Source organism: Desulfobulbaceae bacterium (genome assembly GCA_015231515.1).
In the GTDB taxonomy this organism is placed as follows: domain Bacteria; phylum Desulfobacterota; class Desulfobulbia; order Desulfobulbales; family VMSU01; genus JADGBM01.
Genome location: JADGBM010000004.1, coordinates 1 through 57,671 on the forward strand (window position 1 = coordinate 1; position 57,671 = coordinate 57,671).

At 40.8% G+C, this 57,671-nt stretch carries 45 protein-coding genes and 1 pseudogene; 20 read left to right on the forward strand and 26 right to left on the reverse strand.

All coding sequences use genetic code 11. The annotated features are described in order from the left end of the window. Positions 1 to 191: DUF3418 domain-containing protein (locus HQK80_01355; protein ID MBF0220871.1), on the forward strand; the 191-nt coding region annotated here is incomplete at its 5' end. A gap of 12 nt (positions 192 to 203) precedes the next feature. On the opposite strand, the gene tsaB is transcribed toward HQK80_01355, so the two are convergent. The 9 genes from tsaB to rpsB form a co-directional block, all read right to left on the reverse strand. Then, positions 204 to 929: a tRNA (adenosine(37)-N6)-threonylcarbamoyltransferase complex dimerization subunit type 1 TsaB gene (gene tsaB, locus HQK80_01360; protein MBF0220872.1), complete on the reverse strand. Its 726-nt coding sequence runs from the start codon at positions 927 to 929 to the stop codon at positions 204 to 206. 34 nt (positions 930 to 963) lie between these two features. After that, positions 964 to 2,037 (reverse strand): RIP metalloprotease RseP, encoded by a 1,074-nt coding sequence (gene rseP, locus HQK80_01365; protein MBF0220873.1) that lies wholly within the window; start codon positions 2,035 to 2,037, stop codon positions 964 to 966. A gap of 14 nt (positions 2,038 to 2,051) precedes the next feature. Further along, positions 2,052 to 3,281: a 1-deoxy-D-xylulose-5-phosphate reductoisomerase gene (locus tag HQK80_01370; protein ID MBF0220874.1), complete on the reverse strand. Its 1,230-nt coding sequence runs from the start codon at positions 3,279 to 3,281 to the stop codon at positions 2,052 to 2,054. An 18-nt stretch (positions 3,282 to 3,299) separates the two neighbouring features. Continuing rightward, complete coding sequence (locus HQK80_01375) at positions 3,300 to 4,100, reverse strand: phosphatidate cytidylyltransferase (GenBank protein MBF0220875.1); 801 nt, start codon at positions 4,098 to 4,100, stop codon at positions 3,300 to 3,302. 25 nt (positions 4,101 to 4,125) lie between these two features. After that, positions 4,126 to 4,881, reverse strand: coding sequence for an isoprenyl transferase (locus tag HQK80_01380; GenBank protein ID MBF0220876.1), 756 nt, complete (start codon positions 4,879 to 4,881; stop codon positions 4,126 to 4,128). Positions 4,882 to 4,988: 107 nt separating this feature from the next. Beyond that, positions 4,989 to 5,543: a ribosome recycling factor gene (gene frr, locus HQK80_01385; GenBank protein ID MBF0220877.1), complete on the reverse strand. Its 555-nt coding sequence runs from the start codon at positions 5,541 to 5,543 to the stop codon at positions 4,989 to 4,991. After that, positions 5,540 to 6,265, reverse strand: coding sequence for a UMP kinase (locus HQK80_01390; GenBank protein ID MBF0220878.1), 726 nt, complete (start codon positions 6,263 to 6,265; stop codon positions 5,540 to 5,542). The genes frr and HQK80_01390 overlap by 4 nt, the downstream gene beginning before the upstream one ends. 103 nt (positions 6,266 to 6,368) lie before the next feature. Beyond that, on the reverse strand, positions 6,369 to 6,947 hold the full coding sequence (tsf, locus tag HQK80_01395) for a translation elongation factor Ts (GenBank protein ID MBF0220879.1): 579 nt from the start codon (positions 6,945 to 6,947) through the stop codon (positions 6,369 to 6,371). 102 nt (positions 6,948 to 7,049) lie between these two features. Next, positions 7,050 to 7,844 carry a 30S ribosomal protein S2 gene (gene rpsB, locus HQK80_01400; GenBank protein MBF0220880.1) on the reverse strand — a complete coding sequence of 265 codons (795 nt, stop codon included), beginning with the start codon at positions 7,842 to 7,844 and terminating at the stop codon, positions 7,050 to 7,052. Positions 7,845 to 8,064: 220 nt separating this feature from the next. Between rpsB and HQK80_01405 the strand changes: the two genes are divergently transcribed. From HQK80_01405 to HQK80_01480, 16 genes are all read left to right on the forward strand, one after another. Then, entirely contained in the window at positions 8,065 to 8,646 is a 582-nt protein-coding gene (locus HQK80_01405; GenBank protein MBF0220881.1) for an HAD family hydrolase, read from the forward strand. A 210-nt stretch (positions 8,647 to 8,856) separates the two neighbouring features. Next, positions 8,857 to 11,436, forward strand: coding sequence for an SPOR domain-containing protein (locus tag HQK80_01410; protein ID MBF0220882.1), 2,580 nt, complete (start codon positions 8,857 to 8,859; stop codon positions 11,434 to 11,436). 5 nt (positions 11,437 to 11,441) lie between these two features. After that, the gene (locus HQK80_01415) at positions 11,442 to 12,827 is read left to right on the forward strand and encodes a sigma-54-dependent Fis family transcriptional regulator (protein MBF0220883.1); all 1,386 of its coding nucleotides are present in this window, start codon (positions 11,442 to 11,444) and stop codon (positions 12,825 to 12,827) included. Between the two features lie 261 nt (positions 12,828 to 13,088). Then, positions 13,089 to 14,216, forward strand: a complete 1,128-nt coding sequence (locus tag HQK80_01420) for a cytochrome c3 family protein (protein MBF0220884.1) — start codon at positions 13,089 to 13,091, stop codon at positions 14,214 to 14,216. Positions 14,217 to 14,431: 215 nt separating this feature from the next. Then, positions 14,432 to 16,468 (forward strand): hypothetical protein, encoded by a 2,037-nt coding sequence (locus HQK80_01425; GenBank protein ID MBF0220885.1) that lies wholly within the window; start codon positions 14,432 to 14,434, stop codon positions 16,466 to 16,468. 29 nt (positions 16,469 to 16,497) lie between these two features. Further along, positions 16,498 to 17,187: a hypothetical protein gene (locus HQK80_01430; protein ID MBF0220886.1), complete on the forward strand. Its 690-nt coding sequence runs from the start codon at positions 16,498 to 16,500 to the stop codon at positions 17,185 to 17,187. 312 nt (positions 17,188 to 17,499) lie between these two features. Next, positions 17,500 to 19,098 carry a hypothetical protein gene (locus HQK80_01435; GenBank protein MBF0220887.1) on the forward strand — a complete coding sequence of 533 codons (1,599 nt, stop codon included), beginning with the start codon at positions 17,500 to 17,502 and terminating at the stop codon, positions 19,096 to 19,098. A gap of 213 nt (positions 19,099 to 19,311) precedes the next feature. Beyond that, positions 19,312 to 19,719, forward strand: a complete 408-nt coding sequence (locus tag HQK80_01440; GenBank protein MBF0220888.1) for a hypothetical protein — start codon at positions 19,312 to 19,314, stop codon at positions 19,717 to 19,719. Next, a complete protein-coding gene (locus HQK80_01445; protein MBF0220889.1) occupies positions 19,707 to 21,284 on the forward strand; it encodes a peptidyl-prolyl cis-trans isomerase in 1,578 nt (525 codons plus the stop codon). The genes HQK80_01440 and HQK80_01445 overlap by 13 nt, the downstream gene beginning before the upstream one ends. A gap of 73 nt (positions 21,285 to 21,357) precedes the next feature. Further along, positions 21,358 to 24,390, forward strand: a complete 3,033-nt coding sequence (locus tag HQK80_01450; protein ID MBF0220890.1) for a hypothetical protein — start codon at positions 21,358 to 21,360, stop codon at positions 24,388 to 24,390. Positions 24,391 to 24,416: 26 nt separating this feature from the next. Then, complete coding sequence (locus HQK80_01455; protein MBF0220891.1) at positions 24,417 to 25,310, forward strand: hypothetical protein; 894 nt, start codon at positions 24,417 to 24,419, stop codon at positions 25,308 to 25,310. Positions 25,311 to 25,318: 8 nt separating this feature from the next. Then, positions 25,319 to 26,359, forward strand: a complete 1,041-nt coding sequence (locus HQK80_01460) for a hypothetical protein (protein ID MBF0220892.1) — start codon at positions 25,319 to 25,321, stop codon at positions 26,357 to 26,359. Positions 26,360 to 26,408: 49 nt separating this feature from the next. Then, complete coding sequence (locus tag HQK80_01465; GenBank protein MBF0220893.1) at positions 26,409 to 27,827, forward strand: YncE family protein; 1,419 nt, start codon at positions 26,409 to 26,411, stop codon at positions 27,825 to 27,827. A 14-nt stretch (positions 27,828 to 27,841) separates the two neighbouring features. Then, complete coding sequence (locus HQK80_01470; protein ID MBF0220894.1) at positions 27,842 to 29,017, forward strand: hypothetical protein; 1,176 nt, start codon at positions 27,842 to 27,844, stop codon at positions 29,015 to 29,017. A gap of 12 nt (positions 29,018 to 29,029) precedes the next feature. Beyond that, on the forward strand, positions 29,030 to 29,467 hold the full coding sequence (locus tag HQK80_01475) for a methyl-accepting chemotaxis protein (GenBank protein ID MBF0220895.1): 438 nt from the start codon (positions 29,030 to 29,032) through the stop codon (positions 29,465 to 29,467). A gap of 191 nt (positions 29,468 to 29,658) precedes the next feature. Beyond that, positions 29,659 to 32,031 carry a diguanylate cyclase gene (locus tag HQK80_01480; protein MBF0220896.1) on the forward strand — a complete coding sequence of 791 codons (2,373 nt, stop codon included), beginning with the start codon at positions 29,659 to 29,661 and terminating at the stop codon, positions 32,029 to 32,031. On the opposite strand, the gene HQK80_01485 is transcribed toward HQK80_01480, so the two are convergent. The 4 genes from HQK80_01485 to HQK80_01500 form a co-directional block, all read right to left on the reverse strand. After that, on the reverse strand, positions 32,028 to 33,077 hold the full coding sequence (locus HQK80_01485; GenBank protein ID MBF0220897.1) for a redoxin domain-containing protein: 1,050 nt from the start codon (positions 33,075 to 33,077) through the stop codon (positions 32,028 to 32,030). The two genes, HQK80_01480 and HQK80_01485, sit on opposite strands and share 4 nt — an antisense overlap. Positions 33,078 to 33,116: 39 nt before the next feature. Then, positions 33,117 to 34,262 carry a hypothetical protein gene (locus tag HQK80_01490; GenBank protein ID MBF0220898.1) on the reverse strand — a complete coding sequence of 382 codons (1,146 nt, stop codon included), beginning with the start codon at positions 34,260 to 34,262 and terminating at the stop codon, positions 33,117 to 33,119. Then, entirely contained in the window at positions 34,259 to 35,143 is an 885-nt protein-coding gene (locus HQK80_01495; protein ID MBF0220899.1) for a hypothetical protein, read from the reverse strand. Before HQK80_01495 ends, HQK80_01490 begins: the two co-directional genes overlap by 4 nt. A gap of 206 nt (positions 35,144 to 35,349) precedes the next feature. Next, positions 35,350 to 37,059, reverse strand: a complete 1,710-nt coding sequence (locus HQK80_01500; protein ID MBF0220900.1) for a hypothetical protein — start codon at positions 37,057 to 37,059, stop codon at positions 35,350 to 35,352. A 262-nt stretch (positions 37,060 to 37,321) separates the two neighbouring features. Between HQK80_01500 and HQK80_01505 the strand changes: the two genes are divergently transcribed. Next, positions 37,322 to 39,454 carry an EAL domain-containing protein gene (locus HQK80_01505; protein ID MBF0220901.1) on the forward strand — a complete coding sequence of 711 codons (2,133 nt, stop codon included), beginning with the start codon at positions 37,322 to 37,324 and terminating at the stop codon, positions 39,452 to 39,454. 79 nt (positions 39,455 to 39,533) lie between these two features. On the opposite strand, the gene HQK80_01510 is transcribed toward HQK80_01505, so the two are convergent. Then, the gene (locus tag HQK80_01510) at positions 39,534 to 40,511 is read right to left on the reverse strand and encodes a Gfo/Idh/MocA family oxidoreductase (protein ID MBF0220902.1); all 978 of its coding nucleotides are present in this window, start codon (positions 40,509 to 40,511) and stop codon (positions 39,534 to 39,536) included. Positions 40,512 to 40,518: 7 nt separating this feature from the next. Continuing rightward, positions 40,519 to 40,815, reverse strand: a complete 297-nt coding sequence (locus HQK80_01515) for a septum formation initiator family protein (GenBank protein MBF0220903.1) — start codon at positions 40,813 to 40,815, stop codon at positions 40,519 to 40,521. An 81-nt stretch (positions 40,816 to 40,896) separates the two neighbouring features. Between HQK80_01515 and HQK80_01520 the strand changes: the two genes are divergently transcribed. Both HQK80_01520 and HQK80_01525 read left to right on the forward strand, forming a co-directional pair. Then, positions 40,897 to 41,307: a DUF523 domain-containing protein gene (locus HQK80_01520; GenBank protein ID MBF0220904.1), complete on the forward strand. Its 411-nt coding sequence runs from the start codon at positions 40,897 to 40,899 to the stop codon at positions 41,305 to 41,307. 162 nt (positions 41,308 to 41,469) lie between these two features. Beyond that, on the forward strand, positions 41,470 to 42,261 hold the full coding sequence (locus tag HQK80_01525; protein ID MBF0220905.1) for a substrate-binding domain-containing protein: 792 nt from the start codon (positions 41,470 to 41,472) through the stop codon (positions 42,259 to 42,261). 123 nt (positions 42,262 to 42,384) lie between these two features. Here HQK80_01525 and cheB read toward each other — a convergent pair whose 3' ends face one another. The 11 genes and pseudogenes from cheB to secD all read right to left on the reverse strand — a co-directional run bounded on the left by cheB (position 42,385) and on the right by secD (position 57,393). Further along, positions 42,385 to 44,385 (reverse strand): chemotaxis-specific protein-glutamate methyltransferase CheB, encoded by a 2,001-nt coding sequence (gene cheB, locus HQK80_01530; GenBank protein ID MBF0220906.1) that lies wholly within the window; start codon positions 44,383 to 44,385, stop codon positions 42,385 to 42,387. 41 nt (positions 44,386 to 44,426) lie between these two features. Next, the gene (locus HQK80_01535) at positions 44,427 to 46,424 is read right to left on the reverse strand and encodes a HAMP domain-containing protein (protein MBF0220907.1); all 1,998 of its coding nucleotides are present in this window, start codon (positions 46,422 to 46,424) and stop codon (positions 44,427 to 44,429) included. Positions 46,425 to 46,569: 145 nt separating this feature from the next. Continuing rightward, entirely contained in the window at positions 46,570 to 47,064 is a 495-nt protein-coding gene (locus tag HQK80_01540) for a chemotaxis protein CheW (GenBank protein MBF0220908.1), read from the reverse strand. Beyond that, positions 47,064 to 49,751 (reverse strand): hybrid sensor histidine kinase/response regulator, encoded by a 2,688-nt coding sequence (locus HQK80_01545; protein MBF0220909.1) that lies wholly within the window; start codon positions 49,749 to 49,751, stop codon positions 47,064 to 47,066. The genes HQK80_01540 and HQK80_01545 overlap by 1 nt, the downstream gene beginning before the upstream one ends. Before the next feature lie 12 nt (positions 49,752 to 49,763). Further along, positions 49,764 to 51,119, reverse strand: coding sequence for a response regulator (locus HQK80_01550; GenBank protein ID MBF0220910.1), 1,356 nt, complete (start codon positions 51,117 to 51,119; stop codon positions 49,764 to 49,766). 856 nt (positions 51,120 to 51,975) lie between these two features. Then, positions 51,976 to 52,194: pseudogene (locus tag HQK80_01555) on the reverse strand (type II toxin-antitoxin system RelE/ParE family toxin). 253 nt (positions 52,195 to 52,447) lie between these two features. Beyond that, positions 52,448 to 52,732: a type II toxin-antitoxin system RelE/ParE family toxin gene (locus HQK80_01560; protein ID MBF0220911.1), complete on the reverse strand. Its 285-nt coding sequence runs from the start codon at positions 52,730 to 52,732 to the stop codon at positions 52,448 to 52,450. Next, positions 52,729 to 53,010, reverse strand: a complete 282-nt coding sequence (locus tag HQK80_01565) for an antitoxin of toxin-antitoxin stability system (protein ID MBF0220912.1) — start codon at positions 53,008 to 53,010, stop codon at positions 52,729 to 52,731. The genes HQK80_01560 and HQK80_01565 overlap by 4 nt, the downstream gene beginning before the upstream one ends. Before the next feature lie 307 nt (positions 53,011 to 53,317). Continuing rightward, positions 53,318 to 54,013 carry a twin-arginine translocase subunit TatC gene (locus tag HQK80_01570; protein MBF0220913.1) on the reverse strand — a complete coding sequence of 232 codons (696 nt, stop codon included), beginning with the start codon at positions 54,011 to 54,013 and terminating at the stop codon, positions 53,318 to 53,320. Between the two features lie 8 nt (positions 54,014 to 54,021). Beyond that, entirely contained in the window at positions 54,022 to 54,711 is a 690-nt protein-coding gene (locus HQK80_01575) for a YkgJ family cysteine cluster protein (protein MBF0220914.1), read from the reverse strand. Between the two features lie 114 nt (positions 54,712 to 54,825). Then, positions 54,826 to 57,393, reverse strand: a complete 2,568-nt coding sequence (gene secD / locus HQK80_01580; GenBank protein ID MBF0220915.1) for a protein translocase subunit SecD — start codon at positions 57,391 to 57,393, stop codon at positions 54,826 to 54,828. Positions 57,394 to 57,671: the final 278 nt, after the last annotated feature.

Consider the following 57,671-nt stretch of genomic DNA (forward strand, 5'->3'; position numbering starts at 1 on the left):
CCCTTTTGAAAATTCTCGATAGCATTCATGTGCCAGCCAGAAAAACTGTCGTTTCAGCCATGATTGATGAATTTAAGATACTGATCGAAGAGTATAAAATATCAGTGTTTGCACCAGAAATGAAAACCATCTGTAAGGTTTCAGAAAAAAGATTAGTCAAGAAAATTCAAGAGATTCACGAACAGCTTTAGGAGCCGAATAACTTATTTCTTTTTTTTGTAGCATATTTCTGCATCAGAGGGGCGAACATAGCTTGGAGAGGCGGAAGCTGGGTTTAAAAAGTTGTTGGAGTGCCATTGGCCAATGGCTAACATTCCAACAGCAGAAGCTCTTGGATAACAGATCTCGTGGGGGGCAAATGAAGCCATGAGTCCCAAACTATCTTGAAGTTCTGTTTTGTAGAGCAGAGAACCATCGCCGACAAACAAAACCGGCTCAGAAATTGTTTGGTAAATTGAGGCTATTGGAACTGAAAGCAGTTCGCTGCATCGATCGAGTTGTTGGGCAGAGCTGGTGGTATAAAATGCAGCAAAAACCTCTTTTTTCCTGGCATCAAGCATTGCACAGATAAGGCTGCTGGTCATGCCAACCTGAGCAGCTAAGGCATCCAGAGTATTGATCCCAATCAATGGCTTCTGAGTGGCAAAGGCCAGCCCTTTTGCTGTAGTGAGTCCTATTCGAATACCTGTGAAACTTCCAGGGCCCAGACTAATGGCGATTGCATCAACATCTTCAATCTTGAGTGAGGCATTTTCAAGTACAGTATCAATGGCGCCTAGCAGGCGCCTGGAGTGTGTGGTTGGGGATGTTATTGATAGTTCTGCCAGGCAAATGTCTGGTGATACAATCGCGACACTGCCGCACATTGTTGAGTTTTCAATTGCGAGAATCAGTGGTGGTTTGAGAGATGAGATGCCGTGTCGAGCCATGATGTACTTTAAAAGTGATCTGCTGGAGGAGTGATCACTGTGATAAAATTCTGGCGAAATCATTGTAAAAGACAAAAAACATCAGTGATACAAGGAGAACCAGGCCAATTTGCTGAAGTATTTCTTGTGATCGCATACTCATAGGCTTTCGGCGTAATGCCTCGACAGAGAAAAATACAAGATGACCACCATCAAGAATTGGAATAGGAAATAAGTTAATAACGCCCAAGTTTACACTCAGCACGGCCATAAACGATAAAAGATTGAGCCATCCAGCTTCAAGTTGTTGACCTGCCATTTGAGCAATAAGAATCGGCCCGCCAATTTCAGAGGCAGGTACCACTCTTTGCACAATCTTCACAAGGCTCATAACGGTAAGGTATATATAAAACCATGTCTGTTCTAAGCCGACCATGAAGGCTTCAGGTAGAGTTGCTTTTTCATAAGTGACGTCATCATTCTTAGTTATGCCCATCAAATAACGTGTTTCGACCGCTTCACCAAAGATATTTTTTACTTCAGACTTGTCTGGTGTACCGATTAAAACTATTGACTCACCGTTACGCTCGACTGTGATGCGAAGTTCCCTGCCATTGCTTGATCGTATCGACTCGGATACATCCTCCCATTCAACAGTTGGGGTATCATCAATGGCTTTAATAATGTCGCCGGTCGTAAATCCGGCCTTTTGGGCCGGCGAGTCTGGAGACACCGTGCCAATTGTGGTCCCGGGAATAGGGTGAGGCATACCCATGTATGCAATGATAAAAAAGAAAATTAAAACGGCGGTCAATAAGTTAAATAAAGGTCCTGCCAGGACAACTAAAAAACGCTGTATGACGGGTTTTTCTGAGAAGGAACGTGACTTGTCATCATCAGTAAGCTCCTCTCCGGACTGTTCTCCAAGCATTTTGACGTAACCGCCCAATGGAAAGCAACCAATCCGGTACTCGGTTTCCCCGAACTGTTTGGCAATGATTTTGGGGCCAAATCCTAATGAAAATTTTAGCACTTTAATGCCGAAGAGTTTAGCGGTAATAAAATGGCCAAACTCATGCACGAAAATAAGCACACCTAAAACGAGTATAAAAGAAAAAACTGAGTTCATAGTTTATTAGAATTTCATGTAAGTAATGGATGATTTGATAGGTCTGGTGTTGGTATTTCCAGACCCTGTTTTTGTCTATTGTTCATCATAAAAGCTTCTATGATTGACTCGGCTTGAATACGAGAAGAAAGATCGGCCTCGATTATGGTCGTGAGGTCGGGTGAATTTACGTTTCTTGTGCGTTGCATGGTCTCAGCAACACACAGGGCAATCTCAGGAAAACGAATCCTCTCGTTTAAAAACGCATCAACGGCAATTTCATTGGCGGCGTTGAGTACTGCAGGCATAATCCCACCGAGTTTGCAGGCTTGATAGGCTAATTTAAGGGCAGGAAATTTATTGAAGTCTGGAGCCTGAAAGGTCAAATTCTGATTAGCCAATTGTAGTCCTGGTAAATTGAGTTTAACACGTTCGGGATAGGTCAAGGCATAGGCAATGGGAATTTTCATGTCTGTCACTCCCATTTGTGAGACAATCGAACCATCAATATATTCAACCATAGAATGGATAACACTCTGGGGATGAACAATAACCTCTATATGTTCCAGCGGCATATCGAAAAGCCACTTTGCTTCAATAACTTCGAGGCCTTTATTCATCAATGTTGCTGAGTCTATTGATATCTTACGACCCATCTCCCAGTTGGGATGATTTAAGGCATCTTGAGGCGTAACACTCCATAAATCTTTTGCTGATCTGTTAAGAAACGGGCCACCAGAGGCAGTTAATATCAGTTTTTTCACATCTTCTTTGCGGCCAGCAGACAGAGCTTGAAAAATAGCGTTGTGCTCACTGTCGACCGGTAATAGGCGAATATTCCCATGATTAACTGCATCCATGATGAGTTGGCCAGCCATTACCAGTGTTTCTTTGTTGGCTAAAGCAATGTCTTTGCCGGCCAGAATCGCCGCAATTGTGGGAGCAAGGCCTGCGGCACCAACGATTGCCGAGACAACCATGTCGCAACCGGGCAGGGAAGCGACCTCTTCAGCGCCTTTCATACCAGAAACAATTTTACTGTGCCACTCGGGGCTAAGTGCAGATCGGAGACTAGCAGCATCCTCAGGGTCTGATACGGAGATAAGGGTGGGATGAAACGCCTGAATCTGATCTTTTAGCAGGGTTATGTTTTTACCAGCCGACAGACCAACGACACGAAATCGTGACGGGTACTGTTTAACAACCTCAAGAACATTCCTGCCGATTGACCCGGTTGAACCTAGTATCGATAAATGTTTAATCATCGTCAGAGACTGTGGTGGCTAGTACATAAAGCCTAAATAGATAAGGTAGAACATAGCTGGAGCTGAGGCCAAAATAGAATCAATTCTGTCAAGTATACCACCATGCCCTGGCAGAATCGAGCCTGAGTCTTTAGTGTTATTGGATCGTTTTATAATTGATTCGGCTAGATCGCCGCAAACGCCAATGAGGGTAATAACAAGGGTAAGAAGCACAATTTTTAAAGTGGTCTGGTTTTCTAAAAATAATACCCTGTAAATTAAAGCAAAAAAAACACTACAGGCCAGGCCACCCACAAGCCCTTCAATGGTTTTGCCCGGGCTTATTGCGGGACAAAGTTTATGTCTGCCAAAATTAGATCCTGTGTAGTAGGCACCTGTATCGGAGGCAATTGTTATCGTGGTTAAAAGGCCAAGCCAATAAAAACCATCTTCTAAAGTTATCAAAAGCGGGATGTAGGATGCACAAAGACCTATGAAAAGAAGACCAGTAGAGCTTTTCAGTATGAAAAGATCTTTAGGGGAATCGCCTCGATTTGGCAAAAAGAAAGCTATCACTACGAAAATAAGTGATGCAAATAGTAGCGCTGGCAGCAAATAGTCTGCTGAAGACTGATAAACGGACAGAAGAGGTAAGCTACTGATTAAGGCGATTGTTGTTCGAGTGGATACAGAGTACTGGGGCAAGCAGATTTTAAAATACTCAAATAGACCGATCACTCCAATACCATATACAAAAATCCATAGCAGCGTATAGGATTGAAGAATGAGAGTGCTCCCCCAGATTAGGGCGGCAACAAGACCTGTAAGTAGTCTGTTCATTTTTTAGTTTATTGCGTGCTGTGGATTACGAATATTTTGCTTTGATAACTTGATCACCAGTGCGACCAAAACGTCTTTGTCTACTTTGAAAATTATAGATAGCTTCTATCAGATTCTCTTTTCTGAAATCAGGCCAATGTGTGTCTGTGATATAGATTTCAGAGTAAGAAGCCTGCCACAGAAGAAAATTACTGAGACGCGACTCACCGCCAGTCCGAATTATAAGGTCAGGGTCAGGAAGGCCATGTGTGCCTAAATGATCGTTGATCGTAGTTTCGCTGATGTCATGCAGGTCAAGTTCACCGGCAAGACATTTTTGGCAGATATCTTTAACAGCCACCGTAATTTCGTTTCTACTACCGTAACTCAGAGCAAGATTAAGAACAAGGCCACTATTCTCAGAAGTTTTATTTATAGTATCTTTAAGTACTTTTAGTACATCCTTAGGCAATTTTTCAATTTGGCCAATAGTTTGAAGTTTAATGTTATTGTCGATTAAGTTGTTGATCTCTTTTTTCAGGTACGACTTTAACAGTGACATTAACGCTTTAACTTCAAGTGCTGGTCTATTCCAGTTTTCGGTTGAAAAGGCATAAAGGGTAAGTACTTCAATACCGAGTTCGCGAGATGACTTTACGATGTTTTGAACAGATTCGACACCTATTTTGTGTCCAACTGTTCTTAATAAACTTCTTTTTTGAGCCCAACGGCCATTGCCATCCATGATAATGGCGATGTGCTTTGGAAGGGTGCTGATTTCGAGGTCAGATTGGTCTGGCATAATGCCTTAATTTGAAAGAGTCGTAATATGTGAATTTGGAAAGATAGTTTCCGATTTTCCTGTTACAGAAGAAAAAACTGTCTGCTCTTGAACTAAGGCAGTGGTGGCTAAACAGCCATAACTTCAGTCTCTTTGTCAGCCATTATTGCGTCGATCTGTTTTATGTAGTTATCAGTTTCTTTTTGAGCACTCTCTTGTAATGAGAAAAGTTCGTCTTCGGAAATTTCTTTGTCTTTTTTCTGCTTTTTCAAAATGTCAATAGCATCGCGTCGATGGTTACGGATAGCAACGCGGAAATCTTCGCTTGTCTTTTTTACCTGCTTCACAAGAGTTTTACGTCGATCTTCTGTGAGTTGAGGAATTGATATACGTATTACTTTGCCGTCGTTAGCTGGTGTTAAGCCTAAGTTTGCTTTTTGGATCTCTTTCTCGATGGGACCAATTAGCTGAGTATCCCAGGGTTGGATCATAATGAGGCGATTTTCCGGAATAGTAAGTGTCGCAACTTGATTTAAAGGCATTTTGGAGCCATAAGAGTCAACTTTAATTCCATCAAAAAGTGATAGAGAGGCGCGACCAGTTCGTATTTTTGAGAGATCGCGGCGATATGCATCAATGCTGCCTTCCATCTTATCGCTCATTTTTGATATTATATCGCTCATGTTTTGTCTCCATTGATAATCGTGCCTATTTTTTTACCGCATACCGCATTGGTAATATTGCCCGGGGTATTCATGTTAAAAACCATAATTTGTATGTTGTTATCCATTGCTAACGATATGGCTGTTGAATCCATCACTTTGAGTCGTTTACTCAGGACTTCGGCATAAGTAAGTTGGTCATACCGTACGGCATTTGGATCTTTTAGTGGATCTCGATCGTAAACGCCATCGACTCTTGTTGCTTTACATACTACCTGAGCGTTAATCTCCAGGCCGCGCAGGACTGCTGCAGTGTCGGTAGTAAAGTAGGGGTTGCCACTTCCGGCGCCAAAAATCACAACACGATTTTTGTTGAGATGGTGCTCGGCCTGGTGGCGTGAATATGATTCACAAACAAGGGGCATCGGTATGCTTGATAAAACTCTGGTTTCGACACCAGCGGCAGTAAAGGCATTTTCAAGTGCTAAGGCATTCATAACAGTTGCGAGCATTCCCATGTTATCTGCTGAAACACGGTTCATGCCTTTCGACGCCCCTGAAACGCCACGGAAGATATTGCCAGCACCTATAACCACACCAACTTGAACGCCTGTATCAACAAGACTCTTCAATTCGCCGGCAACGTATTCTAATGTTTTATCACATATACCGTAATCAGCTTCTCCCATTAAGGCTTCACCGCTTAACTTAAGTAATATCCGATTATAGTGTGATTTCATCAGAATCTCCGAATCTTCAAGATTAAAAAAAAGCGGCAAAAAAAGAAGCAAATCCGGTTTTAATAGTGGTTTATTCAGCCACTATTAAAACCGGATGGAAGGGGAGTTACTCTTGGCCAACCTGAAGACGAACATATTTTTTGATGGAAATGTTCTCGCCCATTTTTGCAATCAGTTCATTAAGCTTGTCATGAATAGTAAGGTCAGGATCTTTTACAAATTTCTGCTCAAGCAAACAGCTTTCAGCAAAAAATTTATCGAGTTTACCCGCTATAATTTTTTCAAGAATATTTTCAGGTTTTCCTGAATCAAGTGCCTGTTGTCTGTATATGTCTCTTTCTCGTTCCAGAAGTTCGGCAGGAACATCGTCGCGACTCATTGAAACTGGATTAGTTGCAGCTATTTGCATAGCAACATCTTTTGCAAAGTTAATAAAGTCATCAGTTTTGGCAACAAAATCAGTTTCACAGCCGAGTTCGACCATAACGCCCAGTTTACTGCCGCCGTGAATATAGGTTTCAATAACACCTTCACTCGTTGCTCGGCCAGCTCTTTTTGCTGCAACAGCCAGACCTTTTTGGCGAAGGAAATCAATTGATTTTTCCATGTCACCATTGTTTTCCTGAAGGGCTTTTTTGCAGTCCATCATGCCTGCATTAGTTTTGTCGCGAAGTTCTTTTACCATTTTACTTGTGATAGTCACAATTATACCTCGTAAATAATATGCTTTATAATGTTAACACTCTGAAGTTAAACCCTTAATGAAACAGAATAGAAAATAGCGCAACTATTCAGCTGAAGATGCTTGGGCCTGCTCAGCTGCGTTTGCAGCAGCAATTGCTTCAGCCGCTGCCGCTGCAACGAGTTCTTGTTCTGTTACTTCAGGAGTTTCATCAACTCGATTGTTTTTGCCTTCAATAGCCGCATCTGCAATCTTGGAAACAATAAGTTTAACAGAACGTAGCGCGTCATCGTTACCGGGAATAAGGAAATCAATCCCGTCAGGACTACAGTTCGTATCTGTTAAGGCAATGACCGGAATGCCAAGTCGGTTGGCTTCATTAATCGCAATGTTTTCTCGCTTAGGATCGATAATGAATATTGCTGAAGGCAAACTCTTCATGTTTTTTATGCCGCCAAGAGTCTTTTCAAGTTTAACAAGCTCTTTTTCCATGTGTAAGGCTTCTTTCTTCTTATACTGATTGATGGTGCCGTCCTCACGCATAGCTTCGATGCTTTTCATACGATCAACACTTTTCTTGATGGTTTGAAAATTTGTAAGCATACCACCCAACCATCTGTGGTTGACAAAGAACATGCCGCATCGCATGGCTTCTTCTTTGATTATTTCCTGAGCTTGCTGTTTTGTGCCTACAAACAAAATGTTGCCGCCTTTGGCCACAGTTTTGTAAATGTAGTCATGAGCAGCGTTATACATTGGTAATGTTTTGTCGAGATTAATGATGTAGATTTTGTTTCGTGCCCCAAAAATGTAGGGTTTCATTTTTGGGTTCCAGCGTTTGGTCTGGTGACCAAAATGTAATCCAGCGACGAGCATCTCTTTCATTGTAATGTTGGACATGTGATTCTCCTTTTGAGTTTTTGGTTTATCCTCCATCCCCGGCTAAAATTCATAGCTACCAACCCTGTTATGAGGGCACCAAAGGCGTCTTGTGGGATGTGTGTAATTTGAAACACGTTCTTTTACCACTTGTGGCAATCTTTTTCAAGATTGAATTTACTTCATTTGTAGTAGCTGGTACTCTTTTTTTATCATTTATAATTTTGCAGGAGGTTACTGGATGGGGCGTTTCGGAGTATTTTTAGATCGTGATGGTACAATTAACGAACAGATGGGCTATATCAACCATATTAGTCGTTTTATTCTTCTTGATGGTGTTGCCGAGGCTATTGCCAGATTAAATAGTCTCGACATACCTGTTTTTGTAGTGACAAATCAGTCTGGACTGGCAAGAGGCTATTTCCCTGCCAGTCTGCTCGATCAGGTGCATGATACAATGAAACTAATGCTGGATAAAGCTGGTGCACAAGTGGATGGCATATATGTTTGCCCGCATCACCCAGAGGCAAAAGAGGAACAGTATCGGTTAAAATGCGATTGCCGGAAGCCAAGCCCAGGACTTCTCAATCAGGCCGCCCAAGAACATGGTATTGATCTGCACAACTCGTATGTGATTGGTGATAGATGGTCTGACTTGAAAGCAGCAGCTACGGTTGGGGCGAAGGGGATATTCGTTCTGACTGGGTACGGCAAAGGTGATTATGAATATATTGGGCCTGGCCAAGTTATTAAACCTGATTATGTTGCTGAAAATTTATCTTCTGCCGTTGATTGGATACTTTTACGTGAAAACATCAAGTAAAGTCGAAATATAAGAAAAATAGTAGTTGTAATTAGATGTAATTCATTGATAGAATTTACTGACAAAATAATAAGTTACGGCTAAGCTGTAATTCTAATTACTGGATAATTTAACGCAAATATGTACACCTCACAGTACCTGCTAAAAATGTCAATTTTTGGATTGAGACAAGGCCTTAGGTCTTACAGTTTAAGAGTTTTTTTTAGTGGGTTGATCATCCTGGCAGTTGCCGTACAGGCTTATGCCGATGAAAATCAATTTTATACCGTGTTGGCGGGCAGTTATAGTTCTGTAGAAAGTGCGGAACAGGACTATGAACGATTGCAAAACAATGTTGCCGAATCCTTACAACATGCTTTGCGTATCGAGTTGGTGGGCGGATACTATACTATCCGAGTAGGTCAATTTCTTGAGCATACCGCCGCTGAACAGTTATTGCCGGCCATTGAAAAATATTTTAAGGGTGCGCGAGTTCTTAAAGCTTTTATTCGTACTGAACGAGTTTTGAAAAGTAATGGCCCATTAGTAAGTAACAGCTCTTTGCCGTCAAAACAGCTATCAAATGAACTGATGGAGCAGTTGGCAGGAGAAAAGTTTTATACAGTACAGTTTGGAAGTTTTAGTCTGGAAGAATCGGCCGCTGAAGAGTTTGAACGGCTACGTGCCATGTTTATCAATGAACCGCTTCCGTGGCTGCGAATAGAAAAAATTCAGAGCTTTCACACCATCAGAGCCGGGAAATTTAAAGCTGAGAGGACGGCTGATGATTTTGCTAGCTATTTATCTGAAAAAAATAGCCACTCTTCGGTTTTACGGGCTTATATAAAGCCTGAACGTCTGGTGAGTGTTCTTTGGCATAATGGTGAGGGCGGATGGGAGGATAAACCTACCGAGCAGATAGCCAGTGATTTGCAAGAAATAGTAGTTGTTGGTGGTGAAAAAGAAGAGACTGCGCCTGACGAAGAACTACCGTTGGCAGTGACTTTAGCTGAAAGTACGGATTTGCCTGAAACCGTTGTCCTGCAAGATTTAGCTGAAACTACAGATTTGCCTGAAACCGGTGCCAGGCAAGACAACAATGCTTCTGTCGTTAAGATGCTTGTGCCTGACAAGAAGAAACAAAAAGTTACTAAGACGCAAAAAGATCTGCTGAATAGTTTAGATGTTGATCCCGGCCAGGAGTTTTTTACTGTCCAGATTGCCAGTTTCTCGGAAGCGGCTTTGGCAACCATCGAATATGAATCATTTCTGTCTCGTTTAAGCCCTGTATATTTTGAGCAGCTACGTATTGAATTCATAAAAGGTTTCTTTACTGTACGTGTTGGTAAGTTTGATAGACGTGCCCCATCGCAAGAGTTATTGGACGCAATCAAGTCGTATTACCCTCAGGCCTCGGTTATTTATGCCTACATAATTCCTCAAAGGATTCAACGTCTCTACGGGGACGATAGTGCCCAGATATTCTCTCAACAAATATATGAGGATCTGCCGGGTCACGATGCTCTGCAAGAAGACAATAAGAGTGTTGATGAAGAGATTGATTTAGTTGACACCGAAAGAAAATTAGATGGGGACACTGATGATGTTATTTTAGTTACCCCTGCAAATATTGAACTGCCTGTTGAAGATATCAAGGTAAATGGTGCAGAAGACACCGTGGTTGAAAAGCCGATGCTGGAGGGTTCTGCTGAGAGTGGAGATCCCGAGCCGACTATCATTGATTCTGAGCAAACGTTGTTGGATGGCTTTGTTGAAGCCGATGATCAGGTTGCAACGCTCAATAGATCTGAGGAGGAATCCTCTGAAGATACTGCTGAAGATACTGCTGAAGAAAAAATTCCCGAATTTACCTATGAGGTGTTAACCGTTCTAACCAAAGATGATAAGGGCGAGAACATCAGAATGCCTTCTTCGTTGTTTTATGACAATAGTACTGATGAACTTTATTTGATCAACGGTGTCAACAATCGACTTATTATATATGGCCCTGACTTTTTCCCTCAAAACTCGATTGGCAAGGGTAGGGGACTTGATTCTCCTCTGAGTGGTTATTTTACCAACGATGGTAAAGTTTTTGTGACTCAGGCTGGCACACCGACCTCCAAGCCACGGTTAACCTTGTTAAACACAGCCTTCTTTCCCGAAAAAGAGCTGCTTATGCAGGATATACCCGAAAGTGATAATTTTATTCCTCAGAATCTTGCATTAGCTAAAGACAATAGTATGTATATCACTGGATTGAGCTCCAGGCGAATCCTGGTGTTGGACAAAAATGGATCGTTTAAAAAATGGTTTAGTGTTGCTGTTGATAAACGTGGCGATTATGTCTTTAGTGATGCCACAGAACCAGACGATATAGCAGAGATTAAGGATATTGAAATTGATCCTGATGGCAATATAATAGTTCTTAGCGAATCGACTTCAAAGGTATATGTTTTTGATTCTGAGGAACGATTTCTTTTTGCCTTTGGTAAAAAAGGAGGCGCTGAAGGTAAATTAAGTAGGCCTCGGGCTGTTGCCTTCGATTCTAATCTGCGCTGCTTTTATGTGGTTGATTATATGCGTCACACCGTTTTGATCTATGATATTAATGGTGAGTTTAAGTATGAGTTTGGTGGTCGTGGTTGGGGGCCGGAGTGGTTTAACTATCCTGTGGATATTGTAATTGGCCGCCAAGGCAACGTGGTTGTGGCTGATTTTTTTAACCAGCGCGCCCAAGTTTTTGAAGTTAAATATCGAGACGCATTTCCAGAGAAATCAGCCGAAAAATGGGGTTTGCCCCAAAGGTAAGCAGTATGGCATCAATTCTTATTATTGAAAAAGAACAGGAGTGGCGAGATTTCCTTGGTGAGTCGTTATCTGGAAACTACCAGATAAGTTACTGCACAGCTAGTAAGGACTTGGGCCAGAAGATAAAGCTGGTTCATTTTGATGTAATTTTACTTGATCTTGGTGATGGAGAGGGGAAATTTCTTAATATTATTTCCGAGGTCAAGCGTGATCTGCCTTTTACTCCTGTGATTATAACCTGTCGTACTGAAAAAGCTGAATTAGTTGTAGCGGCGGTTAAACAGGGAGCTTTTGATTTTGTTATTAAGCCCTATACGGCAACAAAGATCAAAGTCTCACTCGAAAAAGCGCTTGAAAACGTAAGCCTGAAAAACGAGATCGATTATCTGAGACGCGAACAAGATGTCATTTATGACATTAACAAAATTATTGCTCACTCATCATCTATGAAGCAGGTAATTGTTGATATTCGTAAGTTTTCAAAAACAGACTCAACGATTTTAATGACAGGTGAAACCGGAACAGGAAAAAGCCTTTTGTCGGGGGCCATTCATTATAACAGTTTACGCCGTGGCAAGCCTTTTGTAACAATAAATTGTGCTAATATTCAGGAAACATTGCTTGAGTCTGAACTTTTCGGACATGAAAAAGGGGCATTTACTGGCGCGGATAAGCTGCGAATTGGACGATTTGAACAAGCCAATGGCGGCAGCATCTTTCTTGATGAAATTGGCGAAATGAGCTTGGCCTTACAGGCAAAATTGTTACGAGTTATTGAGGATAAGGCCTTTGAGCGAGTTGGTGGCAATCGAACAATTCACTCAGATGTCCGCATCATTGCGGCAACAAACAAGAATCTTGAAAAATTAGTTGCGAATGGTGAGTTTAGAGAAGATCTTTTTTATCGCATAAACGTGTTGCCAATTCGTCTTCCGGCTCTCCGCAACAGAAAAGAGTGTCTTGTGCCACTGTCGTATTATCTCCTCGATAAGATTGGCAGATCAATGCATAAAACTATAACTGGGTTTTCTGATCCGGTACTGCGGTCAATTAAGGCATATTCATGGCCAGGAAATATCAGGCAGTTGGCCAATACAGTTGAGAGAGCATTGCTTCTAGAGGAAAATTCTGTAATTCATGATTCAAGTTTTTTTCTGCCCGTTGAAGTATCAAGTGACAACAGAAGTGATGAATCTGTTCCTGCCGTTTTTGTTCCTCCCGAACGTCATACCCTCATCGACAGCGAGAAGGATAGAATTATTCAAGCCCTGGAAGAGTCTCTTTGGATACAAAAAGATGCTGCCCTGCTGCTTGGTATAAGCCCTCGTGTCCTTAATCACAAAATTAAAAAATTCGGTATTACTCATTCGCGCTGGCGTAGAAACAGATAGGCCTGTTGTCGATTGTAATTACAGTCCTGTAATTGAAGTTACATGTTTTGGCGTATGATACAATGTGGCTCATCTCCCTGCATATTTCAAATAAACATTTTCTTGTCTAACTTACCGAAAATACGTACTTAATATTGTTTGCTCAGCATTGCCTGTTGTGTGGCATGGTAGTTGCTTATAATAGTAATCAAAATGCCAGTCACTGTTAACAATCCATTTTAGGGGTTCAAAAAGTGACAGACCTAAAAAGGAGGTCAGGAAATGACATGCAAGTTAAATAAAATAATTCCTGCTTTGATTGTGACTGCAACCACAGGTTTTTTGTTATCTGTGGCTGTCGATGCCGAAGCGGCGTCTGGTGTATGTTCTAATTGCCATGTAATGCATGCCAGTGAGGCAGGTACCGCTGCGGCTACTGCCAACGATACCTTGCTTCGAAGTACCTGCATTGGTTGTCATACCAAAGATAACGGTACTGGTGTTACAATAGCAGGTGACGGCACCCCAGGTGTACTCCATAATGGAGTTGCCGCCAATAGTATGCTTGCTGGTGGAAACTTTAAGTATTCCGACACTGTTCTGGGAGATCAAACTTATGGGCATAATCCTTATGTGTCAGGCGTTATAGCTGCTGACACCCGTTATACAACCGCAAACCCTCCTGGCTGGAAAGCAACTGGTTTTTCTGCCAACGGTCAGGTTGGTGGTGGTAGCCCCGATTGGACTAATGGTTCAAATTTATTAACCTGTGCAGGTGTATATGGCTGCCATGGCTTGCATACCGCAGATGAACTTAATGGTGCCCACCATGCTAATAAGACTGGAACAGATATTGATGGCAGTACAGTTGGATCAAGTTATCGATTTTTATATGGCATAATAGGATGGGAAGATCCCAACTACGAACTTAATGCGACAGCTGCCAATGGTGATCACAATGTTTATTACGCCGTTGATCGCTCTGGAGGTGACGATGATGTTACCACTACCGCAAACAATTCAAAAACGATCAGCTATTTTTGCGCAGAGTGCCATGGTATTTTTCACAGTGGAGCTGCCAACGAAGGTGTAAGTAATGATGCAAGTATGACTAGTCCGTGGATTCGGCATCCTTCTGATGTGGTAATGCCTATTGGGCCTTCCTCATCCGGTGACTTTGATGAATTGGCCGCCTATGATCCAAATGTTCCGCTTGGGAGTAGTACTGTAGGTGATGGAACCTTTGTGGTTGGTGCTGTTGCTGACCGAATAGTCATGTGCTTATCGTGCCACAGAGCCCATGCCAGCCCATATCCAGCTTCATTACGATGGGATTATACCGAAATGGTTGCAGGAGATAATTCAAAGAGCGGTGGCTGTTTTGTGTGCCATGATGCCAAAAATGATTGAGTTTGAAAATAGTTGTTTTAGGTGCCGCTAGATAACTAACAGATTTATTAGTATTTCTAACCCTGCTCAGCTTGCTGAGCAGGGTTTTTTTATAAGAAATAACTTGCTTTTCAAAAAGCCTAATTGATAAAATAAACTGTAATGAAATCATTTAGTTATAAAAACTAAATGGAATGGGCAGGATTCTAACTTTTTGTATTCGATTGTGTGTATGAATGAAACATGTTCTTAGATTGATTTTGCCATTGTTGATAGCAAGCAATTTGTGCGGTCTGGCACGCTCTGAGAGCCTTTCATTGACTGGTGATTGGGGGTATCAGGACACCAATAGTGCAACAGATCAACAATCTGAAAATTACTCTGTGGATTTTGTCAAACATATTAACCTGACAGAGGCAATGTCTCTTTCTACAACTGTTAATTTTAATCGATCAAAGCAAGAGACTGTTACTCGTGAAAATATATCCCCCTCCATAAGTTATCTCGTTACTAATGATTTGTTTGTTTTGAATTTATCAGGTACGGCGGGTGAAGAGTTTAATTCAAAAAATTCAGAGAACAGTTCAAAAGCTTTAGCAGTAAACTGGGCCTCAGCCTGGAAAAAAGATAAATGGATTCCTTATGTAGGGCTAAATTATAATCAGAGCTGGTCTGAAGATGATCAGGAAGTTAAAGCCATTAACACAGAAAGTTCCAGCAGCGGACTAAACCTTGCTTGGGATTTTTTTCCGTCAAAACTTTTTTACACCTATAATATAAATGAAAGTCATAATAAGGTCACTGAAGGCAAGAGCCAAAGCGATACTCACTTTGCACGTTTTAATACGGAACGATCTTTTTTAGACGAGAAAATTTCGGTCTCGTTTTCGCAGCAATATAATACTACCACAAGTAAAAATCGACTTGCTGTTTCTTCTGGAGTTGCCATGTTGCCGATCGCAACCAGTGGTTTCGGGCAGGAAAGAAACCCTCCCGGAGGCAACTACTCTTTGCCAACCCTGCCTGGACTAACTGATGGAGATACAACTGATAGTGTGGTTACGACTGTCGATGATGCTGCACTCATGCAGATTGCTTTCAGGACAAATTATCAAACAGTAACGACGCTCTATTTGTATACCGACGCCGTCTTACCTATTGCCACTTACAGTGCCTTCAGCTGGGACCTTTATTCAAGTGCAGGAAACCTTACTTGGACTCTGGAGCAATCCGGGCTAACCGCAACCTACAACACAACCTATGGTCGCTTTGAAATTGATGTCTCAGGCTATTCTCGAAATTTTTTAAGTGTGGTTGCTGTTAGCGATGCAGGTGCCACATTAGTGACTTTCAGTGAGATTGAGTTATATCAAGAAATAGCTGCAACCGGCAGCACTACCCTGGTTCAAAGTCGTTCCGAAAATCACTCAACCAATGTAAATCTAAATTTTCAGCTTAAACCGGATTTGCGTTTATCGTCTAATTTTTCATATAATCTAAATGAGAGTTCAACGAGTGTCAGTGCTAATTCTACTGACGTTAACAGTAGTTTGAGCTGGAATCCTACAAATGATTTAGCGGTGCGGCTCAATGGAGGGGTTACTTCAAGCAGTGCAGGTAATTCGCTGGAAGATCAGACTCGTACTTACGGGTTAAGTGTTTCTTTTCCGCCATTACCGACTGTCGATTCGTCGTGGGGAGTTACACTTACCGAAACCTATGAGGGGACCCATCATCTGACCTCTGGCTATAATTATTCAATGCAGCTGGTTGCAGATATATATGAGGATCTCACTGCACGTTTTAATGGGTCTTTTGCACAAAATGATAATATCCAAGAAAATTCAATCGACAGCACAACAAGCTCGCAAATCAATTTTACCGCCAGGCTTGTACCCGGATTGGTGGCAGGGATATCGTCGAATTACTCAAAGACATCTGGTCAGCAGTGTACAATTGATGGGGGGGGAAACATTCATTGGAGATTATCTGAAATGCTTTCAATTACGGCAAATTACGCACATGCATGGGCCAGCACCGACACTTCGTCAATGGGGCTTGGTTTTAATGTTGCTTTAACGCGAAATATGCAGGTCTCCTTTTCCCACAATAGATCCATTAGCCCGGAATCGACACATACGACGAGCATGGATTGGAAATGGACGATTAGTCAATATATCTCAATGCTTACCTCCGGTTCATATCAGAATGGACAGGGGTCTGAATCATGGAATGTGACAGGGCGATTAAATGCACGATTTTCTGTAATGTGAAGTATGCACTTTACCATTAAGGGTTGATTATGAAAAATGTATTCTGGATTGTTCTTATTTTTTCAACGTTGTTGAATGGTTGTGGAAGCAAATCCAACATGGAGTATTTTTTGCGTGACGATGTTGATATCGGTTATGTAAGTCGTATTGCTGTTGTTCCTTTTGAAAACAATAGTAGAGATCAATATGTGGCTCCGCGAGTTCGAGATCTGGTAATCACTCAAATATTGTCCTACAAAATATTTGATGTTGTCGATAAGGGTCTGGTTGACAGTGCTTTGCGCGAAGAAGCGGTTGATTTATCGAAAGCACCAATGGATGCAGCGCTCATTAAACGAGTTGGGCAAAGAATGAATGTGCAGGCCTTTTTAATGGGAACTATTGATTTGTCTGAAAAGGTGCAACGTGGCACTGTTTCATATCCGCAATTGTCAATTACACTTAGGCTTGTCGACATACACACCGGAATGATATTCTGGCAGGTTAGCGGCAACAGGACTGGTGATTCACTGGGCAAACGATTGTTTGGTTTAGCCCATGATGATGAGTTCAAGGTCTCTCTGGGTTTGATACGGCAGCTTTTAAATACATTACCTGATCCAGAGAGGGCCGCTTTTGAAATTGAGGGTGATAGTGATGGAAAAGAAAATTCCAATGAAATACTTATCGATGGTGATGATAATCTGCTCATTGTGCCACAGGATAATGATCAAGGATAGTTTCGGTCATCTTTAAATTGTTTTAAGTAGTGGGGATGTTAGATTGGTAACGTTACCGTTACCAGTGCCTGCAACATTAAAAAAAGCCTGAATTACACTCAATTTCAATTGTGTAATTCAGGCTTTTTTTGTTTTGCCAGTAGTTGGCGAAATATAGTTTATTGTTACCATAACTATCAAGAATTACAGGGTAAATTCGATGAAGAAAACTATGGTGTGAAATTTTATAGGTTTGGAATATTTATTGCAATTATTAATTGATGGAAATAGAAATTTACTGGGAGCACTATGTTTTCATCTAAAAACAGATATATGGCATTTATTTTGGTATTGCTGACTGCATGCATGTGGTGCGGAAATGCCAGTGCGATAACTGTTGCTGTGTTTCCTGTAGATGATCTTAGCATGGGACATAACAGTGTGAACAAGGAAATCTCTCAGTTCTTGGTGGATGAAATTTCTAAAAAGGGTGTTGAAATTATTGAGCCTCAAAAAATATTTGAATATATGAGTCAGAAAAACATAAAACAAGTTGGTCACTTGGAAACGAAAGATATTATGGGCGCAAGGGTCGCTCTTAGTGCTGATCTTGTGATATTAGCGAGTGTTTGCCAGAAAAGCCTGGATCCGTCTGCGCTTGGCGTCTCTATTCAACTGATCAGAACAAGCGATGGGAAAACCATCTGGGCTAATACTGCAGCGGTAAGTCGAGGAAGTGAGCAACGATTTCTCGGAACAAAAACGCCGAAGACCATTGATGACATTAAGCCTATTGTCGCAAGTAAACTTTTCTCTGGATGGCCTGCGGATCTGGATTTTACAGCTGGACAAGAGCTAGCTGGCCTTCAAGTAGCCGCAGTTAAAGAAACAACATATCTTGAGGTTGACTCTGTTTTTTTTAGTCCAAAAGTTGTTAGGCCTGGGCAGGAAGTAAAATGTACTATCCGTTTTAAATCGACGGCTAATCAATCAAGCGCTGCTAAAGTATTCATTAAGGTTGGCAATCGGGTGCATTTAGCCTCCTCCGATGACGGTGTGTACTATAATGCTGCATGGGTTGGTTCTGGGTCTAAACAGGGTTCAAGTGTTGAGATTGCGATGAATGAGTCCTCGCCGACAGTATTAAACGAGGTCTGGAGTGGGGATGTTGTTGATGCGGATTATCCTGTCAGCCTTATTCTTGATTGGCCTTCAGGTAAGCGTGATGAGTCTTTCTTGGGATCGTATGTGGTCGACAGCCGACCACCTGACGTTTCGATGAGAGTTCAGGGTAAAGTCATCAACGGAATGGTTAGTTTCCGAGATGAAATTCCAATTACAATCCACTTTAAACGGAGTGAACCTGTAAAAAAATGGGAGTTTGAGGTTGTCGATAAAAATGGAGATACCGTCCTTCGTGAAAGAGGAAGTTCAATGCCCCCAGATTTTAAATGGCGAGGACAAAATGGTAAAAACCTACGATCTGACAGCGGAATATATACAATCAGCATGAAGGTTTGGGATAGGGCCGGTAATGTTGGTGTTGCCAGAGAAAATGTTCGTTTATTAGATCTGAAACCAGTAGTTGCAATTAATATTGAAAAAAGTGACAATAATACACTGTATGCTTCATTAATCTCAAACGATAATATCCCCGTTATGTCATGGCGGATGGAACTGTGGGATCATGATAATCAACTGTTAAAAACTTTTAAGGGGCAGACTCTTCCTGTGAAATTCAGCTTACCGACATTCAATGATAGCGTTGACAAAGAAAAAATTGCCTGTATTCTCAAAGTAGATGATCTGCTTGGCAGTAAGTCATTTACCAAATATAAAAACATTTTCTCTCAAGTCTCTGACGAATCCGATGATGATCAAGGTTCACTCGATTCTGCTATTGAATCAGATGATTGGCATGCTGATTTTTGATTTTCTATGCCTTTGCCTTCTCCTAAGTTTACCTACACGTTATTTTTATTCTGCTTCTTCTTGTCTTCTCTCCCTGGTTGTGTTTCTCCATCTAAAATACCAGAGATCCAGCAGTTGAATCGATTGCCGCGCAGCATTTGCAAAATAGCCGTACTTCCTTTTCTAAACGAAAGTGAATATCCTCGCGGGGACATAATTTTTTATAGAATATTTATGGCAGAACTAAATAAGGGCCAAGAGTACTTAATTGTTCAAGAAGGTGATGTCCGTAAAATATTTAGACAAATGCGTATTTCTCCCAAAAGCAACCCGAATCTTGAGCAATTACAGATTCTTGCTGATCGACTGAGTGTCGATGCGCTTGTAGTTGGTAAAATAATATCGATGGATGAATTACAAGGACCTTTGCTCACTGAACCAGAGCTTGCTGTCGATATACAGCTTGTTGATGCATCTTCTGGCAAGATAATTTTAACGACCTACCATGCCAGGAAAGGAGAGGATTTTCGTAAGGTAATGCATTTTGGACTTGTTAATACTTTAACTGAGCTTTCTGGTAATGTTGCCCACGAAATAATTGAAATATGGAAAGAAAAGGGTTTGGCCAAATGTTACGAATAATTTTCATAAATATCCTGTTTTTACTCTGTTTGTTTCATTCAAGCCCTTTGTTTGCAGAGTTTGATGATGACAAGATTGTATTACGTATTGATAGCACAAACTATACGGTTTCTGATTTTAAAGCGTGGTGGGAACGATACCGGGATGATCAAGATCAGAAAATTGAAGGGATTGACACCTATCTGGAGTGGCTTTTGTTGCTTAAAGAAGCCAAGACAATGGAGCTTGATTCTTTAGCTGAGTATCGTCGGAAGGTAGATGTTTTTATTAAATCAAGGACGTTGATGCTCTTGCAAAATGATGAAATTGATTCAAAAATTGACCTTTCTGACAGTCGTCTGTACGATCAATATCTGCAAGAGTATGTGCCGAGAAGACTGGTGGCATTAGTTGAATGCTCAAACAGTTCCAGTGCTGATAAGTTAATTCGTAGTATTGGCTTAAAATCAAATATTTCTCATATAAGTGAATTTGCAGCCCAGAATCAGGATTCTTGTCGAGTTCACTCGCCACAGTGGTTGCGCCCGAACACCACTCCTGAAGCATGGAAAGGGCTTCTTGACAATATGGACTCGAACAGTATTTCAACACCTTTTAAGCTGGACAATACCGAAGTTGGAGTTTTGTTTGTTGAAGAGCAGGTTGGGGCAGAACAAACAGATTTCATGCAAAAAAAAGGTGATATTCTTTACAGATTAAGAAAGGAACTATCACAAAATCTGACTGAACAGTTGATCATTCGTTTGAGAAAGAAATATAATGTACGTGTTAATAAAGAGTTGATCGATGCGATTGACTTGTATTCACCGGATGAAACAGTGCTAAATGAGATAGTAATTTCCTCTGATAGAAGCAATGTAACTGTCCAGTATTTTATCGATCAATGTCTTAAACACATCTCAATGTTTGAAAACAAAAAACGAAATAATCGCAATGATCAAGATGGCGTAAAAAATCAAATACTTAACGCAATGATCGCAAATTCCTTGGTTTCGTGGGAGGCAATGGATCGAGACTATCAGAATAAACCACCTTTTAAAGATGAGTTACTCTTTCATAAACAGTATAGACTTGTAAAAGATTTTGAGAAGCGCTTGTATGGTGACATCTCAGTCGATCAAAATGAAATTAATCAATATTACAGTGATAATCGAAGTGATTTTATTACTCCTGAAAAGGTGAGAATTGTGTTGCTCCAGGGCACGAATGAGGCAATTTTTAATGTCTGGACCAGAACGCTTACTGGTGGAGAACTGATGGAAGAGGCTGACAAACTTGGGGTGTCTGTCAGTATGGGGTCAGATATAGCATTGCCCATTAATCATTTTCAGTCCGAAACATTGTATGTTCTCAAAGCCTTAAATGAAGGAGATATAAGCGCTCCATACATTGAAAATGATACTACAAAATTGCTGAAACTTCTATCTCGCACAGAAAGCGGCGTCGCACCTCTCGAAAAGGTGCAAAATGAAATTGTCGAAATATTGATAAAACAAAAAAAAGATGGTGTTCGTGCCAAGTTTTTAGATAATATGAGGGAGAAAACTAATATTAAAATAGAGTAACTATTCAGGGCCACCTCATCGACTGCGACATCAGCCTGAAGAGACTGTTGGATAAATTTACAAATAATCGAATATGAAAACGAACTCAATATCTATAGCATTTTCCATACTGGCTATTTTTGCGATATCAGCGTGTGTTGCAAGTCAGCAACAACAAACTATAAAGAGGAAAAAGCAGGATTGCCTTGATTGTCACGAGCAGTTGGCATCGCGTTTCAATGAGGGAAACGTGCATAAACCTGTCATTGATAACAATTGTGGCGCCTGTCATCTTCCACACGGATTAATTGGTGGAATTCAGCTACGATTATTACCGCCAAAACTTTGTTTAAGTTGCCACAAACAGATTGTTCAGTCATCATCAAAGGCAAAATCCGTACATCTACCTTTTAATAAAGGAAAATGCACGGAGTGTCATGAACCACATAACAGTAAATACAATAGTCTGTTGAGTGAAAGTCCGAAAACGCTTTGTTTTTCCTGCCATAGTCAAGAGCAATTTACTAAAAAGAGTGTTCATTCACCTTTAGCTAATGGCTGTAATGATTGCCATCAGCCCCATTTTTCGGAGAATCCTTCTCTTTTGAGAGATAGTGAAACTGTTTTGTGTGCTACGTGTCATAGGAAATCACCGAAAGATTTCATGAAAACACATTTTGGCTACGATATCAGTCAGAGTAAGTGCAGCCAGTGTCACAACCCCCACAGCTCAGATTCTCCGGCCTTATTAAAAACCTTCAGTCATTCACCTTCTAATACAGGTGGATGTCAATCATGTCACACAAATACGGCAAATCTTAAACAGTTGAAAGCTGATAAAAATTCACTCTGTTTAGATTGCCATCAGATGAGTACTGCAACGTACCAACATGAACCCTATGTTTCAAAAGTTTGTTTAGACTGTCATGCGACCCATGCCAGTGAGTTTCAGTACATGCTAAAAGAGACCCCACAAAAACTATGTTTTTCATGTCACGATTCGTACCAAAAAATTAAACGGGGGCATAAGCCCGTAGAAAAAGGTCAATGTGTGGTTTGTCACTCCGGTCATGGCTCTGAACTGGCTAATAATTTAAAAGGTAATGAAAAGACAATCTGCCTTGGGTGTCATGAGTCGCAGCTTAATATCAATCTAAAGCATAAACCGGTTGCAGATAATAGATGCCTGCTTTGTCATTCTCCGCATGAATCGAATTTAAATAAATTGTTAAGGAAACCTCAGCTTGAAATTTGTGGTGAATGTCACACAAATACAATGTTACAGAAAAATAGATATAGCTTGCACCGCCCCTTTGTTGATGGTGAATGTTCTGGCTGTCACACGCCCCATGGCGGTTCAAGAAGTTATCTGAAAAAGCCTGTTCGGGACGGCAATTTGTGCCAATTGTGTCATGCCGATACTAGTAATTCGATCAAAGTAACACATAAACCCTTTGCTGATGGTAAATGTGTGGAATGTCACAATCCTCATGCCGGGGAATATGACAATTTAGGCATGGAAACTGTAATAAAAAATTGTTCTAAATGTCATGCAGATCAACTGAACCGGCAAGCTGCACAACCGACACAGCATCAGCCCTTTGCTGAGGGTAAATGTATAGAATGTCACAATCCTCATGGTTCTAACTATGACAACAGTTTGCGCACGACCAAACTTGCTTTATGCCTGGGCTGTCATCCCGAGATTGTAGCTAATTGGAACGATGGAAAGCCACATCAGCCAGCAGCAAAGAATTGTTCGATATGTCATCTGTCTCATAGTTCCGAGAGAAAGGGGCTCCTTAATAATACCATCGAGGTTCTCTGTGCGAGTTGTCATGAAATCTCCTCAGAAGAGATGAAAAGACTCCACTCGGGGATTCTGCCAAGTGCGAACAGTTGCAACTCTTGCCATGATTCACATGGCAGTCGTGAAGTTGGAATGACCTATACGGTCAGTCACACTCCATTTGCTGAAAAAAAATGTGATGAATGTCACGTTAAGTTGAAAGGAAAATTAAAGCATATTGATTCTTCCAAAGAGTCGCTTTGCTTCACCTGTCATTCGCGGAATATTCTTAATGGCAAAGTGGTTCATGCACCGGTTGTAAAGGAAAAATGCACTGTTTGTCATAATGTGCACGCTGCTCCCTATCAAGGTTTAACGAAACAAAATGCCGGTTATTTATGTGTTGGATGTCACCTTGAATTATCAGAGAAGCAAACACATCAGCATCAACCGTTTAAAAAGAAGCAATGCTTAAAATGCCACAACGCCCACTCCTCAGAGACTATAGGGCTTGTGCCGATTGACTTGACGAAAGTTTGTGCTGAGTGTCACCAGGAGGTTGTACAACCATATAAATATACTCATAAGCCTTTTGCGGAGGGAACATGCTCTGGCTGCCATGATTCTCATGGGTCTGATGAGATGCAGCTTTTAAAGGAAAAAACAGATTCTTTATGTTTTGGTTGTCATGGAAACGTTTCTAAGAGCGAGAGCCATCTGTTTAAACAAGATATTAAAAATTGTTTGAGTTGTCACAATCCACACGGCAGCGACAATAGATTTCTAATACGAAATGTGCAACATTCGCCATTTAAAAAGGGTTGTTCCACCTGCCATAGCTCAGGTAAAACTGTCCCTAAAGAAATTTGTTTTAAGTGTCACCCTCAAGTTAAAGAATCAAGAAATTTAATACATAATCATCTTTCAGACTCAAATGGCAACAGCTGTATTAATTGTCATAGTCCTCATGCGGGAGATGATTCTAGTTTACTGGTAGGCTCACAAAAAGTTGTTTGTGTTCCTTGTCATATCGATTCATTTGAAAGTCACGCCAATTCCTTAAGTAAACACGTAAAAATTAATAGGTGTAGTGACTGTCATGTTGCTCATGGAAGTGATGGCCCAGCCATGATAAAAGGTAACGAAATCTCAGTGTGCTCAGCCTGTCATTCATCTCATGGCGAATTCAGCCATCCGATTGGAGATACCATAATTGATCCGAGAAACAATCAGCCAATGACATGTGTAACCTGTCATGATCCTAAGGGCACACTCTATCCCTATCAGTTGAAGCTAGACGGTGAAAAAGCACTTTGTGTGCAGTGTCATAATTATTAACCAACAAACTAACCAGGAATGAACCAATGTGTTACAGAAAACGGATCATTTTCTTCCTGAGCGCAGTGCTTTTTGGGATTTTGCTGAGTTCTAATTCTGTTTTTGCCGGTGAGGCAGATTCATGGGTTTATTCATTTAGTATGGGGGCTGGCAAGAACAATATTCCTTTAAAAAACCCTCAGTCGTTGTTTGTCGATATTACGACTGAACGGTATTATATTGTTGATAGTGGAAACAATAGGCTGCTCTCTTTTGATAAGAATGGTTTGCCTCTTCATTCATTTGATGCCAACGGTGATTTTGATAAGCCTGTCGACATGATTAAAGGGGATGCTGAAACTCTATACGTGATCGAAAAAGGTAAAGGGAGTGTCACCAGAATTAATTTGAAAAACCGTGAGGTTGAGCCGCTTTTCTTAACTGTTGCCAATAAATTGCTTTATCCGCAAAGAATTACCAAATCGGATAGCACAGTGTTGGTGCTCGATAAGTTGAGCGGTAGTATTTTTATGATTTCTGAAAAATTTTCGCTGGTCAAACCGATTGAATGTGTCGATTGCAATGAAGCGTTTGTAGACTTTGAGATTTATGAAGAGGTTATTTATGCAATAACTGAAAGAACTGGACGCGTTTTCACCTTTTCAACTGATGGAAAAGTTCGTGGCGAAATCTTGCTTAACCCTTCGCCTCAATTTCCTGTATCACTTACTCTTGATAAAACAAAAAATATCTATGTGTTAGAACGACACAAAGCTCAAGTTTCAGTCTATACCCCAAAAGGCAAAATAAAATACAAATTTCTCGAAAAAGGCGCAAAAGCCGGTCAGCTTAGCTATCCAATCGACATGCAATTTGATCCATGGGGCAGGTTGTGTGTTGTTGACGAGGGGAATGGACGCGTAAGCGTCTATGACCGCTAGAGGAAAGCATGACACCTATTCACCTGATTGTTTGCTTTTTAATCTTTTTCTGTAGTCAGGCTCAGGCAAATGTAACCGGTGTCTGTTCGAACTGCCACGTTATGCATGCCAGCAGTGCTGGTGTTGTTAGTGGCATTGGCCCCCAGGAGGGTTTGTTGAACTCCACCTGTCTCGGTTGTCATACCGGAACCAACACTGATGGCACATCCCACACTCCATATGTCTATTCAGGCGTAGCAATCACAGATCTTACCACGTCCCTGGCGGCAGGAAATTTCTACTTTTCAGATAGTACCAGCCAACGATATGGTCATAACCCTCAAGAACTTCCTGGTGGTGTTGACTCCACCCTTAACGCTCCACCAGGTTGGATTACGGGATTCAGTGTTAACGATCAGGTAGGTACAATTAATAACGCTGTTGGAGCAACAAAATTATCATGCTCTGGCGTGTATGGTTGCCACGGTCGCCATAACGGCAGCGGAGGACTTTTTGGACTTGAAGCTTCTCATCACAATAATATCACTAATAACATAGGAATGGATCAGTCGACTACCGGAAAAAGTTTTCGGTTTTTATACGGTATCAAGGGGTGGGAATCTGGAAACTACCAATTTAATGACGATGCCACAGATTATAACATCTATTATTCTGAGAATCGGGCAAGTGATGCTGCTACGGACACAGCGACAATAAGTTATTTTTGTGCCGAATGTCATGGTATTTTTCATAGTGGTGAGTCATCTCAGCAGGGTGTCAGTGAGGACGGTTCTGCCTTTTCAAGTCCTTGGATTCGTCATCCAGTTGATGTCCAAATGCCAACTGGTACAACTGAATATAATAGCTATGTGTATACACCTGCTATACCAGTCGGCAGCAATGACATCAGTAACGGTACTATCACAGTTGCCTCAGAACGTATTGTAATGTGCCTATCATGTCATCGTGCCCATGCAAGCCCATATTATTCGAGTTTGCGGTGGAATTATCGGGGGGCATCCGGGAGTTGGACTAATGGTTGCGCTGCGTGTCATACTGAAAAAAATTAAAAGGGAAACAAGAGTGCCTGGGAAACTGCATAAATTAAGCATACGCATAATGAAACAATTTCATCTGTATCTGTTGATGGGTTTTATAGTGTTAGGCACCGGATGTGTTTCTAGTGGAACAACTGGTTCTGCCGGCCCACTGAAAGTTCCCACAACGTATAATAAAAGTGCACCGCTTGTTTCGTTGTTTATGCATAGTGACGAGATGACTGGACCTGGAGTTTCGATAACAATTGAGTCTATTGAACTCTTTGATGGTCAGCAGTGGCTTTCTTTTCTTGATAAATCATTCCGCTATGATAGCGGGTTTCAAAAAAACGAGCAGGTTTTTGTGAACAGATTGGAGGTCAATCCTGGAGAGTATTCAAAGATTAAAATTACTGTTTCAAACGCAGAAATGGTTGATAGTGCAGGCTCCTATCAGATGGCATTGGAGAGTAACACAGTTGTTATAGATCTCCCTGTCCCTTTACTCTTTAAGCAATACGATCGTCAGTGTTTATTTGTCGTATTTGACAAGCAAGCTTCATTGAACATAAACAATAAACTATTTAGGCCTGTGTTCAGAGCGTACCCTCAAGAAATTAGCCTTACATCAGAACTTGCCTATGTAAGCTGTCCTGATATTGACACGGTTTTTATTGTCAGAAGCGATACAAATAGAGTAGTCGGGTCGTGGTCTGTAACAGGCAAACCCACGTATCTAAAGGCATTTAAGGATTCTGATGAAATTTACATTTTAGCTGAAAAAGAACATGCTATTAAGATTTATCAACTTTCGTCTGGTCGTCTTAAGGATACAATAACGGTTCCATTAATAGTAAATCCTGCGGTAATGGTAATTAATTCGTCTAAAACTAATGCGTATTTGCTCGATAGTGCAAGTGACTTTGCCTATCGAGTTGATCTTTCCACAAAAAGTTATGCAACACGAATGCGCATTGGCGAAAAACCGGAGTATCTTGTTTATGTCGAGGACCAACAACGTTTGGCAATTTCATCACAACGCTCGCAAAAAATATATTTCCTTGACCCCATTACGCTGGCCACCCTTGACACTATCTCTGCCGGAAGTGGTTCCAGCGGAATGTACCCCTACGACGGTAAACTGTTTATAGCAGAAAGCAGTTCAAACTCCGTGATGTCATACAATTTCAGATCAGGTAAGGTTCTGAGGAACACCGTAGGGATGGGGCCCCAGCGCATAATTGAATATGATGACCAACTTTTTGTAACAAATGAGAAATCTGGCACTGTTTCTGTGTTGTTGCCGGATCAATTAACAACACTAAAAGAGATACGCACAGGTGGCAAGCCCCACGAGATGGCCTTGTCGAGCAATCGACGCTGGTTATACTATTCAGACGTTAGTAAGGGTAGCGTAGGTGTTATTGATTTGACTTCCCACCGACTGAAGACGACGATTGATCTTGGTGCAGTTCCTTTAGACATAGAGATTATTAATTGAACATAGTTGTGTCTATGACTACTTCCTTCTTACGTCTGCGTTTCTTGATAATCATTCTATGTCTCGCCTTATTCTCATTAAGTGAAAATCTTTTGGCGAAACAGTCTGATGATGTTTCAACAGGCAATGAGTGTCTTAAATGCCACCAGAAAACTTGGGATAGTGGACTTTTAAAATCGTATATACACAAACCTTTTTTAGAAAAAAAATGCGTATTATGCCATATTCAAGATGAAGCGTTGGTTGGGAAATCCAAGCAATTCATGCAGGACCCCAAGGTTAACTGGTTGGACAGTCGTCGTGTTACCACGCCAACTCATTGGTTTATGGTCCCTTTTGCAAGTATTAATGATCATGTCCATGTAGAGTATCAAGTGCCTGGTCAGGGAACCATAAGTGAGGAGATAATCCTTCCACCTGTCGATGAACTTCCAGAACTTGTTGATGATAATGCCCCCCCTAAAATTGAAAATATTCAAATTGAAGATATAAGCAAGGGCTTGTTTCTAACTGCAACGGTCTCATGGACAACCGATGAGTTGTCGACTTCACAAGTGTATTATGGCTTAAAGAAAATTAATCAGAGATCTGATCATACCTATAATTTTACAAAAGACCATCGTGTTCAATTATCGGAACTGAAATTCAAGAAAAAATATAGATTTAAGGTTGTTTCTAATGATATTTTTGGAAACATGGCAGAATCTGAAGAGTTTGTTTTTTCCACTGCCAAGGCTAAACCAAAATTTTCGAAGGATAATTTCGAAGAAAATCAGCCGGATTTTCAGAAGAAAGTAAAGCTCTATAAACTTGACGATCAATGCGTATTTCGAATTGCTGCTAACCAGCCGATTCTTGTGGCCTTAGGGACACCTAAAGAGAGTAAAGAAAAAAAAGGTCATCTTGCTGCAGAAGGTGTTGTTCCAGAAAAACATAACTTGAAAGATTCATTAATGACCAATACAACGTCATGTGAACCATGCCATGGTAAATACGTAAAAGATCGTAACCATCCAGTCAATGTTTCAGCAAAACCTGGGATGGCAATACCAGAGGAATATTTTGTACTTTCAAATGGCAATATCACCTGCATGACCTGTCACTCAGCTCACTCTTCGGATATTGAATACCGGTTGGTGAAGTCGTCAAAAAGAGAACTTTGTATCGGCTGTCATCTTAATAAAATTTAAAGAAAAAATGCTATGAAACATAAAAGAAAAAAACTCAATATTAGTATCAAAAAAAACTTTCAGATGTGGATGCTGGTTCGGATTCTAGGAACAGTTTTGGTAAGTGCGATTGTATCTGTATCTGTTTTGTATTTTTATGCCCAACAAGAAATTTCTGGAACTTTGTACGATATTCATATCACTATGCAAAAAGTGAGTGACCTTTTACTGCCGGTAATTTTATCTGGGGCAGTAATGAGTTTTCTGAGCGGTCTCGCTTTAGCAATATTCTTGCCTCAGAAGATTGCCGGACCGATTTATAGAATTGAACAGGATCTTGAGGAGATTAAAAACGGCAATACAACGAAAAAAATTTTACTTAGAGAAAAAGACCCCCTTAAGGATCTGGCTGATAAAATAAATGAAACAGTCGCTGTTCTTGTTGCACGCGCCGAAAGTAAAAACTCGTAACCAACCGTAAGCCCTGTCCGACCATAAAACTTGTCTTGCCAGTTGTTCCAATTAATGAGATAATTTTATACCAGTTAAATGTGCCATGAAGTTTAATAAATTCAAATGGTCACATAAATAAATTTTGTATATATTCTAATGATTTTGTAACCTATTGAGATGAATTCAATTTTACTTTCATATGGCCTGTAATGACTGAACAAAAAAAAACAATTGATATAGGCAGCATCTTTACGTCACCTCTGTTTCGGCGTTTTCTTACGCCCATCATCCTTACTATGCTTGGCTTTGCCCTAGCAGTCTATTTTTTTGCAGTCCCAGTAATTAAAAATATCGTCTATTCTCTCGAAGAAAAATCTGTTCGTACTAACCTTAATAACATTCATGAACTGCTTGTTTCCAACTACTCTTCGACCGAGGCCTATAAGAAATCAGTTATTACAGCATACAGAAGGGAACTTAAAAATATAATTTTGTTTACAGAGACCTATCTTAAAAATAGGTACGATCAGGCTCAAAATGGAGTTGTTCCGGAAGATCAGGCCCAATGGAGTGCCTTGGAGGAGTTACGGAATTTTCGTTATGGAAATAACGATTATTTGTGGGTAGCTGATTATAACGGCTTTTATTTGTCTCACCCTGATCCTAAGATGCACATGGAAGATATCAGTGAAGTCAGGGATGTATTTGGAAATTATATTCTGACTCCGCTTATCCAACTGGCAGTAGAAAACGGCGAGGGCTATCATTCTTTTTGGTCTCAGCGCCTTGATAATGATCTTCCGGCTGAAAAACTCTCGTATGCCCGAGTTTTTCCTGAATGGGAATGGGTAATTGGCTCAGAGATTTTTATTGATGAATTGGAAACTGAAATATTAGTCAGAAAGGAAAAGATGATCGATGAGTTACGCCAAATAATTAAAGGGATAACGATTGCTCGTACAGGTTATCTGTATATCTTTGACTCCTGGAACAATGTGATAATCCATCCTGATTTACAACTTGAAAACTCAGACATGTCTGAATATATAAATCCCCTGACAAAAAACAAGATTGCTGATGATTTGATTGCAGCCAGTAAAACAAAGGACCACAAACTTGAATTTCATAATCAAGCGTCCTTGGGAGATACTGAAGAGTCTCAGGATATGATTAATTGGGTGCAGCACGTTGAGGGATTTGACTGGTATATTGTTGCTTCTGTCAAAACTTCTGAGTTGAGTGCAAGCTCAGATGCGTTGCGTAATAAAATTTTAATTCTTGCCTCTATTGTAGTTGTGCTCTCCATTCTTATGGTTTCGGTAATGATGGGACGTTTGCTTTTGCCCATCCGTAAATTATCTGTTTTGGCTGGTCAGGTTGAAGAGGGTGATCTTTCAGCTCAAAGTGATATTATTGGTAATGATGAGATCAGTTTTCTAGCTAAATCTTTTAACAGTATGGTTAGTCGATTACGAGCAAATATTGAAGAGTTAGATCAAAAGGTTATGGCGAGAACTGAAGAGTTACACCTAACCAATAAAGATTTAACCTCGACAGTTGGCAAGCTTGAACAGCATAACTGGGAAGTGACTCAGCTGAATCGTTTAGCTGAAAAACTTCAAGCCTGTAACAGTCTCGACGAAACTTTTCTTGTTGTCTCTGATTCGCTGGCCGGAATATTCCATCAAGCTTCAGGTGCTTTGTATATGGCAGATGAGGCTGGTCAGGAGTTTGACTCCGTCATTGCCTGGGGTGGTTGCCAGGTCAGTCCGCAAAATTTCAAAAAAGGTGATTGTAAATCGTTTCAAGAATATAGAATTATCATGAGCGAAAACCTCAACGATGAAACACTTTGTGCGCATATATCACCTTTGGAACAGTACCATTTATCTTTATGCCTACCTCTTTTTGGGCAAAATGAAGTTTTAGGACTTATCTACCTTGTATTTGACACTGTTGATCATTGTATTGTCGGCAAAGAAAGAGATGATATGCTTCAGAACTGGCAGCGGCTTGCTATCTCTGTCACTGATCATCTGTCAATGGCAATGGCCAACTTGCGACTTCGGGAACGGTTACAAAATCTCTCGGTTCGCGATGGTTTGACAGGGCTTTTTAATCGAAGATATATGGAAGAAACTCTTGCCAGAGAGTTTCAGATTGCAGAACGTGATAATAAACCTGTCGGGGTTATTATTCTTGATGTCGATTTTTTTAAGAAATTCAACGACACCTATGGCCATGAAGCCGGTGATGTTGTTCTGGTCGAATTGGGTAAGAAATTAACCGAAAGTGTGCGTGGTAGTGATGTGGTTTGTCGTTATGGAGGTGAAGAGTTTGTTGTGGTACTGCCAGGACCTCCTTCAAAACGGGCAATTGAACGTGCCGAATTGATACGCCATGGTGTTGAGCATGATCTACGAATTAAATACAATGAACACGTCTTCAACTTAACCATCTCTCTTGGCGTGGCATCTTATCCAGCCGATGGTTCAACTCCGGAGGAAGTCTTGAAGGCTGCTGACAATGCCCTTTATAGGGCTAAAGATCAGGGTCGAAATCAAGCTGTCGCTGCTTCTTAATCGAATCGCTTGATAAGCCTGGAGACTGCAAGTTTGTTTAACCGCATTGATTTTATAACATCTCCCGCCTGTTCATACATCTCCGCTAAAGTAACAATAACTTCAAAGGACGGATTTTCGGCGATTAAGGCGTTTTCAAGAACTGGTAGTGCTTCAGTAATTCGACCTTGACGATATAAGCTTATTCCGAGACCGGCTAAGGCTTTATCTGAATCTTTATCAATGGTTAACGCTTGTTTGAAGCTTGATTCAGCATGTTCGTATTTTTTGGCTTGAAGTTGAACATCTCCTAAGCCAATAATCGCTTCAATTGAATCAGGCATTATTTTGGTGGCTGTTGAGAACTCACGAATAGCAGCTGGTAGCATCTTTTTGGCCAGCATAACTCTGCCATAGTTTACCCTTCGTATATATTCTTTCTCTTCTGCTGAACGAACTAAATTTGCTTTAGGCTCCAAAGATTTTTTGAGCTGTTCTTTCGAGAAATCTCCAAGCAAAAATTTGATATTAGATGTTAGAAGCTCCTGTAATTCTCCTGTATAGGGAATCACAGCATGAAGGTTGCCCGTTGGGCTAATCAGTACAGAAATCGGCATCATATAGATACCGTATTTGTTGTATATTACTCTTTTGCTGTCATCTAAAACTGTAACAGCAATGAGCCCATCATCAATATACTGCTGTATAGAGCTTATTTTTTGTTCATCGGATAATAGCGCTACAGAATTGATTTTGTCACCAAAGTGTTTGTTGATTTTAGCCTGAATTTCTAAGAGATTGAGTGACCTGTTTAGACGATATGGTGGTGTTAACGAGAAAAATGTTATCAGAGTAGGCTTTCCAGAAGAAGTTTCAACGGCAAATTGGCTTTTAGTCTGGAAGTCTGACAGTTTAAATGATGGAAGTTTGGCGTTAGGTAAAATATTAATTAAGCCGCTGTCATTTTCTGTACTGTGTGAGGCAGATGCAAAAAGGCATGCAACACACAATGCGAGCAGCATAATCGTGGGTTTAAAAAAAATTATTTCTGGAAACCGCATTTTCATAAGTATATAGGATAATAAATTCGTTTTTAAAAGGTACACCTAAATACTGCCAATTTTATGACAATTAACACAGAGCATCATCATCTCTTCCAAGGGTAATAGTTTGTCGTATTCGGAAGAGTGAGGTGAGTGGCAGCTAACACACGAAACTTTGAACTTCTCTGAAGGGGCCGTTTCTTTAACGAATACCGGGTGTCCTTGAACTGGATGATTATTTTCCATCTTTGAAATTTTAGGGTGACAGGTGTAACAGAGTTTTGTGATATCCGTACGTAATTGAAATCTATAGGGGCTGGAATGCTGGTGATGACAGACAATACAACCCTTTTGAGTTGTGGCCTTATGTACAACTGGCAGGTTAATCATTTTTTTGGCTTCGTGGCATTCGATACAAAGAGTTATTGATTCTTTGTGCAGGAGTTTTTCATGTGTAGAACCATGAGGACTGTGGCACATAGTACATCCCTGCATGCCAATTGGGCCATGTAAGTATTTTTGAGATTCTATAAAGGTTTTCAACTTTTTATGACATTTGTAACACAGTGTGGCCAATTCAAATGGATCCTCAATGGTGAATCGTAATGGTTCTCCAGGAAACATAGCTGACTCCCGACTTTCTTCAAGATGACATTGCAGACATTTCCACTCGAGGGCTGCCGGCTTGTGAAGCGAGGTGAATCCGTCAAATTTATGAGCATGACATTGGTAACAGATCTGTTTCTTTATATCTGTCGGCTTGAAATCTGAGGGGTCCACTGTCAGCCGGTGGCATTGAGTGGCGCTGCATGTTGACTCTTTTGTTGAGGTGTGAAATGGCTCTTGTATCGCTTCATCAGGTACAAGTTCAGATTCAAACTCAGGGAAATAGTGAATCTCTTTTTTTTCTAACATTGTCTCAAGGTGTTTAATCTCTACGAAGTTTTCCCCATGTTTTAGGGAGAAAATGACGTGAAGACTACTGCCAATCTTTTTGGCATGAATTGTATCGTGCTTCTGGGCATTATTTAAAAGAAAGGAAAACTCACTGAGGGGAAGATCTCCAGCCGTGTATATCCAGGTATAATGATTGACAGTGGACCATAGAACAACGGACTCATCTGCGGCTTCATTTTTATCAATATTGGCAAAGGCCGGACTGACTGAAAAGGAGATTATGAGCGATATGATTACGGTAAATGAAATCATTTCCAACGTTGTTCATAAAGGGTCATAAGGCGATTTATTGCTAACTTATTAAGCCTGTTGGCCTTTGTATTATTGCCTTCAGCTTCATAAATTTCTGCGAGTGCAATGATAACATCAAGCTTGGGCAAGGGGGATATAAAGGCATTTTCCAACTCAATTTTAGCCTTTTTATGATCACCGAGCCCATAATATGACAGACCCAAGCCGGCAATAACCTCATCAGATTCTCTGTCAATCGACTGAGCTTTCTGGAATGATTCCAGGGCTTTGTCCCATTCTTTTATAGCTGTGTGGGAAAAGCCAAGTTCTAAATAGGCTTCTATAGCTTTTGGTTGAAGTTTGACAGCATTAGAAAATTCACGAATAGCCTGACTATGCATCTTTTTGGTCATCATTATTCGGCCATAATTAACTCGCCGAATATACTCTTTTTCCTCGTCGGTCAGGTTTTTCGCCGGATCAGGTTGTAATGATGTCTGTAGTTGATCATTTGTCCATTGCCCTAAGAGTACTTTGAAGTTGCCACTGATAAGTTCACGAATATTAAATGTATAAGGGATCACTTCGTGTAAGGTGCCATCGGAACGAGTCATGACTGCCAATGGCATCATGAAAATACCGAATTTGTTGTAGACATCTTTAAGCGAGTCATTAAAAAGCTTGATATTACCAACACCGGATGACATGTAATCTAAAACGGTCTGTTTATCTTGGTCATCACAATAGATACCAACTATTTCAATCTTATTTTTATACTCATCAGAGATATCAGCTAATGAGGAAAGTAGGGCCAGTGCCCGTTTCTTTCTGAAATCTGGCCTGATAGAGAAAAAAACAAGAAGGGTAGGTTTGCCATTACCAGGAACATAGACTTCGGGCATACCTCCCGATAAAGGGGGGAGTTTGAAAGAAGGTAATGTGTCACCTATTTTATAGTTATGCAACGTGCCGGTTTCTTTGGCCAGACTGTCAACGGGGACAGTTAAAAACAGAAGAATAAATAGTGCACAGAGATAGATACGTTGTATAGATTTGAAAAAGTAAGTGTTTAGCATGACAGACAGCCCTTAGTTTTAATTTTGACTATTTAGTTAACCGGATTTTCACGATCATATTTTCTTGGTTTGTGGCATCCAACAACGCAACCACCGCCTGTTGCGGTTTTAGTGAAGTCCATTGTGATTTTAAATTTTTTCTTAAATGTAAATGATTTTCGAATGTGCTTTTCTTGGTCTGAGGCATGGGTGTCGTGACATGTTATGCAGAATCGACCATTTTTATCGCGGTGAACATGAACAAAATGTAAGTTTCTTGTCCCATTTCTAAATCCGGTATCCAGACTATTGTTTTCTTCAATTACTTTACTGTTGTGACAACCAAAGCAGAGTTCAAAGTTTTTCGGATCATAATCTCCCTGATAGTTAAGAGAGTATTCGGCCCGGAGTAGATTTTTGTGATTAGAGCCATGCACTAAATGGCACTGGGCGCAATCGTTTGTTCTGACGGGGCCATGCTGAAATTGGCTTTCAGTAATGGTCTTTTTTATGTCAGGATGACATCTGAAACAGATCTCCTTTAGAGGTGCGTTAAGTTGTTTAGAGAAGTTTGATGAATGAGGCGTGTGGCATTCGGTACATTTGCCCTCCTGCACAGGTTTATGGGCAACCGTTGAATTTTCAATCTGATCTATGACTTGTGGGTCTGACTTAAGGTGGCAGCTTATGCATAATGCTTTAAGAGGATTTTGGACTGTCAGATATTTGCCGTTTTCATCTTTGGCTGTTTTCAAGTGATCATAAGAACTGGAGCCATGAGGGTCATGGCACAGGTTGCAGTCTTTGGAAACAGGTTCATGTACGTATTTACTCTCAAACTCTTCCTTTCGTATTTCATGACATTCAATGCATAAATCTTTACCTCCCTCAGAGAGAAGTCCTTTGAAATTAGAAATATGCGGTGAGTGACAGGCGCTACAGTCACCTGATTCAACAGGTTCATGCATAACCTTATGTTCGATAATGTTTTTGGTGTGACATCCCAGGCACAAATCAAGAATTGTATCTCTTTTTAAATGATAGGCAAGGTTAGACTCATGATGTTCGTGGCAGAGAAGACATTCTCCCTTTGTAACTGGAAAATGAACATATTGACCCTCGTTTGTCATTGTGGCAGCCTCAACATGACAACGATAACAAAGTTCAGCGCGAACATTTACGACAAAATTAGTATGTTGAGTGCCGTGTGGATTGTGGCATTGGATGCAGTGCTGATCAGCAAAAGGGCCATGTTTGAACTCTTTTTTCTCTAGATTAGCGTGGCACTTGTCGGTTATGCATGAAAGGTTTTGTTGCACATATGTAAAGCCTACTTTTCCGGGGACTGATTTGGGGTGACATTTGTCACATTCCATAGTCAGTATGTTTTTGCTGTGTAGCACAAAAGGGGAGTGGGATTGAGGTTCTTTGGCAGCATCAGTAAGAAGTACAGAGTGACTGCCTGCGGCCGAACCATTTATGGTAATTGTGTTTTCTCCCGGCCTTAAATCAACGAGCTGACTAAAGGCCTTGTTCGTGACAAAAGTACTGTAGTCATTAACGCCGCTACTGTTCTTAACTGTAATTTTGATGTTTGTTGAGCCTTGTGGCGCAATACCAACGACCTGAATTGTTGACTGGGTAACAGACGATTTGTCTGGAGGGTAAATAAGAGTGGCGTCGGCAGCCTGAACATCGGGGCATAGCGTTGTCAGGTTCAGTACAAGAAGTGCAAGTATTGCAAACAGTTTGTTTACCGTCATAATTGTTATATCCTGATTACAGTGATTTTCTAAATGAAACTCACAATGTGTACTTATTAAAACATGAGGTGTTCTTGTAAGAACGTCACTTTATCAGAAGATTGTATAAAACGGTGGCAATAAAATCCAGTTAATATTTGAAGATTGTGTATGAAATTTTTTTTAATATTATTTCTTGCTAAGTGAGAAATAATATTCATAAAATGTATCCATATTTGTCAGCTATTATTTCACTATTCTGTTGTTAACGACGAGTTACTATATGTCTTTTTTGCCCGAAAAAGAGAAAAATTCATACCTCATTCAGATTGTTGATGACGACAAAATTCTGAGGGAGATTCTATGCTTAGGGATGTCCAAGGCCGGATTTTTCGTCGCTGAAGCCTCAGATGGCCTTGAGGCGATTAATGATTTTGAAAAGATTCAGCCCGATGTGGTTCTTCTCGATGTGATTATGCCTAAAATTAGCGGTTTTTCTGTGTGTGAGCGGATACGCCAACTGCCTGGTGGTGAACGTGTACCAATAATTATGATCACAGGTCAGGATGATTATCAGTCAATTAACAAGGCTTTTGATTGTGGTGCGACAGATTTTGTTGTTAAGCCGATAAACCCTCTCCTGTTAAGCTATCGCATTCGCTATATTCTTCGCGCCAATCAGGCTATTAATGAGTTGTCGTTAAATCAGGTTCAGCTTGCTACTGCAAGGGAAATTGCCCGTTTACATAATTGGGAGTGGCGTCTGGCAGATAATAGATTGACCTGGGGAGATGAAATGTGCCGTGTGTGTTCTCTTGACCCAACGCATCCCCCCGAATTGTATAAAGATTTCCTGAATATTGTCCATGAAGATGACAGATATGATGTTGATACCGCACTTATTGAAGCACTTTCCAAAAATAAGAGTTTTTCTTTTGAACACCGAGTGCTCACCCCAACGGGTGATGAACTGATTCTTAAACAGGATGGGACAATTCTGACATCGTCAAAATCTGTACCGGTTAAGGTTCTGTTTACCTGTCAAGACATTACTGAACGCGTTAAAACTGAGGAAAAAATTAAGTTTCTGGCCTATTATGATCGTTTAACAGGTCTGCCCAACAGGGTTCTTTTTAAAGAACATTTAGGGTCATCGATCTCAAAATCACGAAGAAATGGTCAATACCTGTCTGTAATGTTTATAGATATTGATAACTTCAGAGCAATCAATGATACTTTTGGCCGTGACGTAGGTGATTTAATACTCCAGAAAATATCCCATCGAATTCGTGATTGCCTGCGCCGTTCAGATACCGCAGCTAATGTTAGTGAGCATGATATCACTGCCCGATTCGGGGCTGATGAGTTCGGGCTCATTCTTGAGTGTCTGAAAGATATGGCAGATGCTGCGATTGTTGCACGCCGGCTCATAGAATACATAACAAAGGTAATTGTCCATGAGGGCAATGAGATATTTTTAAACTGTAGAATTGGACTTTCAGTTTTCCCTAATGATGGTGAAACGGTTAAAGAGTTGATGAAAACGGCTGATTCTGCCTTGTCCAGCGCTAAAGAACTTGAAAAAAACTCATACCAATTTTACACAGCCGATCTTAACACAAAGGCATTTGCACGTTTTGCCCTTGAAACAAGTTTACGCAAGGCTGTTGATTGTCAACAGTTTAAGCTGCTCTATCAACCCCAGATTAATCTGAACACGGGTGAGGTTGTTGGTGTCGAAGCTTTGATCCGCTGGGTTCATCCTGAAATGGGGGTGATCTCTCCGATGGAGTTTATTCCATTAGCAGAGGACTCGGGCCTGATAATTCCCATTGGTAAATGGGTAATGCTCACAGCCTGCAAACAATGTAAAACCTGGCAGGACAATGGTCACCGCATTAAAACAGCTATAAACTTATCTGCCGGTCAGTTCAAGAAAGATAGTTTGATCAACTCTATCAGGGAGGTGCTCTATATCTCAAATGTAGATCCAACCTTAATTGAGTTCGAAATTACCGAGTCAATGCTGATGGATGATGCTGAAGGAAGCATCACTTTGCTGAAGGAGCTGAGTCATCTAGGATGCACTATTTCAATAGATGATTTCGGGACGGGGTATTCGTCTTTAAACTATTTGAAACGATTTCCGGTGGACGTACTAAAGGTAGATCGTTCCTTTGTGAAAGACTTAGGGACAAATAAAGACGATGCTCTTATTGTAAAGGCGATTGTTACATTGGCCCACAATTTAGATCTGGAAGTTGTGGCCGAGGGTGTTGAGAAAAAAGAACATCTCACCTACCTGCGCGATTTAGACTGTGATATTATTCAAGGTTTTCTGGTCAGTAAGCCAGTTGCACCTGAGGATGTTGTCGCCTATTTCCCCGATTGGAATATAAACTCCCTTTTCACCTAATGTAAGTCATACAGCCCTCAGAACTTCCATTTTCCACCTGCATTTTCTCTAATAACCGGTTCACAGCTGTGACAATCTATTAAGCCATTGTTACCCACTGCTGAAGTTTTGCGGATTTTCTACAGGCATCGCATATTTTAACTGCAGCAAGTCCGTCCTCACCAGAAATTGGGTTGTCCCCTTTGCCAGTTAGAAAAAGATGCCAGTCTCTTAAAAGCGGAAGTATGGCAGGCGACGAAGGCCCGCGGTAAATTTCAGTGGTCCCCATTCCTCTAAGAAATTGCACGAAACCGTGGATCTGATCACCTTGAAGTTGTCCCAAACTGCCGGTAAACTCATAGCGGGCAGAGCGGGCGGGTGTTACTTTGCTTGACTCGATAATACCAACCATGCCATTATCCATCTCAATCTGAGCAGTTACCAGGTCTTCCAAGTTGGGGTTATACAATTTAAAGGACGAGGCGTGGACGCGTTTAACCTCTAGGCCAGTAATATAGCGTAAGGCATCAAACAGATGAACCGCTGTATGAAAAATTACACCCGCGCCAGCTTGTTTTGGGTCTGTGAGCCAGGGTATCGATGAGGGTTCAAGTCTGTGAGTGGCAGAAAAAGCATGTGGTACGCCGATACGAACAAACTCTTTTTTAAGAGTTTGAATAACGTTATTGTAACGAAGTGTTTGGCCGATGGTTAGCGCAAGTTTGGACTCTTTGAATGTATCAACAATGTGTTGAGCATCTTCCATGGTTGTTGCTAAGGGTTTTTCTAAGAGTAGTTTTTTGTTGTGGCTGAGGCAGGTGTCAGCAATCTGTTTATTAAGATATGGTGGTGTAACAGAAATAACAGCGTCAATCGTCGGACTGGCAATAAGTTCTGTGAAATTTGGGAAAAACTCCGTGTTGAACTCTCTAGCTTGTGCTATGCCCTTATCTGAAGAACTCCGACTGATACCTTGTAAGTAAAACTGCTTTTTAAGGTCATTGACTATATGTTTTACATATCGGCTGCCGTGATTACCAGTGCCAATAACCCCAACATTAATTTTATCAAAACTCATAGATGACTCATTTCTTTTTAAACTCGAAGATTATCTCATTCTCCTTTAAAAGACCATACTCCTTACGGGCAAAATCTTCAACATACTGTCTATCACCCTTTAATTTCGCAATTTCATCATTGAGTGACTTGTTTTGAGTCGAGATGTTTTCGATGTCAGCAGAAACCTTGTCAATTTCTTCACTGATGTGCGAGTACTTGTTTGCACCGTAGGGCGCAAACAAAATCCAGAGAAGTAATACGATAAGGCTGGTGCCGACAAACCAAATAAGCGTTTTATATTTTTTGAGTTTATATGTTCGCATGATTCACATGATAATTATGTTTATAATAAAATGGGAAAACTGATTTAACTTTTCCAACTTATAACTACCACGGATTTTGATATGGCTTCAACCCCTTTATTTATAGTCAGCGCCTGTCTTTTAGGGATTAATTCACGTTATGACGGGCAATGCAAGCCAAATAGGTACTGTCTTGAAATTTGCAAAACAACCCATGTTGTGCCAATCTGTCCGGAGCAGTTAGGGGGGTTGTCGACACCACGCACTGCCGCAGATATCGTGGGTGGCGATGGTAACGATGTCTTAGAGGGAAAAGCAAAGATCATTACCCGCGATGGTTGTGATGTAACATCAAATTTTATTGAAGGGGCGTACCAAGTATTGAAAATTGCCCAAATGCATAATGTAGAAGCGGTACTCCTGAAAAGTAAAAGCCCAAGCTGTGGTGTTAAGATTCTAGGGGTCACGGCAGCACTTCTAAAAAAACATGGGTATTCTCTTCGAGAATATTAATGATCGTATTTGTCATGATAGAGATGTGCTTAGATTTGCAATTATTCGATGAAGACGCTGTTCAATATAAATTTTGATCTTTAAAAATAATATGCAATAATAAATATACTGTTCATGGCATAGAAAAATTGACAAAACCTATAATTATTAAGGAGATTTTTAATGAAACGATTTTTATGTTTAATGGGATCTGTACTGACAATTCTTTGTTTTAGCGCACATACCTCTGCGGAAGTCATTGAAATAGTTGGTACGGGTGATGGTGTAAATATCCTCAAATCTTTAGGTGAAGCCTTTACCAAACAAAATCCTGGAGTAGATATATCTGTCCCCGAAAGTATTGGATCCGGGGGGGCTGTGAAATCTGTAGGTGGAGACCTGAACGTGCTTGGTCGTGTCGCTCGAACTATAAAAGACAAGGAAAAACATTTCGGTCTTATCTATAAACCATATGCGAAGGTTCCTGTTGTCATTGTTGTGAGCAAAGAAGTTCCTGTTGATAATCTCAGTTACCAGCAGGTTGTTGATATTTTTAGCGGTGAGATAACCAACTGGAAAGATGTTGGTGGCAATGAAGATAGCATTAAGGTGGTTAAGCGTGAAGACGGAGATTCTTCACTGCAAAATCTACGAAAGCAAATGCCTGGTTTCAAGGATATTCAATTTGTCAGTACTGCTAGAACCGCTTTCAGCACCCCTGAAAATTTTGAACTTATTGGTCAAAAAACAAGGACTATAGGTTTTGGCCCCTTTGATGTTGCGAAATTTGAATCCGTTAAAATTCTGAAAATTAATGGGAAGTTGCCTTCTGAAGAAGACTATGAACTCTTTGGAACACTCGGACTTATTTATAAAGAGGTAAATAATAAGGGCAACATCAAAAAATTTATTGATTTTGCCACTTCATCATCTGCTCGTGAAGCAATTATTGCCCGAGGTGGATCGCCTTTATAGGTGAAATACACTAACTCTAATTACTTCTACTTGTCAAAACCAAAAGTTTTACACATAAGTGAAAAAAATTGTTTTTGAAGAATAGTTATAAAATACAAGCAGTGTTCAAAAACGACTTTTGGTTTAGTGGTTTTTGGTGAAAAATGTTGCCTTGTTTTGACGGTTTGATTTGAAAATATGGCTCTGCGTCAGGATATTTTCAGTTGAACCCAGGAGAAGGAAGCCGTCGTTCTTCAGCATGCTGTGAAACTGCTTAAAGATTCTTTCTCGGGTTTCATTGTCAAAATAAATAAGGACATTTCGGCAAACAATTACATCAAACTTTCCAAGTTTATCAGCAAAAGGTTTTGTCAGGTTTAGCGCTTTAAACTCGACACTATTTTGAATACGATCTGTCACTTGCCACGAGTTGCCGTCCTTTTTGAAATACCTGCTCCTCCGTTCGGCAGAAAGGCCACGGCTAATTTCAAAATCATTGTATTCTCCTTTAACTGCACGTTCCAGATTAGCAACAGAAATATCAGTTGCCAGAATCTGTAAATCTTTCTTTTTAGTAGCATCCAGCATTTTTTCTTCAAAAAATTCGTCGATCAGCATGGCAAGGCTGTATGCTTCTTGGCCTGTAGAAGAGGCTACGCACCATATTCTTTTGGGGGATGTTGCTGGACAAATGGACACTGCCGGAGTTCGGCAATAGTCAAGAATCTTAGGGCAGATTAGTTCTTTAAACAACTCAAAAGGGTAAATATCTCGAAAAAATGACGTTTCATTAATGATAATCGCATTAATAATTTTCATCTGTAGCTCATCTGAAGCCTTGTTCCGTCTCAGGTGCAGAGTAAAATCTATGAAATTTTCAAAACCTTCTTCCTGAAGAACAGGGAATAAACGGTGCTGAAATAAATAGTTTTTGTCGCTATTGATTTTAATGCCACATTTTTCGTGGATATACCTCTGCAAAAAGGAAAAGGCTTTTTCCGGCAAATCGGTAACTACTTCGGATCTTTGTCGTAATAACTGGGAAATTTTCCTGGGGATTTCGGTAAGCGGCTTAATGTCATCGATATGGCCAGTAGCAACGGCACTTCCGGGCATTCCCCAGACCACACTTGATTCCTCATCCTGAGCAATTGTATAACCGCCATGCTCCTTAAGGGTCGAGATTCCAACTGCGCCATCATTTCCCATTCCGGTAAGAATGATAGCGATAACATTGCCATTGTAAACGTCAGCAGCAGAGCTAAAGAGTGTGTCGACCGAGGGGCGGCAGCCGTTAACGGGAGGTCTTTCGTTTAAAACAGTCACAATCTGGTCATCCATCTTTTTTACTGTAAGGTGTTTGCCTCCAGGGGCAATATAGACATAATTGTTACTAACTGTAGCGTTTATTTGTGCTTCCATTACGGTATGACGGCAGTACTTATTTAAATTAGTTGCCAAAGAAAGGGTAAATGATGCAGGCATGTGCTGAACAATAAAAATTGGCAAATCGGTTTTTTCACAAAGCTCTGGGAGCATATCATGAAGTGCTTTGGGGCCTCCAGTCGATGCGCCGATAATGATTGCCTTGAATTGGCAATGATACGGCAGAAGAGCATCAGTTTTAAGTTTTTTAGAAGTCTCTATTGTGCGTAATGCTCGCTGACGCACATCAGGGCTATGTTCCTTTTGGGTATAGAGATAAATTTTCTCCCGAAGCTGGTCTCGTAAGATTTCAATTGCATGTTTCTCACTGACCTGTTGGGGTTTATGTATGTAGTCAAAGGCTCCTTCCTCAAGGGCTTGTAAAGTGGACTGAGCTTGGTTTATATCTGAGGCTGGTACTAAGTAAATTATACAGATTGGTTTCGTTATTTTCTCTAAATTTCTTAGTAGGTTTATTTTTTTTAATATTTCAATACCGTTTAAACCTGGCATATCAGCATCAAGAATAATCAAGTCTGGTGGAGTATCTTCTATTAACAGTAACGCCTTTTCTCCGCTCCAGACAGAACCAATAACTTCTGTGGTAGATATTTGTGCAAGGCTCTTTTCAAGAGTATTGCGGAAAATTCGGGAGTCATCAATGATAAGGGTTTTGAGAACAGAAAAATTGGGGGAAGACTTAAGGGTGTTTTCTGTCATTTTTTTTGTAATGAATCCAAATAGTTTAGATATTGTGGAGGTTACGAAAAACTGAATTTGTTAACAAGTTTTTCCAGATCGCCAGCAATGTCAGTCAGCTCATTGGCTATTTTGTTAACGTGCTGGGCGCCGGCATCAGTTTCTTTTGCTTCTTTACTGACCTGTAAAATGTTTTCAGACAATTCTCCGGTGGTTTTTGAAGCATCATTACTGTTGCGGGACATATCATTTGCTCCCATTGCCACCTCAGAGATAGATGATGCAATTTCTGTAGAGTTAAGACTTGCTTGGGAAATACTCGCTGCAATAGTAGTTGAGGTCTTATTTTGCTCTTCGACAGACTGGGCAATTTCGGTCGACGTTTGTTTAAGTCTTACAATAATTTCCGCTACTCCATCGATAACCCTGACAGCATCTTCAGTATTTATTTGGACACCTGAAATTCGTTTAGCGATATCTTCTGCTGCGGCTGAGCTTTGGTTTGCCAATTCCTTAATTTCGTTTGCTACTACGGCAAAGCCTTTCCCTGCCTGACCAGCTGAAGCAGCTTCAATTGTGGCATTTAATGCTAATAAGTTTGTTCTTTCAGCTATCCTTTTAATAACTTCAGTAACTTCACCAATTTCTCGGGCGGATGATCCCAGCCCTTTCATAACATCTGTCGCGTCACTGGCCATATTTGCAGCTTTGTTAGATATTTCCGTACCATCTTGAACCATCTGAGAGATTTTGCTTATCGACAAAGTCATTTCCTCAACTGAATGTGCCATTTCACCCATAGCCTGGGACATTTCATCAGCACCGGACGAAACAGTTGCGATATTTACACTCATCTCTTCTGCAGCTGACGCCATAGAGTTTATATTACTGGACATTTGTTCGGTTGCACTGGCTACACTTTCAGATTTTATCATCATATTTTCAGAGTTTTGAATCATTCCATAGGAGACTTGGGATAAGCTCTCTGATGATTTAGTGAGAATGACCGCATTGTTTTGAATCTCTTTGATCATCGATGAGATATTCTTTACCATTGTGTCCAAAGCAATGCCAAATGTATCATTTTTTGACTGGATATAAATAGAGTCTGGGAACTTGCCAGAGGCGATGGTGTTAGCTAATTCTGCTCTCTCAGAAATCGACTCAAGCATTATATTGATGGCTGCTGCGAGCTCACCGACTTCATCGCTGCTATTAACATTCATTCGTATGGTAAGGTCTCCATCCGCTATTTCTTTAACCTTGCAAATGGACTCTTTTAGAGGAGTCGTTATGGATTTAGTCATAAATGCAATGGCAGAAATCATCACAATCAGGGTGATGCTAAGCAGAAAAATAATCTTAGTGGTAAAATTAGTTACAATTTTTGCGGAGTTTGCTTTTTCGGTTGCTATTGAATTAGTTAATTTCTCAATGCTATTATTTTTCAAAACAGTCATCATGAGGTTGTTTGATTTGTTGATATTTGCAAAAATACCATCAAGTTCATCTAATGTACTCCTGATATTGGTAAGTGTTACCTGCATTTCGACATATGCATAAGCCGATGGGGCTTCATTTGTAAGTTCTTTACTGACTATGTAATTGGCTTTTGAAAGTTCTTCATTGCCATATGTATGAAAGTCAGCAGCTGATGGATTTTCTTTGGTTGTGTATCGTATGTAATATATATCCTGGCTTTCTTTAAGAAAGCTTTCAAAATAAGAATTAATTTCATCTTGTTGTTCTCCCATTACGGCGTAATGAAGTAATTGCTTAGAGATGATTTCCAGCTGTTTGTTTATTGAATCTTTGTATAGATCCAGCATCATTATTTGAGCCAGGTCATCAGCATCTTCAAGCTCTCTTACCGTGTTCTTGAAAGCATCTCCTAAAACCTGCATAGAACTTTCATTAGCTTCAGTAAGGGTGCCTGTAAATGAATCAATCATTTTTTGATTTTCGGAATTAAAATTCTTACGAACAAACAATGAGATTGCAAGTATTGCTATTATTGAAATAATCGAGATACTTACTATCAGCTTTCGGGTGATTTTCATTTTCAGGCACCTTGAAATTGGGTGAAATTAAAGAAAAGTTCTGTTTAAATCATAGCAAAGGGATTACCGCAGGTAAAGGTAATGAATCGAAATCACATGAATTATGGTAGTGGGTGACCATTGATTAACAAGTAGCACAATTTGGTTATTGTTTGTTGATACTTGCCAGCATCATTCTAGCATTTAATAAAATAATAAGTTTATCCTCAAGTTTACATACTCCACTGACAAAATCTGTTCTGCTGCGTCTGTCAGATTCACCCTTTGTCAAAGTGGTATTTTTTTTACGTCTGTCCTCAATGAGACCGGTGTTAACTTTTGTTATGTCACCAATTTTATCCACAAGAACCCCGAAGGATTCACCCGCCTCTGGTTTAAAAAGAACAATTCTACTCTCTCTACCAATATCTAAACAGTCGTATCCACACATCATTCGTAAGTTGAGAATGAGATAGTATGACCCTCGAATATTCACATAACCACAAACTTCTTTAGGCGCGTGATGAACAGGGGTTATTGTAAGCTCACCAGAAACTTCTTTTACATCGGTGATAGTAAGACCATAGAGTCTTTCAGCTAAATAAAAGGTGCAGAGCTGTAGCGAATTCTCATCACCAAATAATAGTGCGTTTTCAGGCATTATATGTCTCGATCCATCTGTGTAGCTGCAGAAACACTTTCTAAATCGTTGATCTTCTTAATAATGGCATTTATGAGGGATTCACGGTCGTATTTCTTCAAATAACCGTCAAAGCCTACTTCTTTATACTTGGCTTCATCTGGATCAACATCAAGTGGCAAAGTAGCGAATATCGGTATCGTCTGTTCTTTTATGCCGTTTTTAATGAAATCAACTAGTCGGTTTTTGTTGTTTTTTAACAGATTTAAATCAATAACAATTACATTAAAAGGCTGTTTCCCCAATAGGTGTATAGCATCTTCAACTGTTGCTGCGATACTGACTTTAAATTTGGCAGAGCGAAAATATTGCTTGATGAGCCTCTGTAAAAGCTTGTCCTTTTCAACTAGCAGAATGTTGGGTGTTAACGAAGTATTGAGATTTTGGCGTTCCGGCGTAAGGCATTTTGGTTCTGCCTGCTCTATCAGACTGTATATGTCCAAAATTGATGTAAGTTGTTTATCGAGTATCACAGTACCAAGCGTCGATTGACCGAGGAATCCTTTTTCTTCAAATTGCTCGGGAAGCAAACGGGTTCCACTGAGACAATTTATCAGTATTCCTACTGGTTCTTTCACATATCTTGGGGTTACTAGAAACATCTCTTCATTTTGTACTGGAGAGTCAAGGTCCAGTATATTGCCTAGTCGAAGTACTAAGGTAGATATTCCATTAATTGTAAGAAACTCTTTGTCGCCAATAGATTCGATCTGTTTTATTGCTACACGCTTTATGTTTTTCACTTGCAACAGGGGTAATGCAAAATGTTCATCGGGGTTATTTGAGAAAAGCAGTACATCTTGAGATATACCTATTTCTTCAGTTTCTCGAGATAGTGATCTGCTATTGGTAACATCCACATTGTAATACTTGGCAATGCCATCGACATCGAGTATCAATGCCATTTCCCCATCACCCATTATTGTCACTCCTGAATAAATAGGTAAATGCTGGAGGAAGCTATGCATGGGCTTAATGACGATTTCCTCAGAACCAATGACTTTATCGATGATCAGGCCAAATTTTTGCTGACCTCCTTTGGTAATCAGAAAATGCAAAGAGTCGGGTGTATGCTCTGCGGCACATTGAACCTGTTTTTTTAATTGGCTGTATTTATTCGTAATTGAAAGTTTTTTTTCCTCGGTAAATGGTTTGTTATGTTTTAAAACTTCAGAAAGTCTGACAATAGGGATAAGCTCATCACGTAATCGGTAGACTTCCTGATTGCCAAGGCATTCAATTTTATCATAGATGTCATTATCATAAAGACAGACAAGTTCTTCTACCCTATGCTGAGAAATTGCAAATCGTTGCCCGGAAACATTAACCGCCATGCTAGGAATGATTGCCAAGGTTAAAGGGATTTCAATAGTGAATGTAGTTCCTATATTTAACTGTGATTCAACACCAATTGTTCCACCAATTTTCTTGATGGATGTATTAGCAACATCCATCCCGACACCACGCCCAGAAAATTCACTGATCTCCTTACAAGTGGTTAGTCCTGGTTTGAAAATGCAGGAGATAAGCTCTTTCTCATTCATTTCCTCATAAATCTGAGCCTTTGCACGATCGAGTGTCAGTAATTTATTTTTAATGGCTATTGGGTCAATTCCTCGACCGTCATCCTTAACGACCACCTGAATGTGGCCTGCTTCATGAGAAGCCTTAACCGTTAATTTGCCTGCAGAGGTTTTTCCTTTTGTTGTTCTAACTAAAGGTGTTTCAAGGCCGTGGTCACAACAGTTTCGAATTATGTGCATCAAGGGGTCAGTCAAAGATTCAATGACTGTTTTGTCCAGTTCAACATCATTACCGGAGCAGGTTAGATCAATTATCTTTTCTTGTTTTTGGGATATATCTCTAACTATTCGATGAAATCGGCTAAAAATAATATCAATGGTTTGGAGCCTGGTCTGCATGATGGTTTCTTGCAGTTCAGTTGTCACTTGATCGAGGCGTTGAGAAATTCCCTTTACAAGAGGGGTTGTTGTGTCTACCGCTCGAAGGTGTTGATTCCTGACTAGAACGAGTTCTCCGGCAAGTGCAAGCAACTGGTCAAGGATTCTTACATTAAGTCGAATCGTGTCCGATTGTTCACTCTTGATTGGTTCAGGATGCTCAGAGTTGCTATCACAGGAGTCAATTGGAAACTCAGTTTGGGCAGGGTCTTGCTGACCGTTTAAAGCATTGATGGTTGTTTGATGTACTGAATCTGAACCCAAGGCCACGTTTTTTTGCTTTTCTGAAGATTTGATACCATCATCTTCCGGATGCAATTTTAAATTTATAATGGCAGTACATATGGCATCGATATCCATATTATTGCTGTTAAGGATATCAGCAGTCATTTTTTTTAAGATATCGAGCCCTGAAAAAAGATGATCAAATATTTTTTGGTTGGGAAGTTGTTTGTTGTCACGAATGGGTACAAGAATGCTCTCCATTGAATGGGCAAGCTTCTTGATGTTATGAAGTTCCATAAAACCTGCAGCACCTTTTATTGAGTGCAGCGGTCGAAATATTTGCGAGACTATTTCCTGGTCCGGCTTGTCCTTTTGTGTTTCAAGGATGAGAAGGCCCGACTCAATTTTTTCAATATGTTCTTTGAGTTCGCCGACAAACTCAAATATCAGGGGTTCATCCATGAATTATTACAATTATGTTTGCTGACCTAACCACTGCATAAAAAGATTGACTGCTTCAGGGCATAATTGCGTGCCTGAAACCTCTTGTATGATACTAACTGCTTTTGCTTGGGGCATTCCTTTTCGATAAGGACGATCACTGGTCATAGCATTAAAAGTATCTGCAACTGCAGCCATTCTGGCAACTAATGGTATCTCTTCACCTTTAAGCCCGTCCGGATAACCTTTGCCGTCAAATCGTTCATGGTGGTGAAGGCATATTGGAATAATTTCAGCCAAACTTTCAATTGCTTTAAGAATATTGGCACCGATCACTGGATGGGCCTTGATATGCTCGTATTCTTCACTGGTTAGTTTACCATCTTTTAACAGGACACTGTCCTTTACACCGATTTTGCCAATATCGTGAAGTCTGCCACCAATCAGAGCTGTTTCAATTTCACTTTCACTTGCACCGGTTAGGCGAACCATTCCTGCAGTTATCTCAGCTACTCCTTCTGAATGTCCTCTGGTGTATGCATCACGTGCTTCAAGGGCGTGAACCAGGCTGGTAATGGAGGCTAACATCATTTGACGTTCATTCTCCAGCCGTTTCGTTTCATGGAGCAAGATCTGAAATTGGTCAGAAAGAATTCTATCTATAATAATGATCAGTTCTTCCGGGTTGAAGGGTTTTACAAGATAGGTAGCGGCTCCAAGTTCAACAACGCGTTTCATGTAGGATCTTTCTGAATGAGTACTCATTATTACAATAGGTATCTCATGGAGATCGCTGTCAGCTTTAAGCTGTCGGCACAAAGCAAAACCATCCATTTCAGGCATCTCTATATCACTGAGAATTAGATTTACTTTCTTTTTCCGCAGCATATCGATGGCTTCTTTACCGTTTGAAGCGGTAAGAACTTTAAAGCCGGCTTGAATTAGACCATATTTAATTGCTTTACGGATGGTGGGAGTATCTTCAACTATTAAGATGGTATGTACGCTGCGAAACGATGAACTGGCAAGGACGTTTGTTATCTGTTCTTGCAGCCTTTCTAAGACTTCACTTTTGGGCAGATAGGCTGATGCACCAGCTTCAAATCCTTTAGAGATATCATCTTCAGAATCAAAGTCACTAACCATGATTACTGGAAGAGATTTTGTTGAACTAGTATCCCTTAGATCTTTGCAGAGCTGTAAACCGTTTTTGACGGGCATATCAACATCTGTAATGACCAGATCAAATTGATTCTGACAGGCACATTTGAATGCCTCTTCCCCGTCAGCAACCTCAGTAACTTTATAATCGAGCTTTTCAATGTGAAGTTTTAGCTTTTTTCTGATAACTGCTGAGTCTTCAACGAGTAATATATTTAATTTAGTCATGGATAGTATTTGAATTATTAAATAATTTTTAAGGGAAACTCGATAAATGATATCAAAACCAATTTACAATATCAAATTTTATTATAGCTGGCTCTGATCGATAAATACGTTGTTATGAACAGTGGAGTGCAAGTGGGGGGTGGCTCACGGTAAATTTATTCTAACTTTCAAGCTACTGAAACACAATGGGTATTGCCAGTCATTTTTAACAAACCGAATACTGAGCGGGTGTTAAATGATAGCTGTCTCATTTTTTGTGCCACACTACGTACGCCGGTGCTTTTGATTAAACCAACTGCGAATCTTCTTATTCTGGTCATGTTCTCGGGGCCGTGCCCTTTGGAGATTGGATAAGAACCAATCTAACACGCAGTGAAAATGTTGTTCAGGATATAATGTAACTTGCCAAGGTTGTTAAGTAATTATATTAGAATAGGTAAATATTCGGTTTGCCCTGAAAGGGCCAGAACATACCAGCCCAGGGCAACGCCCTGGGGACTGGAATAGTACAGATAGCCCTGAAAGGGCGTGACATCTAAGCTGACCCTGCCGGTTTTAAGCCTATGTGACGCCCTTTCAGGGCTATTTATTATATGTTCCTATATCCCAGGGCGTTGCCCTGGGCTAGTATGTTACGCCCCTTTGGGGCTGAGGAAAAACACCCGCTAAGGAGGAAATGTTACTACTTAACTGTTTTTAGCTCAAGCCGAATATTTACTAGAATAAAATCACCCTGGATAGCGCTAACCTGTTACCCTGGTCGTTCATGATGTCCTCAATCACATTCTAAGAATTGCCAGACTGAAGACTGTTACTGAGGTTCTATGATTTTCCCCAATCTCGTGTCTTTAATCTATTAGCTTTCAAAATCTGATCGCAATACAGTTTCGTGATCTTGGCCTCCGTAGAAAACACCGATGATAGATATTAAATCAGTGCCCACGGCAAAGGCGATCACGGCGCGTTTTTTATAATTTGTGATGCGTAAACCAGGGCGTATGTCATCGCGACTGTTTCCTCGATACGGGAAGTCCCGCAGATTTTCGCAATACGTGACGATGGAACTTCTAAATCGATCGGTTTCCGCTTGTCGCGGAATGCGTAGTGTCCAAGGAAATGCAGGTGCTGCTAGGCCGCAGGAGATTCGCCTGAGCAAGTACAACGCCTTTTCGTTGTCAGTTGCCAAATACCGGCACAGCAGCCCAGACAGCAACAGAGAATTGTAGGCAATCGCGACATTTGCAATCAATCGGCCACAAGAGGTAGAACCGACACTCGTGTCACCAGCCGCCATTTGAGAAATTCCGTCATCATTGGATGATTTTTCATTAATTGCGGACTGGCGGCCACTGCCTGGCTGTATGCACCAAAGCAAGAATCCATACCGTTTCCCGCTCGATCTCGTATACAAGGCGATAACTTTCATGCGGTATCAGTTCGCGGGTACCAGAGATCTTCCCCTGCTTACCTAAATAGCAATGCTTGGCCAACATGGCTGCCGCATTGCTGAATAGCTCATCCATACGGGCAGCTGCGCTCGGGTTGTTGGTTGAAATGTAGTCCCACACGTCGGCGCGGTCTTGCTCCGCTTCTGGCGTCCAAATGACTCTCACGCCGCCGGACTCGTTACCTGGTCACGCCGGGCGGCAAATGCGGCTTCAACCTCTTCATTTGACCGGCCACGGTCAGCTTGCATAGAAGTCCTGCCGGCTTCGACTTTGCTGCGTAGGAACTCGTCATATTCCCGCGCTTGGCGCTGGCGGTGGACAAACTCGCGCATTAGCTCGCGGAGCACTTGAGAGGCCGGCCGATGGGCGGCCTCGGCCTCGGCCATGAACTCGGAGCGCAGCTCAGGTTCTAGCTTCATCGTAAAAACGGCTTCTTTCGGCATGGTGCAACCTCCTCAGTTTGTTTGGTAATGACTTATTATATATGTTTTCATCACCTCCTGCAACTGCCGAGGTGTTGAAAAACAGGTGTTTTACGACATGTTGGTAACGACAAGCGGAAACGCTCTTGCAACTGTCCCTCGCAAAAACTCGTCCTAATTGAAATCACATAACCGTTCCCCACTCCCTTCCCTTTTTGCTCCAAACTTCAACAGAACTAAATTGGTGTTAAGTTTCTAGGGGTCACGGCAGCACTTCTAAAAAAACATGGGTATTCTCTTCGAGAATATTAATTCTAGTAGATGGATGTTATTTTATTCTCAGTACTACAAGTATAAAGATTCCAATCTCATATAAGGCATAGAGCGGAACACCCATTAGCATCATGTTGACGACATCTGGGGTAGGTGTAAGCAAGGCGGCGATAACGCTGATGGCAAGTATGGCATAGCGCCGGTTCTTTGCAAAAGTATGGCGGCTGATAATTCCTGTTTTGGCTGCAAAAACCATGAAAATCGGGAGTTCAAAAATCACACCGAAAGCGAGTACAAACACAGCGACAAAGGTAATAAATTTATTTATTGAAATGATTGGCTGCAGCTGTTCACTGCTGAAACCTAACAGGAAATTAATGCCGTAGGGCAGGGTGATTTGAAAGCAGAATAGGGCTCCTGAATAAAAGAGCAGACAGGAAAAAAGTGAGAACCAAATTATTGATTTTTTGCTTAATGAAAAAGGTACTGCCAGGCTTTTCCAGAGACAAATCGAAAACCACGGAACCAGGGTAAAGAGGCTCAACCCTAATGAAAGTTTTAAGTGAGCCAGAAAAGGACCCGCTAATGTAAAAAAAACAAGGTCTTGCTGGAGCTTGTTTTGCAGGATTTCGAAAAGTGGTTTCGAATAAAGATAAAAGCAGAACGTTGTTATGAAAACGCCAGCTAACAGATAAAGAGCGCTTTTACGAAAGGTATGAGTAAACTGAATTAGTTTTTCGTAGGGCTGCACTGTGATTGTTAAAAGAGTTTGTTCTCAAGCCATTGTACACAACTTGAAAGAAGTAAAAAGTTGTCATTTGATGAAGATTCAAACGCCCCTGGGTGGTTTTTTTTGAGTGTATCAATATTGTAAAGTGCCATGGTGAAAAGTTCAGACTGGCTTTGGTTTAAGCGGTTTTTATCTTTAAAGTATACGGCATTATAGATAGTAAGCAGAAGGTCATTGTGAATGTTATACTCTTCTAAGCCCTGGTCTTCTTGCCAGGTCGGTACGGTAAAGCATCTGCCATGTGAAAATCCCTGACAATGAGGTTCTTGCAGAAGCACAAACAGTTCGTGCAGGCTATCATCTACAGTTCGATAAGCACCGCGTCCTAGTGGGTACGTTCGACAGGCACCTGGTCTGTCACGGTAAACACGGCAGCCATTTTCTTCAACAAAGGGGCAGCTGCCCCGTCCATCATCAACCATTCCCAGGTAAACCTTCGGGAATAGATCCTCACTCGTAAATTCAATTATTGCGTAATCATCAAGGAACTGTTGCGATGGTATACCCAGGGCATCTTTCAACCGTAATACATCATACGGTGAAAGAGAAAGCTCAAGATTTCGACAACATTCATTGAAGCAGGTGACCTCAGGGTGACAGGAAAAAGTGAAGGGCTCATCTGGGGCCAGAGAAGTTACGTGTTCGGGTAAAGAAGTCATTGGTAGTTGTGTCGTTTAGGCTGGCGCTATTAGTAGAGGGCGATATAATAAAAACAGCCAAGAGCTATAAGCAATTGGCTGTTTAAAAAAACAAAGTGCAAAAAAAAAATCAGATTACGATTTTTTCCAATACAATAAAAGTGGACTGGCAATAAAAATTGAGGAGTAGGTTCCTACTAGAACGCCTACTAAAAGTGCAAATGAGAAATCATGGATTACCGAACCTCCAAGTATGAAAATCGAGACAAGTACCGAAGCCGTAGTAAGAGACGTTACAGCAGTTCGACTCAATACTTCATTAACACTGATATTGATCAGTGGTTCAATATGACTGTCATCACCTCGTCGTCTCATATGTTCACGAATTCGATCGAAAATTACAACCGAGTCATTAATGGAATATCCAGCCAGGGTAAGTAAGGCAGTTACAATAAGTAGCGTCACCTCGACATTGAAAATGTAACAGATGCCAAAAACCACAACTACATCATGAAAGGTAGCGAGTGCGGCGGCCACACCGAAGCGCAGGTCAAAACGCAAGGCAAGATAGAGAATAACACCCAGAAGAGAGATGGCAACGGCCTGCAGGGCTTTATTACGTAAAACTTCACTAATGGAAGAACCTATCTCTGATTCACTTTCTAATACAAACTGATAATCAGGCATTGCGGTACTAAGAGCACTTGAAATTTTGTCGCTTAGATTAACAACTACCTTTTCAGATTTCTTAAGTTTAACAATGAGCTGATTGTCTGACTCTACCTTTTGGATCTCTACATTGTCGAGGTCATGGTCTTTAAAGGCATTCCGAATTGATTTTAATTCAAAAGGTTTATCAGTTTTGTACTGCAGCATTGATCCACCGGTAAAATCAACGCCGAGATTTGCGTTGCCGCGTAAAACTTGAACAAAGGCAAAAAGTCCGATAAGCATCATGATTGCTGAGACTGTAAAGGTGATCTTTTTAGCCTTCATGAAATCAATTTCAGGTTTCTTAAAAAATTGTAAGAATTTGAGTGGTTTCAAGGAACGGTTACTGTGCATTATATCGTAAATAAGACGGGTGCCGAAGAGGGTGGTGAAGAGGTTGAAAGTAACACCAAATGAAAGGGTGATAGCAAAACCTTTGATCGGTCCTGTGCCGAACAAGAATAAAGCAAGAGCAGTAATCAGGGTTGTAACCTGAGAGTCAACGATGGTCCAGAAGGCCTTATCGTAACCACCCTCAATTCCTGACTTAATCGATTTGCCAAGGGCAAATTCCTCACGCATTCTCTCAAAAATAAGGACATTTGAGTCAACAGCCATACCGATAGAAAGTATAATACCGGCAATACCGGGCAGGGTTAAGGTCGCATTCATGAAGGCCAGACCGGTAAAAAGAAGCAGGATGTTCAGTATTAAGGCACCACAGGCAACTAAGCCGGAAAAACGGTAATAAATCACCATGAAGACAAGAACTAAAATGGTGCCGAGTATACCAGAAGAAAGGCCCTTTTTGATTGAATCAAGACCTAATGAAGCACCAACTGTCAAATTTTGAATAATTTCTACAGGGGCGGGCAGGGCGCCAATGCGCAGGACAATAGCTAAATCGGAGGCGTCTTCATAGGTAAAGTTGCCGGAGATCTGGGCACTGCCACCGAGAATTCGTTCACGTATAACAGGTGCGGATTTAATGTTTTCATCTAAAATAATTGCAAAACGTTTGTTAACGTTTCTCTCGGTGATTTGACCAAAGATTTTGCCGCCGCGTCCGGTCAGATCGAGGGTGACATAGGGTTCATTAAAGGTGCCGCCGACACGAACCTGAGCGTCCTTAACCATGTCGCCGCTCATCATTACCTGACGATAGATAAGCAGTGGGCTTTCAGTGGTTAAATTTGTCTGGGGGTCAGTTGTGGTTTCAAAATAAAGTTCTGCATCAGCAGGAAGTTCTCTGGCCAGGGCATTGTTGAGTAATTTTCTGTCCTGTCCCCAATGCCATTGACCCGACGAAACTGCTTGGGCGATAAGAGTGTTAAGGTCAAGGCCGCCATTATTTTCAACTACCATTTTAAATTCGAGCTGGGCAGTCTGGCCGATAAGACCTAAAGCCCTCTGAGGATCTTTAACGCCTGGCAGCTGAATAACAAGTTCATCAACACCCTGACGAACAATGACAGGTTCAGCAACACCAAACTGATCTATACGATTACGGATTATCTCGAGCGATTGGGCCACTGCATTCTTTTGAATAAAATCAATTCTGTCAGATGTTAATTTCAGTACAATCCGCGGAAATGAACCGGATTCAGATAAAATTTCAATGTCAAGATTAGGGAAATCATTGCCGATTAATCCATTTATGACTGGTAAGGCACTTTTGTTGGGGAGGGTGAAAATAACTTTGTCGTTTTCTGGAGATTTGGTTTTAACAACAGAGATATTTTTTTCCAATAGGGCGTCTTTAAAGTCTTGTGCGGCAAAATCGAGTGAGTTCTCTATGGCTTTTTCAAGGTTGACCTTCATCACAAGATGCATTCCGCCTTGTAGGTCGAGACCAAGTTGAAGGCCCTCAGGCGCGAAATATTTTTGCCACCAACCCGGGACGTCTTTATTAAAGGATGGTACGATGCTGATAGCAGAAAAAACTATGGTAAAAATAAGAAGTATAAGTTTCCAACGTAACGATTTGTTCATTCGCTTATCCCTAGATTTTTGAAGATTTTAAATTTGCTGGTTTGTGAGTGTGGAGCTACTGCTACTTAAGGTATATTGGCTTTCATGGGCGCTATTGTTAAACTTATCGTGTAGTGCCGCGAGATTATAACCCACAGGGATAATAAGTCAATTTCCAAATATGGATTACGGTGATGACAATTTAGGAATAAAAGCGAAGTAGTTTGAATTTAAAGTTTAAGCACTTTAAAAATGTTGGTTTGTTGTTTATAAGACAACGTTAATGTACTTATTTCGGT

What these genes read in the sequence shown, in the direction of transcription:
- tsaB (MBF0220872.1), bottom strand. Translation starts at nt 929, where the DNA reads ATGGCTCGACACGGCATCTCATCTCTCAAACCACCACTGATTCTCGCA.
- rseP (MBF0220873.1), bottom strand. Translation starts at nt 2,037, where the DNA reads ATGAACTCAGTTTTTTCTTTTATACTCGTTTTAGGTGTGCTTATTTTC.
- HQK80_01370 (MBF0220874.1), bottom strand. Translation starts at nt 3,281, where the DNA reads ATGATTAAACATTTATCGATACTAGGTTCAACCGGGTCAATCGGCAGG.
- HQK80_01375 (MBF0220875.1), bottom strand. Translation starts at nt 4,100, where the DNA reads ATGAACAGACTACTTACAGGTCTTGTTGCCGCCCTAATCTGGGGGAGC.
- HQK80_01380 (MBF0220876.1), bottom strand. Translation starts at nt 4,881, where the DNA reads ATGCCAGACCAATCTGACCTCGAAATCAGCACCCTTCCAAAGCACATC.
- frr (MBF0220877.1), bottom strand. Translation starts at nt 5,543, where the DNA reads ATGAGCGATATAATATCAAAAATGAGCGATAAGATGGAAGGCAGCATT.
- tsf (MBF0220879.1), bottom strand. Translation starts at nt 6,947, where the DNA reads ATGGTAAAAGAACTTCGCGACAAAACTAATGCAGGCATGATGGACTGC.
- rpsB (MBF0220880.1), bottom strand. Translation starts at nt 7,844, where the DNA reads ATGTCCAACATTACAATGAAAGAGATGCTCGTCGCTGGATTACATTTT.
- HQK80_01405 (MBF0220881.1), top strand. Translation starts at nt 8,065, where the DNA reads ATGGGGCGTTTCGGAGTATTTTTAGATCGTGATGGTACAATTAACGAA.
- HQK80_01415 (MBF0220883.1), top strand. Translation starts at nt 11,442, where the DNA reads ATGGCATCAATTCTTATTATTGAAAAAGAACAGGAGTGGCGAGATTTC.
- HQK80_01420 (MBF0220884.1), top strand. Translation starts at nt 13,089, where the DNA reads ATGACATGCAAGTTAAATAAAATAATTCCTGCTTTGATTGTGACTGCA.
- HQK80_01425 (MBF0220885.1), top strand. Translation starts at nt 14,432, where the DNA reads ATGAAACATGTTCTTAGATTGATTTTGCCATTGTTGATAGCAAGCAAT.
- HQK80_01430 (MBF0220886.1), top strand. Translation starts at nt 16,498, where the DNA reads ATGAAAAATGTATTCTGGATTGTTCTTATTTTTTCAACGTTGTTGAAT.
- HQK80_01435 (MBF0220887.1), top strand. Translation starts at nt 17,500, where the DNA reads ATGGCATTTATTTTGGTATTGCTGACTGCATGCATGTGGTGCGGAAAT.
- HQK80_01440 (MBF0220888.1), top strand. Translation starts at nt 19,312, where the DNA reads ATGGCAGAACTAAATAAGGGCCAAGAGTACTTAATTGTTCAAGAAGGT.
- HQK80_01445 (MBF0220889.1), top strand. Translation starts at nt 19,707, where the DNA reads ATGTTACGAATAATTTTCATAAATATCCTGTTTTTACTCTGTTTGTTT.
- HQK80_01450 (MBF0220890.1), top strand. Translation starts at nt 21,358, where the DNA reads ATGAAAACGAACTCAATATCTATAGCATTTTCCATACTGGCTATTTTT.
- HQK80_01455 (MBF0220891.1), top strand. Translation starts at nt 24,417, where the DNA reads ATGTGTTACAGAAAACGGATCATTTTCTTCCTGAGCGCAGTGCTTTTT.
- HQK80_01460 (MBF0220892.1), top strand. Translation starts at nt 25,319, where the DNA reads ATGACACCTATTCACCTGATTGTTTGCTTTTTAATCTTTTTCTGTAGT.
- HQK80_01465 (MBF0220893.1), top strand. Translation starts at nt 26,409, where the DNA reads ATGAAACAATTTCATCTGTATCTGTTGATGGGTTTTATAGTGTTAGGC.
- HQK80_01470 (MBF0220894.1), top strand. Translation starts at nt 27,842, where the DNA reads ATGACTACTTCCTTCTTACGTCTGCGTTTCTTGATAATCATTCTATGT.
- HQK80_01475 (MBF0220895.1), top strand. Translation starts at nt 29,030, where the DNA reads ATGAAACATAAAAGAAAAAAACTCAATATTAGTATCAAAAAAAACTTT.
- HQK80_01480 (MBF0220896.1), top strand. Translation starts at nt 29,659, where the DNA reads ATGACTGAACAAAAAAAAACAATTGATATAGGCAGCATCTTTACGTCA.
- HQK80_01485 (MBF0220897.1), bottom strand. Translation starts at nt 33,077, where the DNA reads ATGAAAATGCGGTTTCCAGAAATAATTTTTTTTAAACCCACGATTATG.
- HQK80_01490 (MBF0220898.1), bottom strand. Translation starts at nt 34,262, where the DNA reads ATGATTTCATTTACCGTAATCATATCGCTCATAATCTCCTTTTCAGTC.
- HQK80_01495 (MBF0220899.1), bottom strand. Translation starts at nt 35,143, where the DNA reads ATGCCCGAAGTCTATGTTCCTGGTAATGGCAAACCTACCCTTCTTGTT.
- HQK80_01500 (MBF0220900.1), bottom strand. Translation starts at nt 37,059, where the DNA reads ATGACGGTAAACAAACTGTTTGCAATACTTGCACTTCTTGTACTGAAC.
- HQK80_01505 (MBF0220901.1), top strand. Translation starts at nt 37,322, where the DNA reads ATGTCTTTTTTGCCCGAAAAAGAGAAAAATTCATACCTCATTCAGATT.
- HQK80_01510 (MBF0220902.1), bottom strand. Translation starts at nt 40,511, where the DNA reads ATGAGTTTTGATAAAATTAATGTTGGGGTTATTGGCACTGGTAATCAC.
- HQK80_01515 (MBF0220903.1), bottom strand. Translation starts at nt 40,815, where the DNA reads ATGCGAACATATAAACTCAAAAAATATAAAACGCTTATTTGGTTTGTC.
- HQK80_01520 (MBF0220904.1), top strand. Translation starts at nt 40,897, where the DNA reads ATGGCTTCAACCCCTTTATTTATAGTCAGCGCCTGTCTTTTAGGGATT.
- HQK80_01525 (MBF0220905.1), top strand. Translation starts at nt 41,470, where the DNA reads ATGAAACGATTTTTATGTTTAATGGGATCTGTACTGACAATTCTTTGT.
- cheB (MBF0220906.1), bottom strand. Translation starts at nt 44,385, where the DNA reads ATGACAGAAAACACCCTTAAGTCTTCCCCCAATTTTTCTGTTCTCAAA.
- HQK80_01535 (MBF0220907.1), bottom strand. Translation starts at nt 46,424, where the DNA reads ATGAAAATCACCCGAAAGCTGATAGTAAGTATCTCGATTATTTCAATA.
- HQK80_01540 (MBF0220908.1), bottom strand. Translation starts at nt 47,064, where the DNA reads ATGCCTGAAAACGCACTATTATTTGGTGATGAGAATTCGCTACAGCTC.
- HQK80_01545 (MBF0220909.1), bottom strand. Translation starts at nt 49,751, where the DNA reads ATGGATGAACCCCTGATATTTGAGTTTGTCGGCGAACTCAAAGAACAT.
- HQK80_01550 (MBF0220910.1), bottom strand. Translation starts at nt 51,119, where the DNA reads ATGACTAAATTAAATATATTACTCGTTGAAGACTCAGCAGTTATCAGA.
- HQK80_01565 (MBF0220912.1), bottom strand. Translation starts at nt 53,010, where the DNA reads ATGCCGAAAGAAGCCGTTTTTACGATGAAGCTAGAACCTGAGCTGCGC.
- HQK80_01575 (MBF0220914.1), bottom strand. Translation starts at nt 54,711, where the DNA reads ATGACTTCTTTACCCGAACACGTAACTTCTCTGGCCCCAGATGAGCCC.
- secD (MBF0220915.1), bottom strand. Translation starts at nt 57,393, where the DNA reads ATGAACAAATCGTTACGTTGGAAACTTATACTTCTTATTTTTACCATA.